This is a genomic window from Desulfitobacterium sp., assembly GCF_034927245.1.
Classification (GTDB): domain Bacteria; phylum Bacillota; class Desulfitobacteriia; order Desulfitobacteriales; family Desulfitobacteriaceae; genus Desulfitobacterium_A.
Genome location: NZ_JAYFQK010000039.1, coordinates 1 through 57,671 on the forward strand (window position 1 = coordinate 1; position 57,671 = coordinate 57,671).

General features: G+C 41.3%; 48 protein-coding genes (1 of these 48 running past the window's edge). 15 read left to right on the forward strand and 33 right to left on the reverse strand.

Annotated features, from left to right (window positions below; genetic code table 11):
- Positions 1–251 precede the first annotated feature (251 nt).
- Complete coding sequence (locus VB077_RS10230; protein WP_323415135.1) at positions 252–2,618, reverse strand: cyclic nucleotide-binding domain-containing protein; 2,367 nt, start codon at positions 2,616–2,618, stop codon at positions 252–254.
- A gap of 216 nt (positions 2,619–2,834) precedes the next feature.
- Here VB077_RS10230 and VB077_RS10235 point away from each other — a divergent pair, with 216 nt between their 5' ends.
- Complete coding sequence (locus VB077_RS10235) at positions 2,835–3,410, forward strand: flavodoxin family protein (protein WP_323415136.1); 576 nt, start codon at positions 2,835–2,837, stop codon at positions 3,408–3,410.
- A 69-nt stretch (positions 3,411–3,479) separates the two neighbouring features.
- Here VB077_RS10235 and VB077_RS10240 read toward each other — a convergent pair whose 3' ends face one another.
- Both VB077_RS10240 and VB077_RS10245 read right to left on the reverse strand, forming a co-directional pair.
- Positions 3,480–4,379 (reverse strand): NERD domain-containing protein, encoded by a 900-nt coding sequence (locus tag VB077_RS10240; protein ID WP_323415137.1) that lies wholly within the window; start codon positions 4,377–4,379, stop codon positions 3,480–3,482.
- A 12-nt stretch (positions 4,380–4,391) separates the two neighbouring features.
- The gene (locus VB077_RS10245; protein WP_323415138.1) at positions 4,392–6,575 is read right to left on the reverse strand and encodes a DNA topoisomerase III; all 2,184 of its coding nucleotides are present in this window, start codon (positions 6,573–6,575) and stop codon (positions 4,392–4,394) included.
- Positions 6,576–6,754: 179 nt separating this feature from the next.
- On the opposite strand from VB077_RS10245, the gene VB077_RS10250 reads away from it, so the two are divergent.
- Positions 6,755–7,177: a CBS domain-containing protein gene (locus VB077_RS10250; protein ID WP_323415139.1), complete on the forward strand. Its 423-nt coding sequence runs from the start codon at positions 6,755–6,757 to the stop codon at positions 7,175–7,177.
- Positions 7,178–7,462: 285 nt separating this feature from the next.
- Here VB077_RS10250 and VB077_RS10255 read toward each other — a convergent pair whose 3' ends face one another.
- The 3 genes from VB077_RS10255 to VB077_RS10265 form a co-directional block, all read right to left on the reverse strand.
- A complete protein-coding gene (locus VB077_RS10255) occupies positions 7,463–8,719 on the reverse strand; it encodes a DEAD/DEAH box helicase (RefSeq protein WP_323415140.1) in 1,257 nt (418 codons plus the stop codon).
- 154 nt (positions 8,720–8,873) lie between these two features.
- Positions 8,874–10,118 (reverse strand): lactate utilization protein B, encoded by a 1,245-nt coding sequence (locus VB077_RS10260; RefSeq protein WP_323415141.1) that lies wholly within the window; start codon positions 10,116–10,118, stop codon positions 8,874–8,876.
- On the reverse strand, positions 10,118–11,128 hold the full coding sequence (locus VB077_RS10265; RefSeq protein WP_323415142.1) for a (Fe-S)-binding protein: 1,011 nt from the start codon (positions 11,126–11,128) through the stop codon (positions 10,118–10,120). Before VB077_RS10265 ends, VB077_RS10260 begins: the two co-directional genes overlap by 1 nt.
- 375 nt (positions 11,129–11,503) lie before the next feature.
- Here VB077_RS10265 and VB077_RS10270 point away from each other — a divergent pair, with 375 nt between their 5' ends.
- A complete protein-coding gene (locus VB077_RS10270; RefSeq protein ID WP_323415143.1) occupies positions 11,504–12,874 on the forward strand; it encodes a citrate/2-methylcitrate synthase in 1,371 nt (456 codons plus the stop codon).
- Between the two features lie 89 nt (positions 12,875–12,963).
- Here VB077_RS10270 and VB077_RS10275 read toward each other — a convergent pair whose 3' ends face one another.
- The 4 genes from VB077_RS10275 to VB077_RS10290 are packed head-to-tail and all read right to left on the reverse strand — an operon-like array spanning position 12,964 to position 16,189.
- Positions 12,964–13,557, reverse strand: coding sequence for an HD domain-containing protein (locus VB077_RS10275; protein WP_323415144.1), 594 nt, complete (start codon positions 13,555–13,557; stop codon positions 12,964–12,966).
- 32 nt (positions 13,558–13,589) lie between these two features.
- The gene (locus VB077_RS10280; protein ID WP_323415145.1) at positions 13,590–14,042 is read right to left on the reverse strand and encodes a YaiI/YqxD family protein; all 453 of its coding nucleotides are present in this window, start codon (positions 14,040–14,042) and stop codon (positions 13,590–13,592) included.
- Between the two features lie 34 nt (positions 14,043–14,076).
- Positions 14,077–14,229, reverse strand: coding sequence for a hypothetical protein (locus tag VB077_RS10285; protein ID WP_323415146.1), 153 nt, complete (start codon positions 14,227–14,229; stop codon positions 14,077–14,079).
- Positions 14,230–14,260: 31 nt separating this feature from the next.
- Positions 14,261–16,189, reverse strand: coding sequence for an ABC-F family ATP-binding cassette domain-containing protein (locus tag VB077_RS10290; protein WP_323415147.1), 1,929 nt, complete (start codon positions 16,187–16,189; stop codon positions 14,261–14,263).
- Positions 16,190–16,332: 143 nt separating this feature from the next.
- On the opposite strand from VB077_RS10290, the gene VB077_RS10295 reads away from it, so the two are divergent.
- Positions 16,333–17,370: a hypothetical protein gene (locus tag VB077_RS10295; protein WP_323415148.1), complete on the forward strand. Its 1,038-nt coding sequence runs from the start codon at positions 16,333–16,335 to the stop codon at positions 17,368–17,370.
- A 56-nt stretch (positions 17,371–17,426) separates the two neighbouring features.
- On the opposite strand, the gene VB077_RS10300 is transcribed toward VB077_RS10295, so the two are convergent.
- Positions 17,427–19,538: an EAL domain-containing protein gene (locus tag VB077_RS10300; RefSeq protein ID WP_323415149.1), complete on the reverse strand. Its 2,112-nt coding sequence runs from the start codon at positions 19,536–19,538 to the stop codon at positions 17,427–17,429.
- 229 nt (positions 19,539–19,767) lie between these two features.
- Between VB077_RS10300 and pepT the strand changes: the two genes are divergently transcribed.
- Complete coding sequence (gene pepT / locus VB077_RS10305; RefSeq protein WP_323415150.1) at positions 19,768–21,015, forward strand: peptidase T; 1,248 nt, start codon at positions 19,768–19,770, stop codon at positions 21,013–21,015.
- Here the strand turns inward: pepT and VB077_RS10310 are convergent.
- The 4 genes from VB077_RS10310 to htpG form a co-directional block, all read right to left on the reverse strand.
- Positions 20,974–22,137, reverse strand: coding sequence for an MFS transporter (locus VB077_RS10310; protein WP_323415151.1), 1,164 nt, complete (start codon positions 22,135–22,137; stop codon positions 20,974–20,976). The two genes, pepT and VB077_RS10310, sit on opposite strands and share 42 nt — an antisense overlap.
- A gap of 45 nt (positions 22,138–22,182) precedes the next feature.
- Positions 22,183–22,617, reverse strand: a complete 435-nt coding sequence (locus tag VB077_RS10315; protein WP_323415152.1) for a MarR family transcriptional regulator — start codon at positions 22,615–22,617, stop codon at positions 22,183–22,185.
- Positions 22,618–22,705: 88 nt separating this feature from the next.
- Positions 22,706–23,539 (reverse strand): hypothetical protein, encoded by an 834-nt coding sequence (locus tag VB077_RS10320; RefSeq protein WP_323415153.1) that lies wholly within the window; start codon positions 23,537–23,539, stop codon positions 22,706–22,708.
- Positions 23,540–23,698: 159 nt separating this feature from the next.
- Entirely contained in the window at positions 23,699–25,546 is a 1,848-nt protein-coding gene (htpG, locus tag VB077_RS10325; protein WP_323415154.1) for a molecular chaperone HtpG, read from the reverse strand.
- A 196-nt stretch (positions 25,547–25,742) separates the two neighbouring features.
- Here htpG and rmuC point away from each other — a divergent pair, with 196 nt between their 5' ends.
- Positions 25,743–27,068: a DNA recombination protein RmuC gene (gene rmuC, locus VB077_RS10330; protein ID WP_323415155.1), complete on the forward strand. Its 1,326-nt coding sequence runs from the start codon at positions 25,743–25,745 to the stop codon at positions 27,066–27,068.
- A 142-nt stretch (positions 27,069–27,210) separates the two neighbouring features.
- On the opposite strand, the gene VB077_RS10335 is transcribed toward rmuC, so the two are convergent.
- From VB077_RS10335 to VB077_RS10350, 4 genes are all read right to left on the reverse strand, one after another.
- Positions 27,211–28,392: an MFS transporter gene (locus tag VB077_RS10335; protein ID WP_323415156.1), complete on the reverse strand. Its 1,182-nt coding sequence runs from the start codon at positions 28,390–28,392 to the stop codon at positions 27,211–27,213.
- A 27-nt stretch (positions 28,393–28,419) separates the two neighbouring features.
- Positions 28,420–29,004 carry a hypothetical protein gene (locus VB077_RS10340; RefSeq protein ID WP_323415157.1) on the reverse strand — a complete coding sequence of 195 codons (585 nt, stop codon included), beginning with the start codon at positions 29,002–29,004 and terminating at the stop codon, positions 28,420–28,422.
- A 217-nt stretch (positions 29,005–29,221) separates the two neighbouring features.
- Positions 29,222–30,598: an amino acid permease gene (locus tag VB077_RS10345; RefSeq protein WP_323415158.1), complete on the reverse strand. Its 1,377-nt coding sequence runs from the start codon at positions 30,596–30,598 to the stop codon at positions 29,222–29,224.
- Positions 30,599–30,680: 82 nt separating this feature from the next.
- Positions 30,681–33,011 carry a DNA topoisomerase 3 gene (locus tag VB077_RS10350; protein ID WP_323415159.1) on the reverse strand — a complete coding sequence of 777 codons (2,331 nt, stop codon included), beginning with the start codon at positions 33,009–33,011 and terminating at the stop codon, positions 30,681–30,683.
- A gap of 114 nt (positions 33,012–33,125) precedes the next feature.
- Here VB077_RS10350 and VB077_RS10355 point away from each other — a divergent pair, with 114 nt between their 5' ends.
- Both VB077_RS10355 and VB077_RS10360 read left to right on the forward strand, forming a co-directional pair.
- Entirely contained in the window at positions 33,126–33,308 is a 183-nt protein-coding gene (locus VB077_RS10355) for a DUF1540 domain-containing protein (protein ID WP_323415160.1), read from the forward strand.
- A 239-nt stretch (positions 33,309–33,547) separates the two neighbouring features.
- Positions 33,548–34,741, forward strand: a complete 1,194-nt coding sequence (locus VB077_RS10360; protein ID WP_323415161.1) for a class I SAM-dependent RNA methyltransferase — start codon at positions 33,548–33,550, stop codon at positions 34,739–34,741.
- A gap of 221 nt (positions 34,742–34,962) precedes the next feature.
- Here VB077_RS10360 and VB077_RS10365 read toward each other — a convergent pair whose 3' ends face one another.
- On the reverse strand, positions 34,963–36,345 hold the full coding sequence (locus VB077_RS10365) for an aspartate kinase (RefSeq protein ID WP_323415162.1): 1,383 nt from the start codon (positions 36,343–36,345) through the stop codon (positions 34,963–34,965).
- 251 nt (positions 36,346–36,596) lie between these two features.
- Here VB077_RS10365 and VB077_RS10370 point away from each other — a divergent pair, with 251 nt between their 5' ends.
- Positions 36,597–36,959 (forward strand): YopX family protein, encoded by a 363-nt coding sequence (locus tag VB077_RS10370; RefSeq protein WP_323415163.1) that lies wholly within the window; start codon positions 36,597–36,599, stop codon positions 36,957–36,959.
- A gap of 73 nt (positions 36,960–37,032) precedes the next feature.
- On the opposite strand, the gene VB077_RS10375 is transcribed toward VB077_RS10370, so the two are convergent.
- The 3 genes from VB077_RS10375 to VB077_RS10385 all read right to left on the reverse strand — a co-directional run bounded on the left by VB077_RS10375 (position 37,033) and on the right by VB077_RS10385 (position 39,058).
- Positions 37,033–37,191: a hypothetical protein gene (locus tag VB077_RS10375; protein WP_323415164.1), complete on the reverse strand. Its 159-nt coding sequence runs from the start codon at positions 37,189–37,191 to the stop codon at positions 37,033–37,035.
- Positions 37,192–37,311: 120 nt separating this feature from the next.
- On the reverse strand, positions 37,312–37,914 hold the full coding sequence (locus tag VB077_RS10380; RefSeq protein ID WP_323415165.1) for a DNA-3-methyladenine glycosylase: 603 nt from the start codon (positions 37,912–37,914) through the stop codon (positions 37,312–37,314).
- 28 nt (positions 37,915–37,942) lie between these two features.
- Positions 37,943–39,058, reverse strand: coding sequence for a DUF6765 family protein (locus VB077_RS10385; protein ID WP_323415166.1), 1,116 nt, complete (start codon positions 39,056–39,058; stop codon positions 37,943–37,945).
- Positions 39,059–39,172: 114 nt separating this feature from the next.
- Here VB077_RS10385 and VB077_RS10390 point away from each other — a divergent pair, with 114 nt between their 5' ends.
- Positions 39,173–40,033 carry a DUF4474 domain-containing protein gene (locus VB077_RS10390; protein WP_323415167.1) on the forward strand — a complete coding sequence of 287 codons (861 nt, stop codon included), beginning with the start codon at positions 39,173–39,175 and terminating at the stop codon, positions 40,031–40,033.
- On the opposite strand, the gene thpR is transcribed toward VB077_RS10390, so the two are convergent.
- On the reverse strand, positions 40,030–40,572 hold the full coding sequence (thpR, locus tag VB077_RS10395; RefSeq protein ID WP_323415201.1) for an RNA 2',3'-cyclic phosphodiesterase: 543 nt from the start codon (positions 40,570–40,572) through the stop codon (positions 40,030–40,032). The two genes, VB077_RS10390 and thpR, sit on opposite strands and share 4 nt — an antisense overlap.
- A 94-nt stretch (positions 40,573–40,666) precedes the next feature.
- On the opposite strand from thpR, the gene VB077_RS10400 reads away from it, so the two are divergent.
- The gene (locus tag VB077_RS10400; RefSeq protein WP_323415168.1) at positions 40,667–41,092 is read left to right on the forward strand and encodes an EamA family transporter; all 426 of its coding nucleotides are present in this window, start codon (positions 40,667–40,669) and stop codon (positions 41,090–41,092) included.
- A 24-nt stretch (positions 41,093–41,116) separates the two neighbouring features.
- Positions 41,117–41,998 carry a DMT family transporter gene (locus VB077_RS10405; protein WP_323415169.1) on the forward strand — a complete coding sequence of 294 codons (882 nt, stop codon included), beginning with the start codon at positions 41,117–41,119 and terminating at the stop codon, positions 41,996–41,998.
- Here VB077_RS10405 and VB077_RS10410 read toward each other — a convergent pair.
- The 5 genes from VB077_RS10410 to VB077_RS10430 form a co-directional block, all read right to left on the reverse strand.
- A complete protein-coding gene (locus VB077_RS10410; RefSeq protein WP_323415170.1) occupies positions 41,977–43,368 on the reverse strand; it encodes a sigma-54 dependent transcriptional regulator in 1,392 nt (463 codons plus the stop codon). The genes VB077_RS10405 and VB077_RS10410 overlap by 22 nt on opposite strands.
- Positions 43,368–45,431: an ATP-binding protein gene (locus VB077_RS10415; protein WP_323415171.1), complete on the reverse strand. Its 2,064-nt coding sequence runs from the start codon at positions 45,429–45,431 to the stop codon at positions 43,368–43,370. The genes VB077_RS10410 and VB077_RS10415 overlap by 1 nt, the downstream gene beginning before the upstream one ends.
- A gap of 184 nt (positions 45,432–45,615) precedes the next feature.
- Positions 45,616–46,968: a YeiH family protein gene (locus tag VB077_RS10420; RefSeq protein ID WP_323415172.1), complete on the reverse strand. Its 1,353-nt coding sequence runs from the start codon at positions 46,966–46,968 to the stop codon at positions 45,616–45,618.
- Positions 46,969–47,269: 301 nt separating this feature from the next.
- Positions 47,270–47,638 (reverse strand): hypothetical protein, encoded by a 369-nt coding sequence (locus VB077_RS10425; RefSeq protein WP_323415173.1) that lies wholly within the window; start codon positions 47,636–47,638, stop codon positions 47,270–47,272.
- A 32-nt stretch (positions 47,639–47,670) separates the two neighbouring features.
- Positions 47,671–49,026 carry a YeiH family protein gene (locus VB077_RS10430; protein WP_323415174.1) on the reverse strand — a complete coding sequence of 452 codons (1,356 nt, stop codon included), beginning with the start codon at positions 49,024–49,026 and terminating at the stop codon, positions 47,671–47,673.
- 221 nt (positions 49,027–49,247) lie between these two features.
- Between VB077_RS10430 and VB077_RS10435 the strand changes: the two genes are divergently transcribed.
- Positions 49,248–49,490, forward strand: a complete 243-nt coding sequence (locus tag VB077_RS10435) for a TIGR03905 family TSCPD domain-containing protein (protein ID WP_323415175.1) — start codon at positions 49,248–49,250, stop codon at positions 49,488–49,490.
- 6 nt (positions 49,491–49,496) lie between these two features.
- Here VB077_RS10435 and VB077_RS10440 read toward each other — a convergent pair whose 3' ends face one another.
- Positions 49,497–51,095, reverse strand: coding sequence for a prenyltransferase/squalene oxidase repeat-containing protein (locus tag VB077_RS10440; protein WP_323415176.1), 1,599 nt, complete (start codon positions 51,093–51,095; stop codon positions 49,497–49,499).
- A 126-nt stretch (positions 51,096–51,221) separates the two neighbouring features.
- Between VB077_RS10440 and VB077_RS10445 the strand changes: the two genes are divergently transcribed.
- Together VB077_RS10445 and VB077_RS10450 are read left to right on the forward strand one after the other, a co-directional pair.
- A complete protein-coding gene (locus VB077_RS10445) occupies positions 51,222–52,097 on the forward strand; it encodes an ATP-binding cassette domain-containing protein (RefSeq protein ID WP_323415177.1) in 876 nt (291 codons plus the stop codon).
- A 19-nt stretch (positions 52,098–52,116) separates the two neighbouring features.
- Positions 52,117–52,923 carry an ABC transporter permease subunit gene (locus tag VB077_RS10450; protein WP_323415178.1) on the forward strand — a complete coding sequence of 269 codons (807 nt, stop codon included), beginning with the start codon at positions 52,117–52,119 and terminating at the stop codon, positions 52,921–52,923.
- A 218-nt stretch (positions 52,924–53,141) separates the two neighbouring features.
- Here VB077_RS10450 and VB077_RS10455 read toward each other — a convergent pair whose 3' ends face one another.
- From VB077_RS10455 to VB077_RS10465, 3 genes are all read right to left on the reverse strand, one after another.
- Positions 53,142–55,604 (reverse strand): HD domain-containing phosphohydrolase, encoded by a 2,463-nt coding sequence (locus tag VB077_RS10455; RefSeq protein ID WP_323415179.1) that lies wholly within the window; start codon positions 55,602–55,604, stop codon positions 53,142–53,144.
- Positions 55,605–55,993: 389 nt separating this feature from the next.
- The gene (locus VB077_RS10460) at positions 55,994–57,274 is read right to left on the reverse strand and encodes an MFS transporter (protein WP_323415180.1); all 1,281 of its coding nucleotides are present in this window, start codon (positions 57,272–57,274) and stop codon (positions 55,994–55,996) included.
- Positions 57,275–57,316: 42 nt separating this feature from the next.
- Positions 57,317–57,671, reverse strand: the 3' end of a protein-coding gene (locus VB077_RS10465; RefSeq protein ID WP_323415181.1) for an amidohydrolase family protein. It continues 869 nt past the right edge of the window; only the last 355 of its 1,224 coding nucleotides appear in the window; its start codon lies off the right edge, out of view; it ends in the stop codon at positions 57,317–57,319.

A 57,671-nucleotide genomic window follows, 5' to 3' on the forward strand; every position in this document is an offset into this window, starting at 1 on the left:
ACATCTTCAAATACCCCCAAGAAACCGATTTATCTCAATCGTTCAATCAATTACTTCTTTATGCTTAATAATTCAACATTGAGAGATAAATATCCTTCTTATGACGGTCAGGTTAATGGGGTTTTTGCAGTGAAATCATAATATTAATATTTCGGCAAATATTTTCCATTTCCTGCAATACGAATATTTTTCACTGTAATATACGCTCTTCCTTTTGAAAGAGCGTATTATTTATATATCTATTATTGATTTCACTTTTGTTCTGTTTGCTTCTGCTGTTTTACTAAAACAATGATTACGGTGAGAGTTGTTAAAACTACCCCTGTAATTGCAACCATTACCTTCAGGGCCGTTGTTACAGAAACAGAAGCGGCTTGAATTCCGGTAAGCGTTTGACGGCTTAATCCCAACGTAAGGTCTTGGATCCCCGGAATAAAGTTCATTTGATAAATAATATGGCCGGCAAGAACAAACGGGGTTAAGGCAAAAACCAGTTTAATCCGCTTAGAAGCTGCCTTTGTTTTAAAGGGTTTGCCCAGCCACCAGCCTAACAACCCCCCGACGAAAGCAGCGAGAATATAGGCCAGAGTGAATGCGATTTTCCACTGTGTTGCCGGCCAAATCTTTTGCAGAGGTTCGAAATATCGGATAGGAAATAAAATTGCAAACAACATGCCAATGAAAATGGTATAACCTTGATTGACACGCTTGAGATGCCATACCTCTCGTGCAGGAAACCTTAAATTGACTTGGACAGATTCATGGGGACAATTGCGAACACAATTAAAACATAATTTACAATCCAAATTATTATCAAGGTACGGAAGATGCTGCGACATAGGACACCCCTTGATATCGCCTTTTCCAACATAGCAATCAAAAGTCGTACATTTATTAAGGCATACCGCCGGATCTGATCTCACCTCAATCAGTGAGCCGATTGAGGCGGTGCCGATAAAGCCTCCTAAAGGACATATATGACGGCACCATGCATGGTGAGGATATAAAACACCGATTATGACAGCGGCTATTTGAATAATGATCAGCAAGAGTGCAGTATATAGCGGATTGGAACGCATCCCGGTAATAATCTCTATCCAGAAAATCAAAAGGAATAGTGCACTCACAATCAGATAATCATATTTAACGAGTACTTCCGGAACAGAACGATGGAAATGAATTTTATCTTGTACAAAATCCATTACAGTAGAAAACGGACAGATCGTGCACCAAATTCTGCCCAAAAAAGGAGAAATCAGAGATAGGGCCGGCCACCAAAGCCCCCATACTAATGCAAATATCTTCATAAAAATTGACAGATGGGGAGAAAAAATCATACCGCCAATCACAAGAAAGAATAAAAGTGCGGCAATACGCCGTATCCAAAGCAGAGCATTGCTCTTTTTTAATATTCTGTCGATGAACGGCCACCGTAAAAGGTTGATTTTATGACCGACCTGTTCAGAGGTTGGTCCAAAAAAAATCTGTTCAAGACCAATCATATTATCGGTTGCGAGAAAAAAGGAACGTTCAAGAACCTGAATTAGTTCGGTCACATTTCCTTGGCGGTAATGGTGGGATAATAAGATTTGGCTTGCTTCAGGCGTAAGGGTAGGAGTCTTACGATGATTCTTTTGGGCCAATTTTTCGAGAATTCCTTGCGCTAACACCGGAATATCACGTTTACGTTCACGAAGCGGGGTGATCGTATAACGATGAATAAAACACGCCTCCAGCTCAGGAAGAAGCTTATCCTTTGATATCCCTTGTTGGATTTGCAAACTTCCGATTATAAAACAATTTGTGGAATGCATCTTTATTGCCTGTGCTAATATTAACTGCGTTTGTGGTAAAATGTCATCAATTTCTTGAATGAATAAGGTCCCCCCGGCTGCAATATCCAAAAGTTGATCAACCATGTTTCCCCATTGCTGATCAAAGCGACGACCGTCAACAACGACAAAAGGAGCCGCTTCTTGATAAAGATGCTGATGCATATACCAGGCCATCATTTGCCTTCCTGTTCCCCGTTCTCCTCGAATCAGCAAATTTTTGGGCTGTTTTTTTACTTCTTCAAGTTTCCTCTCTACTTCTTTCGTCGTTCTTACGCTTCCCCAAATCCCATAAAACTTATCTTGATATTGAGTAAGCTTAATAGTTGACCGCAAAACTTCCTTATACTTATTATCAGAAAGCATTTGATTCGCTTCAATCAGATCATCTGTTAATTCTCTGATAATGGATTGATAAATCTGGGGCTTTCGGAGCAGGACCTGGGCAAAATCATCTGCCGTTATACTGAGAACATGAGAATTTTCTAAACAGCGCACAGAGTATGGAAAGGGTTTTCCCGTGAGCAAGGAAATTTCGCCAAAAACGCTGTCCGGACCTGCTTCTTTAGTTTCAGAAGTCGCCAATTCACCGTTGCCCTTCGTTACTTCTACCTTTCCTTCACAGAGCAAATAAAAAGACTTAGGCCGCTGTCCCTGCTCAATGATTGTGACTCCTTTAGGGTACGCTTCCCACCTGAAATCACCCGCTATTTCGGCAACTTCCTCCGGTGATAATTGGGAGAAAAAGGGGATCCATGAGAGGTAGTATTCCTTTTCAATTTTCATTAGATCACCTACATATCTAAACATTTTGTTATCTGAATATTCACATCTATCTAAATTATCTTACCACAGCATCCATTCACAATAAATCTCTTTAAGGAATGAATACAATATTCTAATTCACAATGGAGTCTTTTATATACTTCTTTTACTATGTATAATAAAAGAATATATATATAATCACAGATAGCGATCAAAAGAATGGGGAGCGTGCTTAAGTTGAGTAAAGTATTGCTATTATCCGGAAGTCCAAGACCCGAAGGAAATACCTTTCAGGTTTTGAATGAGTGTCTGAAGGTCATAGAAAACCACGGTGTGGAGGCAGAAATAATTAGCCTGGCAGGGAAAAAAACGCAGTCGTGTATTGCCTGCGGAAAATGTGCTGAGCTGAAAAAATGTGTTCTTAAAGACGATGTTAATGAAATTATCGACAAACTCAGAAATGCCCAGGGATTTATTGTAGGTTCACCGGTCTATTTCGGTACTGCACGCGGTGACCTTATGTCTGTACTCCAGAGAATTGGTAAGGTTTCGGGTGCTACAGATCATTTCCTTTCTTGGAAAGTGGGGGGGCCGATTTCTGTGGGCAGAAGAGGGGGTCATACTTCGTCTATTCAGGAAATGCTGATGTTTTACCTCATGAATGACATGATTGTCCCCGGATCGACATATTGGAACATCGCTTTTGGCAGAATGCCGGGTGAGGCCCTAGAGGATGAGGAAGGAATTCGTACCGTTCGTCGTTTTGCCGAAAATGTAGCCCAATTGATCAAAAAAATTTACCCTGAAAAATAATGATAAGAAGATTGACAATTAAAAAGCGGAAGCCTCATCATAATTAGATGGTAGAGGCTTCCGCTTTTGTTATTCCATAGGCGTATGCAGTGGTGTATCTCTATAAGCAGAATTTGGTTTAAGCTGACGCGCAAGTTCTTTTTGGTGTTTGACACAATAGATTTGCCATGCGAATTTATCCGGGTGATTAATACAGTAACGCGCTGTTCGCTCTGATACGGCTTTTTGACACATTCGGCAGCGAATATCTCCATATTTAGGTCTTTGTCGAATTCTCTGCTTTCGGATGTGAGCTGCATATTCGTTGCGAAGATTGATGTCTTGAATATTGATCCGCTCGATCTGATCGTAAAGAGACTGAATTTCTCCCTTACTCAGCACTTCCTGTTGGTTTCGTCTGAGTATCACCGCAAGAAGGTCTGTATCATAAAATACGGACTCAGAAATAACCTTTAAGTCACAACGACGGCTAAACGTTACAAATGAATGAATATGAAGAGTCTCATCTAAAGGAACCCTCTTTCTCAGGAGTTCCAGATGGGCTTGATTCTCGAGGAGCGGATTGGGAAATGTCTTTACACGCCAGCTGATTGACTGATGCCAATTTGGATCAGTTTCTTCGCCGAGGACGATTCCCGATAGATTATTAACTTCTATGATAAAAAGGCCATAGGGGGAAATTACCAGGTGATCAATCTGTTCTAAACTATTTTCAGATTGAATCAATAAATTACTCAATACTTTATAACTTTGAGGAAGCTGTCCTAAGCCGACCTCGATTTTATATTCTCCGATTTCTTCCTTTCTTAGAGACTTGCAGCGAGGTGCACCTCGCTGTTTTACTCTCTTCGATGCAAAGTAATTTGTACTATACTTATTATTCGATGTATTTTGTTCGTTAACCACTGGGATCATTTCATCTTCTTGATAATTATCCTTATTCTTATTCTTTTTCCTCCCAAAAAACAAGATGAGCTCCCCCTATTTCTCGAGTTTGAGCTTGCCAAGAGCATCCGCGAAGGCTGTATTTAAAGGTGTATCCGTTTTCTGTTTTTGCATGTATTTTTGAACGTCTCTTTTGTTGACGGAGACTTTACCCTCCTGTTCCCTCCGTTGCGTAAAGGCGGAGAGTTTTTCCCGATAACCGCAGCTGCACGTAAAGATCTTATGCTCGCCTTCCCCTCTAAGTTCCATCTTTTTATGACATTGGGGACAACGAGCATTAGAATGAATGGATAAACCTTGGCGGTAGCCGCATTCTCGATCCTGGCAAACAAGCATTTCACCACGCTTGCCTTTTACCTTTAAGAGATACTTTCCACAGTTAGGACACTTCGTTCGCGTTAAATTATCATGATGGAAGCTTTGCTCACTGGAAATGACGTTGGAAACTAAGTGTGTTGTATATTCTCGTATATCGTGAATAAAGGGTCGGCTATTTTGTCGTCCTTTACTGATTTCATTGAGCTGTTGCTCCCATTTTGCCGTTAGTTCCGGAGACTTAATATCCGGCGGAACAAGTTTGATCAGCTGAATTCCCTTCGAAGTCGGAATAATCTCCTTCCCCTGTCTCTCCATATAAAAAGAGTTAAATAGCTTTTCAATAATATCTGCCCGTGTAGCGGGTGTCCCTAAACCGCTGGTCTTTTCAAGAGTTTCACGCAAAGATTCATCCTCAATTTCCTGTCCGGGGTGTTCCATTGCCGAAAGAAGCGTAGCTTCGGTATATCGTTTGGGTGGATTAGTTTTACCGGGCTGTAATTTAATCATAAGCGGATTGAGATGATCCCCTATTTTCAAATCAGGGAGACTCTGATCCCGCTCTTCCTGATCATCTTCGTCATCACTCGAATCCAAATCTTCGTAAGCGTTACGCCACCCTTTTTGTTTAATGATCTTCCCTTTGGCCGTAAAGATTTCCCCATGAATCTCCACCTTAAGCGTTGTTTGCTCATACTCAAAGGCCGGCGAAAGAACAGCCAAAAAACGTCGCACAATGAGGTCATAAATTCTCGCTTCGTCCGGATTGAGCTTATTTAAAAATACAGGTTGTTCGGTTGGAATAACTGCATGGTGATCACTAACCTTTGAGTCATCAACTAGACGTTTGCTTGGATTAATTTTGCTTCTTAAAATGCTATGGGCTAATTTCGCATAGGGCCCCACGGCAATTGTCCTTAAACGTTCCGGAAGCGTAGGAACAATATCCGTTGTCAAATGACGTGAATCTGTTCGCGGGTAGGTAATAATTTTATAATGTTCATAGAGCTGCTGCATAATCAATGAGGTCTTTTTCGCTGAATAACCATATCTTCGATTTGCATCTCTTTGAAGCTCTGTTAAGTCATACGCCAGAGGCGGCAGTTCTTTCTTTCCCTCTTTTTTTATATCAATGACAACGCCGGCCTGTCCATTGACTTTTGCCAGAAGTTCCTCAGCCACATGTTCATTAAAAATGCGTGTCTGGTTCTTTTTATCCTGCCAGCGCAGCGTGAATCCTTTGGCAAAGGCATTGATCGTCCAATAGTTTTTGGGTATAAACCTTTTAATTTCATTTTCACGTTGCACAACCATAGCTAAGGTCGGGGTTTGGACTCGCCCTGCAGAGAGCTGAGCGTTGTATTTACAGGTCAGGGCCCGTGTAACATTAAGTCCAACATACCAATCTGCTTCGGCGCGCGATTGAGCTGCTTCATAGAGTGACTCATAGTTCCGGCCGGGTTTTAAATTATTAAAACCTTCCTTGATTGCTTTATCGGTTTGCGAGGAAATCCATAACCGCTTAATCGGCTTATCCCAGCCTGCTTTAGCTAGAATCCAGCGTGCGACAAGCTCACCTTCCCTTCCTGCATCCGTAGCAATAATCAATTCCTGAATATCCGGCTGTTTCAAAAGCTTTTTCACTGCGCCGAATTGTTTTGCCGTTTCCCTGATAACGACTAATTCCATCTTCTTAGGGAGCATCGGCAGATCATCAAGTCTCCACGATTTGTAGCGGTCGTCATAGGCCTCCGGGTCTGCTAATGTCACGAGATGCCCAAGGGCCCAAGTTACAATATATTGGGAACCGATCAAACAGCCGTTTCCCTTTTGATGGCAGCCTAAAACCCTGGCAATCTCGCGGCCGACTGAAGGTTTTTCGGCAAGAACTAAACTTTTTTTCATAGGTAACTCCTTCTATCTATGGTGTGTTCCTCAATTACCGTTTTAAGTGTACTTTACCAAACAAAAGGTTTCAAGCCCGAACGTAGTAATACACATCGAGATTATTCGCATTTCACCTGTATAATTTTTTACCGAGGATCAAAAAATAGATAGAGATTACGTAAAAGGAGGTATATTTGATGAAGGTTCGTGATTTAATGTCTGAAAATGTAAAGTGCGCTGATCCGAATCAATCCCTGGTAGAGGTTGCTCAAATTCTAGCTTCATCTAATATTGGTTCTGTCCCCGTCTGTCAAGGGCAACAATTAACGGGGATGGTGACAGATCGTGATATTTTAGTTCGGGCAATTGCCGAAGGAAAAGATCCCCAAACGACGAAAGTCAGTGAAGTTATGACTAAGGATGTTCACTGTGTTTCGCCGGATACTGATATTCACCAAGCATCAGATCTAATGGCCGAAAATCAGATTCGACGCTTACCCGTTATTGAAAATAATCAACTCGTAGGTGTTCTAGCTATAGGTGATATTGCAGTTCAATCCATTCATGTCGATGAGGCCGGCGAGGCACTTAGCAGTATTTCCGAAAAAGTTTATCAATAACACAGCAATTCCGATTTTTAGGAATAAGCAAGATTCTCATTATGAGTATTAAATATATTAAAGAAGGCTTGAATCCGCAGCTGTACGGTATTCAAGCCTTCTTTTTATACTGTCGGAAAGTATAACCTTCGGTAGTATACTTTCTTCCAGCATAAGTGCAACCAACGGCTTTGCCTTCCTACGATGAATGCCTTTTAGTGCGGCAGGATAAGGCGACTAAGGCTATCGCTTTGGCGCTAGCCAAGTCTTCTTTATCGCTTAAGGCTCGGCGAAGCCGGGTTTTCTTTATTTATGGTGTTGAAGCGTTCTTTGTCGCGATTTCTCATAGTGTCCTTTATGCTGATGGGGTTTTGTCGATATTCCATGTGGCCTAACTTCTTGTTCTTTACGAGGCGTGTGTAAGTCAAGTATTTTTCCATGAGCTAATTTTTTGGGTGAGATTGAAATCTTATAAGTGTTCTCGATCTTATGCAAAAGGTGTACTTCTTTTTCTGTCGCTAAAGATATTGCCAGGCCGCTTTGCCCTGCACGACCGGTTCTTCCCACCCGGTGCAGATACAGCTGTGGGTCTTCCGGAATATCGAGATTAAAGATATGTGTTATATTCTTTATATCCAAACCGCGTGCGGCTAAATCAGACGCTACAAGCAAACGAATTTTACCGGTACGAAAATTCTCCATAGCCTTGCCTCGTTCTCCCTTTTGATAAGATCCGGAGATTCCCTGGGTATATAAGCCGTGATAATTTAGCTTTTCTACCGTCTTCTGAATTTCTTCACTCTTATTAATGAAAATTAACGCGCGTTCAGGCTCCAAATGATGAATCAATTTCCTCAGCATTTCGAACTTATCACGTTGTTCACAGATAAAATAGTGATGCGTAATTGTTGGGGCAACAGTTGCTTTTTCCGACACGCGGACAACAACCGGATCGCTAAGAAAGCTTGAAGCCTGTACCAGGGTTTCAGGGGGAATAGTTGCTGAAAATAAAAGGACCTGTCTATCTTTAAGTGTAGTCTTGATTACCGATTTAACCGTCTGAATATTTTTGTCATCAAGCAACCGATCCGCTTCATCCAGTACTATCGTTCTTAGAGTTTGCGAGGATATCTTTTTCTTCTGAATCAGCTCCAGAATTCGTCCGGCGGAACCGACCAGAATTTGCGGTTTTTCTTTGAGCTTTTCAATCTGACGTATGATGTTGACATTGCCAATGATCACAGCGGATGTAACTGTTCCTCCTAAATGTTGGGACAATCTTTGAATTTGTCGTTGGACTTGCATAGCAAGTTCATGGGTAGGAGTAAGGATCAAAGCTTGATTTTCATTCTTGAGCAGGTCGATCTTTTGGAAAATCGGGAGGAGATAGGCGAAAGTTTTCCCTGAACCGGTTTCCGCTTGACCAACAACATCTTCGTTGGCCAAAATGTGCGGGATCGTTTTCTCCTGGATCTCTGTCGGCTCGACCACTCCTTCTTTTTCTAGGGCTTCGAGGAGCAGCGTATGTATGCCTAATTGTTCAAATGATAAATTTGTTTCCATACTTTATACACCCTCTCTACTTTTAATAACCCATTATGCCCGATGTTCTAATATTTATTATAACGTGTTTTATTGGACATGCCAAATGCTAACAAAAGGTACAAAAAAACTTCCCATCCCATATAGAGATGAGAAGTTTGCCGTTGTTTATTCTTTAATCCAGGACCTGACCACTGGTTAATTGATTTCTAAGCTTGCCAATCATGTCAGGAACATTGATTTGCATACCACAACGTTCCACGCATCGCCCACAGCGCAAACAGGAATAGATTTGCGGTGCTTCCTTATCGAGTCCGCCTGCTACAAACACATCCCAGATGGTTCCGATACCGCCAAGATACGTTTCTCCGAAATGACCTGCTACGACTTCGAATACCGGGCATTCATACATACACCCGCCGCAGCGCAGACAATGTAAAGCTTGTTTATAATCATCATGATCAGCCATCGCACTGCGGCCGTTATCTACAAAGATGACATAAAACTCACGAGGTCCATGTGCTCCATAGGTCGTTACTTTTTCAATATCCCCGGTCTTGCTCGGTCCGGTGATAATGCTTACGTATGCCGGAATAGGATACTGTGCATAGCGCCATGTTACCTCTGCAACTTTCATGGCATCCTGGAAGGTCGGAACAATCTTTTCAATACCTACAAAAAGAAGGTGGATTGGGGGCGCCGAAGTGGCTAAGCGAACATTTCCCTCATTTTCAATTATTACAAAGGCACCTGTATCAGCCGCTACGACATTTGAACCGCTGATTCCGACATCTGCGCTGAAATACTTATCACGCATGAATTCACGGACCACTGCGACTTCTTTAGCGATATCAGGCTCAACTTCCTTTTTAAAAAAATCTGAGAAGATTTCTGCGACCTTTTCGCGGGGAACATGGATCGCCGGAGATAAAATATGCATCGGACGGTCCTTTTTCAGTTGAAGGATAAATTCCCCCAAGTCCGTTTCCCAAACATCATTTCCTTCGTTCTCAAGGAATTCGCGAATGTGGAGTTCCTCACCTAACATGCTTTTGCCCTTAACGACTGTTTTACCGGTACCAATGATTTCCTTAGCAATCATCAAGGCTTGATTTTTGTCTTTAGCATAAAATGCCTTGCCATGATTTCGTTCGACAGATTCCATTGCCTGTTTGAGCAATTCCTTTTGATGAGCAACTGAATAATTCTTGATTTCACGGACTTCAGCTGCCAGTTCCGGAGTATGGGGATAACGAGCCATTGTTTTCGAGGTTGTTTCTCTGTAAGCTTTGACAGCACGTGAAATGGCTTTGCGAATATTTTCATCATCGCTTGCTTGTTCAAGATATTTTGTATAATCATTAAATTCATCTTGTAGATCTTCTGCTTCTTGCTTCTGTCCTCTTTGAAAAAAACTCATTATGCGATCCCCCTATATAGAAATTCAATTAGATCTATCACTTGATTCTTATCATTTTTTTCAAGGGCTCCCTCAAGCGCAGATAAACAATAAGGGCAAGAGGTCAGTATAAGGTCTGCTCCGGTAGCCTTTAATTCATCAACGCGCCGTCCGGCCATTGTATGTGAAAGTTGGGGGAAAACAATTTTAGTGGGACCGCCGCAGCAAGTCGTCCATTCTCCGTGCTGCTGTGCCTCTCTAAATTGAACTCCTGAGGCAGTTAAGATATCGCGCAGTTCTTGTGTAATATGAAGCTCACGCGCTAAACGGCAGGAATCATGGATAACCACCGTGGGAGCGTTGGGAACAGGTTTTAGATTATGTCTTTTTTCCCAAACAAGTTCGACAAATGTTTTAATTTCTACATTTAAATCAATCCCCACTTTGGGATATACAAATTTAAGGACTTCAGCAGCGTGAGGAGATAGACAAACCAGTGTTTTAGCTCCGCTTTTTTGTATGACTTGCTGTACGCGTGGAGCATATTCTTTTAAATCGTCCCAATACCCCAATTCATAAAGGAGAGCGCCGCTATAAAGTTCCTCATCGCCGGAATAGCAGAGCTGATAACCTAAGGATTGAAGAAGGCCGGCAGCCTTGCCGCAAATCGTTTGAAAACGCTCTTTATCCGAGGCTAGTACAGATGCATACATCTTTTCGGCGCTGATTCCAACTTTATCAAGAATGTTGCGCGCACCGATCATCATAGAAAATGCCTTACTTCCTTGGTCCATGACCGTCATTGTCTTAACTAAAGAATCGATAAAAGGAAGTAACTGATATTCGCCTCCCGTATAGAACAGCAAATCACCGGTCTTAGGTAAATTCATGCCTTTTGCCCATGAACCGACTTCGGTTCCCTTTAACGCGAGTGGGTTTCCGTGTTTCAGAATATTTCCTCGAATAATTTCCAATGTTGCCGGAAGTTTTCGTTCAACATGGTTTTGTGCTTCTACCGGTTGTGTTGCCATTAATTCCACCCCTTCACAATCTATACGATAATTAATTTATTTATAAATTTAAACGTTGTACATGTATAATTTATCGAAAAATTGAATGCCAGTAAATAGGTTTTTAGAATGTATACAGGGATAATTTAGCATATTATGGTCATAAACCAATCTTTTCAATATTACCACTTTTTTTCTATACAGTCTATCGTGTTTTTTCGATTATTTTTTCGTGACAATTCCTTCTTTAATGGATTAAAATATGGCTCTAAAATGTTATCTATGATTATATTTTTTAATTGACAGTGTTCTCTGTGACAACTTATAATAAATCATAAGTTGTTGGGGGTTAAATGTATCGTTATCCGTAATCCATTATTGAAGGAGATAAAAGGAATGGAAGCTAATGAAAAAAATCAATTTGATGAAAAAATTCTCGGTGAACTCAGCAACATAGTCCTAGCAAAGGGTCCCATTAATCCCGAACTTTACAGAAAATATGAAGTTAAACGCGGTCTGCGTGATGCTGATGGAAGAGGTGTGCTCGTCGGGTTAACCGAGATTGGAGAGGTTCACTCCTATATTCTTGATGAAGGGGAAATGATACCCGTTCCCGGCCGTTTAATATACCGCGGCTACGATATTCTTGATCTTGCTAAAGGCTTTATGGAAGATGGCCGCTTTGGTTTTGAAGAAACAATTTACTTATTACTCTTTGGGAATCTTCCTTCTAGTCAGCAGCTTGCAGATTTTAAGCAGCTTCTTACCAACAATCAGAAACTTCCCGAGAACTTTGCCCGAGATATTATTTTGAGCGCACCAAGTAAAGATATTATGAACGGATTAGCTAGAAGTGTCTTAGCTTTGTATTCTTTTGACGCCAATCCTGACGATATCTCAATTAAAAATGTTCTAAAACAATGTATCAAATTGATTGCCTTCTTCCCCTCTTTGGCAGCCTATAGTTTTCAAGCCTACTCCCATTACTATGGTAATAAAAGTTTAGTGCTTCACAGTCCTCAACCCCATTTAGGTTTGGCTGAAAATATCCTTTATATGTTAAGGCCCAACCATAAATATACAGAGTTAGAAGCTAAACTTCTCGATCTTGCGCTTGTCCTCCATGCCGAACATGGTGGTGGTAATAATTCTACCTTTGTGACCCATGTTGTAACCTCAACAGGTACTGATACGTATTCGGTAATTGCCGCGGCCTTAGGCTCTCTGAAGGGACCAAGACATGGTGGAGCCAATCATAAGGTTATTCAAATGATTGAAAATATCAAGGAAAATGTCAAGGATTGGGAGGATAATGCGGAACTTTCAGCATACCTTGATCGTCTTCTTACAAAAGATGCGTTTGATCATTCCGGCCTGATTTATGGGATTGGTCACGCTGTTTACTCCATCTCTGATCCAAGAGCAGTTATTCTTAAGAGATATGCCGCTATGCTTGCTAAAGAGAAAGGGCTTGAACACGAATTTAATCTCTATGCCAAGGTTGAGGAACTTTCCCAGAAAGCAATCGCAAAACACACCCATTCAAACAAAGCGGTAAGTGCCAACGTTGATTATTATTCCGGGTTTGTCTATCGGATGCTTAATCTTCCGCTTGAAATGTTCACACCGATTTTTGCACTCGCTCGAATAGCCGGTTGGAGCGCACACCGCATTGAAGAAATCGTGAATAACGGCAAAATCATTAGACCCGCTTATAAAAGTGTTGAGCCCCGAAGATTGTACGTTCCTCTTAACGAACGAGGTTGATAATATTTATCGAGTTAGAATAAAAAAGAGCGAGAATAAGGTAATAATACCTAATTCTCGTTCTTTTTTATTCTAACTATCCCCATAAACTATGGCTTGAGCATCCCCTTAGCAACCGCTGTTTCAATTAAATCTGTTGCATATTCCCAGATTTGAGGAGCCCTGGTCCGCGCGGGTTCGATTCTTTTATGAACCTTTTCACTGACAACCCCGGGTTTCTTCCACGTATGTCCCCCCGTATTATAATTCAAAAGCAAGGGCTGAAAACGATCCAAGCTCGCCGCAAAGCCTGCTTCCGGTGTTTCCATTGCTTCAAATTCGCACCAAAGTTTCATCAATTCTTCCGCTTGATCCGGGGGAAGGATATTAAAGATGCGTTCTGCCGCTTTTTGTTCCCGGTCTGCTTTATCCTCATAGCCCTTTTCATCGTAAGCAAACGTATCCCCGGCATCTATTTCCACTAAGTCATGGATTAAGACAAGTTTAACTACATGGAGAACATCGACATTTTGCTCAGCCGCATATTCGGAAAGCAGAATAGCCATCATAGCCAAGTGCCAGGAATGCTCTGCATCGTTTTCATGTCGCCTCGTCCCGATGACAAGATTCTGACGATATATCTGTTTGAGTTTATCAATCTCTATAATAAACTCAAGTTGCTTCTGAAATCTTTCGTTATTCAATATGATTTACCACACTTTCAAAAAATCCGGTTTCAGCGGTCTGGCTGCGTAATTGCCGCCTCAATAAGGCGGCGAAGACATTGGCTGAACGCATGATCATCCTCTTCTGTTCTCTTTCTGGGTCCCTTTGTTCTTCCTCCGGCACGTCGATACTTCGCTTTAATTTCTCGTTCTTCAAGCAGAAAATCAATCGATTCAGAACGATACTCCTTTCCCTTGAGTCCCATCGCATAGGCGCCTTTACCTAACACCATTGCCGCAAGGCCAAAATCCTGGGTAATGATAATGTCTCCGGCTTGCGTGACATTAAGAATTTTAAGATCGGCTTCTTGCGAATTATCCCCTACGGTAATATGGTGTTCGGAAATAATATGATGATCGAAGCCGGCGACCGTCCACACTTCGATTTGATACCTTGATCCCAGTTTAAAGCATATCTGCAGCGCAGATTGCGGACAAGCGTCAGCATCCACAATAATCTTCATCAGCGCAGTCCCTTTCCGTATCAAACTCTCCGGGCTATTTATCAAACATACCGCCTTGCTTAAATCGCTTTATACCCTTCCGTTTTTCCCCTATCTTTTTATCAGCCTTCTGCGGCATTCCCTGTTGGGCACTCTTTTTCTTCTTTTCGGCAATGACCTTTTTCATCTGCTCAACCATATCATCCATCGTTTATGATCCTTCTTTCTCTTATTTACTCTTATTTACTCCGGGCGATTTGTTCTGCCAGTTCATTCAAATACGTCCAGCGCTCCATCAGTTCATCAAGCTTCTGTTCTAACAGCTGCTGTTGACCTATTAGCTCACTTAGTTTGCCATAATCACTGCCTGCTGCATTCATTTCCTGATTGACTTTGGCGAGCTCTTCTTCTTTTTGGGCAATTAAACCATCAATTTGTTCGAATTCACGCTGTTCCTTATAGGTCATCTTAAGAGAACGTTCCTTGGGCGGCTGCTGCTTTAACTCCTTGGAAGGAGACGATTTTTCACGATTATCCGTTGGAGGCAAGGATGAATCCTCCGGTCTTTCTTTGGCTGCTTGTTCTTGATATTCGGAGTAGTTTCCCACATATGAACGAATTCTACCCTGACCTTCAAAAGCAAAAATTTTCTCCGCGACCCGGTCAAGAAAATAGCGATCATGTGAAACCGTCATAACTGCACCCGGAAACTCTTCAAGATATTCTTCGAGAACGCGCAAAGTCTGAATATCAAGGTCGTTGGTAGGCTCATCAAGGAAAAGAACATTGGGAGCTCCCATGAGAATTCTCAGCAGATAAAGCCTGCGTTTTTCACCGCCCGAAAGATCCCCGATAACACTCCACTGCAGCGAAGGCGGAAACAAAAAGCGTTCTAACATCTGTGAGGCCGTAATAACCCCGCCGTCTCCGGAAGGGAGCACTTCGGCAATTTCCTTGATATAATTGATCACCCGTTGCTGAGGATTCATCTCTGTATTTTCCTGGGCAAAAAAGCCGATTTTAACGGTTGGCCCCCATTCGATCTCTCCCTGAGTCGGTCGTAAGCGGCCTGCCAAAAGATTTAATAGCGTTGATTTTCCTCTTCCATTCGGTCCAATGATGCCAATCCTGTCATTTCTGGCAAGAATATAACTAAAATCTTCGATAACGGTTCCCCGATCGGGAAATTCGTGATGAAGATGACGGCACTCTAACACTTTCTTTCCTAAGCGGCTCGCCCCTGCTGTTATCTCAACCTTCCCTACAGCCTCTAAGGGCTTATCAGCGGCCAATGCATTAAAACGTTCAATGCGTGCCTTTTGCTTGGTGGACCTGGCCTGAGCTCCCCGCCGAATCCAAGCGAGCTCATGGCGATAACGGTTCTGCCGTTTACGCTCCAAGGTTTCCTCCAGCTCTTCGCGTTCTGCTTTAAGCTCTAAATAACGGGTATAATTACCCGGATAGGGATAAAGTTTGCCTCGATCAAGTTCAAAAATCTGATTTGTCACACGATCCAGAAAATAGCGATCATGAGTAATCATGATCAATGCGCCTTTACGGTTATTTAGGTACTGTTCCAGCCAGGCCACCGTTTCATTGTCGATATGGTTCGTTGGCTCATCCATAATCAGCAGATCGGAAGGATTGATCAACGCACCGGCCAAAGCAACACGTTTGCGCTGCCCCCCGGACAGGCAGCCCATAGGCGTATCAAATTCCAAGATTCCAAGCCTCGTCAAAATCGTTTTCGCTTCGCTCTCCAATTGCCAGGCATTTTCAACATCCATCATTTGTCCCAGATCAAGCAGTTTCTTTTGGTATACGGGATTTTGCGGATCTCGGTTTAATTTTTCGAGTGCCCGTTCATAATTCCTTAACAATTGCATAAGAGGAGAATTTCCCCGAAAAACCTGTTCCAATACGGTTACGTCTGCCTGAAAATCGGGGTCCTGGGGCAGATACTCTAAGCGCACATCATTGCCCTTAACGACTTTTCCCTCTTCAGAAGTCTCCAACCCCCCTAAAATTTTCATCAATGTCGATTTCCCGGTACCATTGACACCGATTATTCCGATCTTATCTCTATCTTGAATACCAAAGGAAATTTTGCTGAAAAGGACTTTTGTGCCATAACTTTTCGTCAAGTTCTCTGCAGTTAAAAGATTCATCCTCTGCTTCTCCTTGTCCCACTCTTTTTAAGCTTTAATTATATCATAGATTAAGCTAACTTAACCTAATATTCCCTTTGGCCCCTCCATCTAAAAGTGTTAAAATTAGTGATAATCTACTAAAAGAACTGGAGCTAAAACCGATGAAAAAAATTCTTGTTCTTTTTCTGTTATGTTTCATAACTTTTACCTACTCTTCGCAAATGCAAACTGAATTGAAGAGGATTTATCAAAGTGAACCTGTTCAAGAAGCTACAAATTGGGTTGAAGACTTAATCAACGAAAACGGCTTAGATCGGAAGTGGGACGAAGCTAAGCAAACGACATTGGGAACCACACTGCAAGTTGTTTCAGGCCTAAGCAGTGATAACCCTGCCTTAGAAAAATCAATGAGGCTGCTGGAATACCATCTGCAGCACCGGATTAACGCCTTGCCTTCTATCAGTTCTTCGTCTCTAAAGCTGGAAGTCAATCCTAAACTTACACTCTATGCCGGGGACAGCGGCGTAACCGAAGAATCCCTAAAATCGGCAAGCTCCTTAATTATGGACTACGCTCTGCCCATACTTCAACACAATATTGATCTTAATCCGAAAAAGATGACCGAAGTTGTTTTCTATACCAGTCCGGAAATGTATGGCAATGCACTTCTGAAAGCAGGTCTCTCAGAGCAAGAGACTGCCGCCATTGTGGAACAAACAGGAGGAATCACTGTTAACTCATCAATCTGGGTTCCATTATTTAACCTTAAAGGTAATGCGGAACTCGCCAATATCCTCACTCATGAGCTTAACCACGTCTGCTTTAATCAGGCCGGGATCGGAAACGACCTTCCGCTATGGCTGAATGAAGGAATTAGCTGGCATAATGGTCTTGCTGCTCAAGCAAAAATAAGTCCTAAGCAAACCCAGTTAGAAATTAAACTCCAAACTGCAAGTCTAAAGAAGATCGCTCAAAATGGGAACCTTCTCCCCTTAAGTAAAATTGATCAAGGACTATTTACGGCTTCCTATAATGTTGAATTTCAAGGATATTTAGCCACAGAGCAATTGATTGATAAGTATGGTCTTGCACATTTTCAAATCTTTCTCGGACAAGTGCCTGCACTTGGAGTTGAGAAAAGCTTTCAGCAGAATTTTGGCCAAACCCTGCGAGAATATGAAAATGAATTTTCAATATAATTAGGAAAAATAGGGACTGTTGTAATCATTCTACAACAGTCCCTATATAAACCCATTTATTCACTTGTAACCGGATTTGAATTTTGCTTTTGATGGGCCATATTAAGGAGAATTTTCATGTCCTGAGCAGGCACCGGGCGGGATATCAAATACCCTTGAATTCCATAGCATTCTTTCTTTCTCAGAAATTCAAGCTGGGCTTCTGTTTCCACGCCTTCCGCAATTGAAGAAAAGTTAAGCTCGCGAGCTAATTCAAGGATCGTCGAAACAATCACTTCATTTTCAGAATTATTTTGACTATCACGAATAAAGCTTTGATCAACCTTTAAAGTATCAATGGGAAAACGTTTCAAATAATTTAAAGAAGAATAACCGATTCCAAAGTCATCAATAGCGATATGGGCACCTAATTCCTTTAACTGCTCTAAAACCCGGCAAGTCTGCTCAACATTATGCATGGCCACACTTTCGGTTATCTCGAGTTCTAGCCAACGTCCCTCCATCCCTTCTTCTTGGAGGATCGTTTTTATTTGCTCAACAAGATTTTCTTCTTCAAACTGACGTGCCGATAGGTTAACGGCAATTCGAAGCGGTAAATAGCCTTCTTTTTGCCAAGTTACATTTTGGGCTATAGCTGTACGCAAAACCCATTCGCCGATAGGGATAATCAGGCCCGTTTCTTCAGCAATGGGAATAAACTTCATAGGTGGTATTAAGCCTGCATCAGGATGATTCCAGCGTATCAAGGCTTCTATTCCTAGCAGACTGCCCCTGGCCACATCAACCTGAGGCTGATAAAAAAGTACAAATTCATTACGTTCAAGCGCTTTTCTCAAACTTTGTTCCAGAGTTAAGCGATTTCGGGCTTGAATACCCATATTCGACTCATAAATCCAATAGCGGTTTTTTCCATTTTCCTTTGCCTTATACATAGCCAAATCAGCATAGCGTAAAATTGTTTGCGCATCCACTCTTTTATCAGAAGCGATTGCAATCCCCACGCTTGAAGATAAATACAGTTCATGGCCTTCTAAGAGAATGGGCATCCGGATAACGTTAAGAATCCGCTGTGCTACATCTTTGGCATCCTCAATATGGATATTGGGCAGAAGTACCGTGAATTCGTCTCCTCCCATTCTTGCAACAGTATCTTCTTCGCGAATACACGAAGCAATTCGCTTTCCCACCTCTTGTAAGAGCTGATCACCTGCAGTATGTCCTAAAGTATCATTAACATCTTTAAAACGATCTAAATCCAAATAGAGAACAGCCAATGTATTTTCATGCCGCGCTGCATGAGCTAAAGCAATCTTCAACCGATCAAGAAAAAGATATCGATTCGGAAGATCAGTCAGCGCATCATGATAAGCCAGATGTTTAATCCGTTCTTCGTTTTCTTTGCGTGTGGTTAAATCACTTAAAATAGCTGCATATTGAACCGTTTCCCCACGATCATCCTTGATGGCACAGATGGTAAGCCATTCCGGATAAATTGCACCATTTCTTCGGCGATTCCAGATTTCCCCCTGCCACCCCCCTTTTTCAAGAAGAGAATTCCACATTGTGCGATAAAATTCTTGATCATGTTTGCCGGAACTTAAAATCTTTGGATTTTTTCCTAATACTTCTTCAGTTTTGTAACCCGTGATTTCTTCGAAGGATTGATTCGCAAAGATAATATTACCCCTAGAATCTGTCACTAATACACCCTCTAAGGTGTTCTCAAAGATTTTGGCAGCCATACGCAGCTCTTCGATATCCTTAAGTTTTTGGGTTACATCTTGTTTGACCGCAATGTAGTAAGATTTCTTTTCCGGTTCAAAATAAACCGGGGTAATCGTCATCTCTTCGGTATAAAGGGTTCCGTCTTTTTTCCGGTTAACAATTTCACCGTGCCAAACTTTATCGGCTTTAATCGTTAACCAAAGATCTTGATAAAACTCCGGTGGATGCATATTGGATTTTAAGAACCGCGGGTTTTTACCAAATATCTCTGTCAAATTATAACCTGTTAAAGTAGTGAAAGCTGAATTTGCCCATATAACACGGCCTTGAGCATCTGTTATCACGATTGAATTTGCAGCTGCTTCTAAAGCCGCAATTTGTAATTGACTAAATTTCCCCTGCTTAAATTTGGAAAGCGGTTTTAGCCGATACTTTTTTATCATTACCCATCGCCTCTCTGGTAAGCCAGTCCTGGTGTGACTCAATTTCCTATGATGCGATTTATTTAGAATAATTACAAAGTTAATATAGAACATTATACCTTATTTGATCTTAATTATCACTCGTTTTTTTAAAGAATTATTATTAATATATTACAAATTTTTTTCACTTTATTGTACATTTCTCAGGAATTGTGTCAAACTATTAATAAAAAGAAAACGGAGGAAGACCATGACAGTCATTGAACGATTTCTCAAATATGTACAGATAAATACACAATCCAATGAAGAATCAACCTCTATCCCAAGCACTTCATGTCAGTTTTCATTGGGTAAAGTATTAGTTGAAGAACTCAAAGATTTGGAACTAGCGAGCATAAAACAGGATAATAAAGGATATGTTTATGCGTTTCTTCCCTCAAATACCAACTCAAACGTACCTTCAATCGGTTTTATTGCTCATATGGATACAAGTCCTGATCTATCAGGCAGCCATGTCTTACCCCAGATCATTAAAAACTACTCCGGCGGTGATATTATCTTAAATCCCGCTGAAAATATTATCCTATCACCAATCGATTTTCCGGAACTCAAAACCTATATGGGTCATGATCTGATAACAACAGATGGAACAACCCTGTTGGGCGCGGATGATAAGGCTGGTATAGCCATAATCATGGCGGCACTCAGCTATTTACAAGAACACCCGGCAATTCCGCACGGCAAAATCTGTATTGGCTTTACCCCTGATGAAGAGATCGGCCGCGGGGCAGATCATTTTGACGTAAATGGATTCGGGGCAGACTTTGCCTATACGGTTGACGGGGGACCTATCGGTGAATTGGAATATGAAAATTTCAACGCGGCCAAAGCGGTTGTCAAAGTTCACGGCCGCAATGTACACCCCGGCAGTGCAAAGGGAAAAATGATAAATTCCCTGCTATTGGCTCAAGAGTTTATATCCCTTCTCCCGCCCGAAGAAACCCCCGCACATACCGAAGGTTATCAAGGGTTTTACCACTTAGGCAGCATCCATGGAGATGTCGAGGAAACTAAGATCGAATACATTCTTCGTGACTTTGAACGTCAAGGTTTAGAACGCCGTAAAGAACTCATGAAAAAAGTTCTTAACCGGTTGCAAGAAAAACACGGGGAAAAGTGCTTTACATTAGAAATCACGGATCAATACCAAAATATGCGCGAGAAAATAGAACCTGTCATGCATATTGTGAAAATTGCTCAACAAGCCATGGAAGAAGTCGGCGTAGAACCCAAAATTTCACCGATTCGCGGCGGAACGGACGGAGCCAGGCTGTCGTATATGGGCTTACCGACGCCAAACCTGTTTACAGGTGGGCATAACGCGCATGGCAAGTATGAATTCATTCCGACCTTTGCCCTTGAAAAAGGAGTCGAAGTTGTTCTTAAAATTATTGAACTATCCCACCTCGTAGCTGTCCAATCTTCTTCCAACGATTAGAACTGTACTCAATAGAAGAATAGCACCGATCACATAGGGTAATTGGACCGCTAGACCAAATAGGGCTCCACCAATAACCGGTCCCAAAATTCGCCCCAAGCTTGCAAAGGATTGAAATATTCCGAGTGAAGCCCCCTGACTCCGAATGGACTGTTTCGTCACAAGAGCAGAACTGGTAGGGGTTATTAGAGAATTCCCAACCATAAAAATAACAGTTGCGAGAACTAAAGTTATAATATTCGGTGCCAAAAGGATAAAGATCAAACCGAAAGCGCAGAAAAATACTCCTGCTTTGACAAGTTTCGCATCTCCTACGCGTTTTACCAATCTGCCGATTAAGCCCCCTTGAACAATAACCCCAACTATACCAAGGATAGCAAACGTTGTTCCCATCTCTTTCGGACCGAACCCTACTTTAACTGCTGCCAGCATTGCAAATGTGGTTTCAAACATGGCCATGGTAAAACTATTGATAAAGTTAAAAACATATAACGGAAAGAGAGTATCCTTAGTTATTTCCAAACCGAGATGGGGGATCTTCTTATCAGTTGGGGTGCTTGATTGTTTTAAGGTCTCCGGTAAAAAGGCCAAAGCAAAAGGAAGAATAGCCAGAGCTAAAATCCCGGCAACAAAAAATGGGGTTGAAAAACTGGAATGTCCTAACCAGCCCCCTATTGCCGGACCGAATACCATGCCAAGACCCATCGCTGCGCCAATCATTCCCATGCTCTTCGAGCGATCCGCCCCTTCTGTGATATCCGCTAAATAGGCCATCGAAGTCGGCAGTGTTGCGGATGAAACAACTCCGGATAATGCGCGAACTGCAATCAAAAGCCATAGATTATGGATAAAACCGAATAGGATAAACGTCAATCCGTATCCGCTTATACCAATCATCAATACAGGTCTGCGTCCGATACGGTCAGAAAGACGCCCCCAAAAAGGAGCAAAGAAAAACTGCATAATCGAATAAGCGGACATAAAAAGTCCAAGGGAGAATGCATTTCCCCCCAGATCCTGAACAAGATAAGGCAGAATGGGAATTACAATCCCAAATCCAACCATGACAAAGAATTGGACTAAAACGATGATAATCATCGGGCGAATATATTTTTTATCCATGTATCTAACAATCCCCTCTGTAGCTAATTATTTATATATTATTTTTCAGGTTACGTTATCTTCCAGCTCTGTTAAAACCCGTAGGATTCGGGCAAGGTGCCGATTAAAGACTTCTATTTCATCTTCTCCTAACTGTTCTTCCATTTTATGATAAACATCAAGCATTCTTTCATTTAAGAGATTTAACTGCTTACGACCTTCCTCAGACAGTTGGATCACAACCAACCGACGATCCTCTTCACTTCGCTCCCGCGTAATCAAGTTTTGTTTAAATAACCGATCCACAAAGCCGGTTACCGCCCCCAAGGTAACCCCAAAATGTTTTGCAATTTCCGAAGGGGTACAGCTATTACTTCGCTCAATATAATTAAGAAAATGAAACTGATGGAGGGAAATAGATCCATCCTTAGCCTGCAAACAGCGTTCAAATTTTTGACCGATCATATGCAGCATAACTTGGGTTTCATAGAATTTTTGCATGTCTTTTTCACCCCTTTACGGGGTTAATTATATACTACATAAACAATTATAACAATAAAGTAATAATCAATTTATAAGATTTATAAAATTAAAAATCTAAGAATTCAATACATGAGGGAAAAAACAGTTCTAAAACAGTCTCCAACTCCGAATCTTGTAACCCATCGTTTACAAGAAAAACAGGAAGCGTTTCTGACCTAAACGGTGTATTTTGCTTTATCCATTGTTGCAAGGCGTTAGAATAACAGAAGACATCTTGTAGTCCAAGCTGACGCTCAAGCAGATAATACAGCACCGATAAACTCATCTCATCTAAGAAGGCTGCCTGTGAATAACCCTCTCGTTGCCGCTGATAAAATTGTCGTAAATATATAATCTTTGAATCATCCCATTCCGGATGATTTTGAAAAGCATAAGCATTCGCTAGAGTTTCTTCAAAGCATTCAACTGTTCCCCAGAATTGACAATACTTATCCCGTTTATAATTTCTGTAATAGGAATACTGTAATTCTGAATTCTTGTGTTTCCGAGCATGTGCACTGCGTTCGACAAAACATTCCATAAGATAATGAAAGGCGCCATGGGATTGAATACATTCTAAAGCAAACGGATGTGCTTGAGCAATTGGGAGTTTCGTAGTTTCTAAAATATTAAGCAGGAAGGCAGCAAAATAGCTCAAATATATATATAAACCGTACTCAGTTCCATTGAAATGATACGGACAATAAGTAGCAATCATATCTAAATTCTCACACCGTTTTTCGCTGAAATACGGCTCTGTCCAGCTTAATTTCTGTTTAAACCACTGTATCGGTTTACGTTGCAGCCGCTTGATTGCCAGCCTGGAAAGTTCTAAGGTTTCCCAGTCCGGCACAGAATAAATAGTATCTAATCCCGTATCGGGATGTTCAAATTTATTCAATAACCTTCCCCTTGCTTTCCTAAGGCATATTCTTAAGAAAACATATGCGGTAGATCTATTCCCCAGACCAATAGCTCTTCTTCATATTTAATATAGATTAATGAAAAGCCGGTACCTCCTATAATACAAGAAGTACCGGCTTAACTAATATCGATTAAATTACCCTAAGGCTTTTTCCAAAATCTCATTGAGACGGTTAACCATGCCACGCGGATCTACAATAATTCCGGCGGCAATTTGAGCATTTGCAAAAAGTTGATCCACCGCAACCTGAGCAAAAGAATCCTCTTGCTTGCGCAGCTCATTAAGGCGCAGAATCAATGTATGTTTAGGATTGATTTCGAGGATACCGGCGGGAACATCCTGTAAATCCCGATTCATTAATTGCATCATTCGCTGCATACTATGTGTTCCATACGGGCTAAGAATAAGGGCTGGGCTGTCAATCAGACGTTTTGATTCACGAATTTCTGTAACTTTCGTTCCAAGCCGTTCTTTTAACCAGTCCATGAACGTTTTAAGTTCGTCCCCTTCCAGGCCTTCGGTTCCATCCTCTTCTTTATCGTCACGCGTTAAATCGAGGTCTGCTTGATCGGCAGAAATCAGCTTTTTACCCTCGTATTCCCCGACCGTCATTAGTATATAATCATCAATTGAATCATGAGTATAAATCACTTCATAACCTTTATCTCTGAAAACTTCGAGATAAGGACCTGCTTCAATGACTTCACGACTCGGGCCATTGACATAATAGATTGCTTCTTGTCCTTCTTTCATTCGGCTTACATAATCCGACAAAGAAAGCAGGTTATTATCTTCTGTTTGTGAAGAAGACTCAAATCGCAGGAGCTTCATCAGTTGATCCCGATGCGTGAAATCATTTGCTGCGCCTTCTTTAAGGAAGATTCCGAATTCCTTCCAAAATTCCTTGTATTTTTCGGAGTCATTCTTCGCTTGTTCCTCAAGAAATTTAAGAAAACGAGTGGTGACTACCTTATTTAACTTCGCTACTAAAGCGCTATCCTGCATCGTCTCACGAGAGATATTTAAGGGGAGTTCCTCGCTGTCGACGACACCCTGTACAAAGCGCAGCCATTCAGGGAGGATATCTTTTGCTTGAGACTGAATGAGGACTTTTTTACAATACAGATTTATACTGGGTTCCATTCGCCCAAATCCGAGCTTTTCAATATTATTCTTAGGTACAAATAAAAGCGAATTAATATTGATCGGAGCATCGGAAGAAAAATGGAGACGAAAAAGGGGTTCATCATAAGCATTGGCGATAAACTTATAGAATTCGTTATATTCCTCGTCCGTGATTTCATTCTTATTTTTAGTCCAAAGGGCCTGAACTGTATTAACATTCTCCCCATCGACACTTACAGGATAAGGAACAAAGCTCGAGTATTGCTTAATCACCCGTTTTACATTCTCCGGTTTAGCATAATCTTCTTCCTCTTTTTTTAAGTGGAGAACGATTCGGGTTCCACGCGGTAACTCTTCTGTTTCCTCAATAGTATAGCTTCCCTTCCCATCCGATTCCCAGATATAGCTCAAACCTTCCGGATGGTAGGAACGCGTGTACAGGGTTACCTTTTCAGCAACCATAAAAGCGGAATAAAAACCAACCCCAAATTGGCCAATCAGATTTAAATCTTTTTTATCCCCTGCTTCTGCTAAATTTTGAACAAAAGCCTTAGATCCGGAATGGGCAATCGTTCCGAGATTTTCGGTTAATTCTTCCTTTGTCATTCCAATACCCGCATCGGTGATCGTCAGGGTGTGCTCATCTAGATTAGTGGTAATTTTAATTTCTAAGGGAATATCCTTGTCCTTGATATCTTGACCGGAAATCTGTTGGAAATGAAGTTTCTCCATTGCATCCGATGCATTGGAAATAAGCTCTCTTAAAAAAATCTCTTTGTCAGTGTAAAGTGAGTTAATCACAATATCCAACAATTGCTGGATTTCAGTTTGAAATTCCTTTGTTTCTGGTGTACTCATTTCGTTTGCCTCCTGAAATTGTCCGCTTCTAAATTAAGGTATCGTATTAAATCGTATTAATATATTATTATAGTCAATATTAGTCAGACTTCAAGATTAAGGATAGAGAAAATAATAAAGTACGAAAAATTGTCGTTATTATATGATAAAGTAAAAGAAACACGTCTATAAAATACCAATCATATGGAGGGACATCATGACAGAAACCTTGATTATCGTCTTAAACGGGTTTGCCGTTTTAGTCATTATCCTTTTACTTATTGTCTTGAATCAGATAAGGCATCTCAATCTTACTTCATTGGAAAATCGGCTTCAATACTTAGAGAAGAACCTACAGAATCAAAGTTCGGCTCTCCTGCAAGAAATAGCGCGCAATCGTGAAGAAACGAGTAATAACGCCCGTCTGACCCGTGAGGAACAAAATCAATCACTTCAACGCTTCAATGATTCAGTTTTAGTACAGATGGCTGAAATCTCCAAACTCCAACGCAATCAGTTGGATATTTTCTCCGGACAGATGAATCATTTAACTCAAACCACAGAACAAAAAGTCGAACTTCTGCGCAAAACGGTGGAAAACCAACTTCAGCATCTTCAACAGGACAATGCCCAAAAGCTTGAACAAATGCGTATAACTGTCGATGAAAAACTCACTTCAACCTTAGAACAGCGGCTTGGTGAATCCTTTAAACTGGTCAGCGAACGTCTGGAAATGGTTTATAAAGGACTTGGTGAGATGCGAACCCTTGCCTCCGGAGTTGGAGATCTGAAAAAAGTCTTGACTAATGTTAAAACGCGCGGGATTTGGGGAGAAGTCGAGCTTGGCAATCTTCTTGAGCAGGTTCTGACTCCCGAACAGTATGCCTTGAACGTTGCCACTAAACATGGGAGCAATGATCGTGTTGAATTTGCCATTAGAATCCCCGCTAAAGACAGCAATGACAGTATAGTCTGGTTACCCATTGATGCGAAATTCCCGCTGGAGGACTATGAACGTCTTATAGATGCCCAAGATCAAGCAGACCTCCCTTTAATTGAGGAAACCGGTAAAGCGCTGGAAAACCGAATCAAAGCGGAGGCCAAATCCATTCATACCAAATACATTGATCCCCCCTACACAACAGACTTCGGGATTCTCTTTCTCCCTATTGAAGGGCTTTATGCTGAAGTTCTCCGTCGGCCGGGGCTTTTTGATCAAATACAACGTGATCTTAAGGTAATAATCACCGGGCCCACTACGCTGGCCGCCCTCCTTAATAGTTTACAAATGGGCTTTAGGACTCTTGCCATCGAAAAACATTCCAGTGAAGTCTGGAATCTACTCGGTGCAGTAAAAACTGAATTTGGCAAGTTCGTTGAAATTCTAGAAAAGACGCAGAAAAAACTCCAAGAAGCAAGCAACAGCATTGAAACTGCTGCTAAAAAGTCGCGAACTATTCAACGAAAATTAAAAACTGTTCAAACGTTACCCAACGAAGAGAGTGTGCTTTTGTTAGAATCTGCTTCAGACATTAAGGAGTAATTACAAAATAGGATAAGTTCTAAACGTAATTATATACGATGATCATTTATCGATCAATGCAAGAAATTCAAAAGTAATAGGCACACCCTGCTTTAAATCGGGTGTGCCTTCAAATTCATATTTGATTATCTACTACTATCCTTTATCTACTACTCTCCCTTTTTCTTTCACCGGGAATAAAAAATATAATCAAGGCTAGGACTAAAGGAATAATCCCTGTGAGATACATGCCACTATACCCGACAAATTGGGCAACCGCTCCGAGAATTATAGACCCTAACCCAATGCCGAAATCAAAGCCGGTGGAATAGGTTGCACTGGCCGCACCTCTACGGTTGGGTGGAACTTTTTGGACTGACATAGCTTGCAGAGCCGGCATTGCCGCACCGAAGGACACCCCATAGACTATTCCGGCCAGCAGAAAAAGCATAAGGGTATTCGCCCGCGAAAGAAGAAACAGGGCGATCATCACACCTAAAAGTCCGGGTACTATGGCAATACCGAAACCTTTCCGGTCGCTTAAACGGCCAAATAGCGGACGTGAAACCATGAGTGCCAGCGCATACACTGTAAAATACAATCCTATGTTTTCTATTCCCTGTTCCTGAGCATATAGGGCAATAAATGTCACAACAGAACCATATGGCATCGTAAGCAAGGAAACGATAACAGCTGACTTTAAGGCTTTTCTCTCAAATAGGGCCTTTTTCCCCGAGAGTGGTTTTACGGTAGGATAACGGATTCCCAGACTTAATATCAAAGCTATAATAAAGGCAGCAGCCGAAAAAATAAAGACTCCCTTAAACCCATATTGGGATTCTTGGATCAAGTAAAGCCCTAAAGCCGGTCCAATCGCCATTGCCAGGGTTGAGGCCAAGCCGAAGTAGCCCATACCCTCCCCCAAACGCTTATAGGGAATAATATCCGACGCTACCGTATTAGCGGTTGTACTTGTTGTCCCCCAGCAAAACCCATGAAAAAAGCGCAAAAATAAGAGAAACAACACAGTCGACGCGGCCATATACGAAAGAGAAAACAAGGAAAAAGCAAGAAAACCAATAATAAATATTCTTTTACGGCCAAAAATATCGAGTGCTCTGCCAATAAACGGACGGATGAGTATTGCCGAGAACGAAAATATTCCGACAATAAAACCCACTTTTGATTCGCTTCCTCCTAAATAACGAGCGTAAGTGGGTAGAACCGGCATAAGGATTTGAAAACCCATAAACATAATAAAGTTTAAAAACAGAAGCAATATAAAATCCCTGCTTAATAAATTATGAGTTATCTCCTCTTCTTTTTCATTATATTCTTCTTCCATTATATTCTATTTAGCCTTTCACGATTTCTAAATGCTCTTTTTGCTTTCCTGAGAACTTTGCTCGAGCACATCTCCATTCAAACTCCAGCCGATCCGCCCTGATTCAACAGAACGTTGCAGACCCCAGCTTTTTAAGTATTTAAGCCAAACTCGGAATACATTCTCAGTACGAACACAACTTCTCCAAACCAACTCTAAATGTTCAGAATGAATGGTATAAAGCCTGCTTTCCAAAGTATGAACTAAATTTAATTGATCTTCTTCGGACATGTTACCTTGACTGGCCTGATAAAGCTTTTCATAGAGGCCCTGAAAAGTGCCGGCATTCGCTAAATAATGGAGTTTAGCCTGTTCAAGACTGTAAGGGTGAAGCAACACAGATGCGGTTTTAGGAACATATTTAGGTTTAAGCGATGGAGCTGGATTATTTTCTGAACGAGAATGATTTCTGAGTTTTGTACGATATTCCTTCTTTAGCGGCCTTTTTATACCTGCTTTATTTGAATTTATTTTCCGGGCATTACTCTTGTTAGAACCGCGGAATCTACGTATATAGTAAAATCCTAAGATCAAGCCAAGGCCAATGATTATGCTTATCCATGAATCATACATACTCTATCGCCTCTTCCGAGAAATTAAATATTTAACGTAGACCTGTTCCTTATATTCTATTCATAAAATCGGGCATCTTTACTACCGGATTCTATTTTTCTTTCTATGTTTAAAGTATTTTACTAAAATATAATTTCATTGTGACATTCGAACTATTTTATTTCTTATATACTTTCTTCTATTCTTTCGACCTGAACAAAGTAAATTCCTCTTTAATCTAAAAATCAGAATTGCGATATTTGAGCTTAAAACGATAACCGAAATATAACAATAGAATCCAAAACGGTCCGACCAAAAGAGCAAATCGCATATCCGGAATAAATGACATTAAAACGAGCATCACAACCATAAAAAGAAGGGCAAACGATGAAAGAAATTTACTTGCCGGCATCTTAAATGCAAGCTGTTCAACTTGTTCACTGCTCAAGGACCTTCTAAATTTTCTTTGGGTTAATAAAATACCGGTCCAGGTAATCACCATCGAAAAGGTTGTAATTGCCGATAAAATTATAAAAGCGCGGCTCGGTAAGAAATAATTCAGAACAACCGCAATGAGAATGATTGAGGTAGAGAAAAGAATTCCATTGCGAGGTACCCCCGTTGGACTTAATCGTCCAAACGCCTTGGGAGCGCTCTGCTGATGAGCTAAATTATACAGCATGCGTCCGGTGCTGAAGAGACCGCTGTTAAACGCCGACAAGGAAGCAGTGATAACCACAATATTGATGATGGAGGCGGCAGCTGGAATTCCAATCCGATCAAAAATCAAAACAAAAGGACTTCCTTGAGTTCCAATTTCATTCCAGGGATAGATCGCGATCATAACCCCGATAGCACCGACGTAAAAAATAAGAACCCGCCAAAAAACGTTATTAATGGCTTTTGGAATTGTGCTTTGGGGATTTTTCGCTTCACCGGCGGTAATCCCAATCAGTTCAACCCCACCGAAAGAAAACATAACCATAACTAACGACAGCGCCCAACCGGACAATCCGTTGGGTAAAAATCCGCCATGAGTCCAATAGTTGCTTAAACCCAAAGGCTGACCCTGTCCCACACCGAGGATAATAAATAGTCCGGAGGCTATCATACCCAAAATTGCAACAATTTTAATTGCGGCAAACCAGAATTCGAACTCGCCAAACGCTTTTACGTTCGCTAAATTTACGGCTGCCATCAAAAGCAAAGCGACTAATGCCGAAACCCAGTGTGGAATCCCCGGAAACCAATAGTTGATATAAACACCTATCGCCGTAAGATCTGCCATACCTACAACTATCCACAGAAACCAGTAGTTCCATCCCGTTAAAAAACCGGCAAAAGGACCAACATAGCGATAAGCATACGCGCTAAACGAACCGGATAACGGATTAGCAACAGCCATTTCTCCGAGCGCCCGCATGATAATGAATATAATAAATCCCCCGAATATATATGACAATGTAATTGCCGGCCCTGCCATTTGTATCGTTGAAGCCGAGCCATAAAAAAGCCCTACGCCGATGGCTCCTCCTAAGGCAATCATTTGTATATGTCGGTCACTTAGACCGCGGTTCAATTCTTGACTTTGATTGCTGCTGCTTATTTCTTCCATTTCTGCTCCTTTTTTTAATGATGTTTGCGATATGATGATAGTATTTTATTATGTTTTTTTAATATTCCAGCCCTATGATAATTCAATTGACGTTTTTATCGGATTCAAACTTGAATTTGAGTTTTGCAGAACCTTCCTCCGCCCAAATTAAATGAGCGGAAAAAGCTTTCCCCGACTTAGAGCGAAATCCCTTGATTAAATCAGTGGATCCCTTTTTTAAAAGCTTTTTCACTTGTGCCGGTGAGAGAACCTTACCGCAGATCGGGGTTTTCCACAATACAAAAGCGCACCCCTGCCGCCAATTCAGGCAGCCATAGCCTTTTTTCCCCTCAATAATATCTCCGCCGCAGAGCGGGCAAAGCCCTAATACTTCCGGTTGGCCTTTTGCTTTGGCTGCTGTAACCGCTTTACTTTGCTTCCCTTTTGTTTTCAGCGGAACGTGTGCTAAGGGACGTTTACCATGCAATTTTTCGTACGTTCTTAACTCGTCGAGAATTTCTACAATCGCTTTCTCCACTTGGGTCATGTAATGCTCAAGTTTCATTTTCCCCTGCTCAACCTGCCCCAGATCATATTCCATCTGGCCTGTCATTTCTGCGCTTACTAAAAGTTGGGCTTTAGGTAGTTCCTCTTTAATTAAGCGAATCAGATCCTTACCCTTCTCGGTCGGCTGTAGTGTACGGTGATCTTGCAGTAAATAACCTCGCTCCAGCAAATTTTCAATAATAGCGGGGCGTGTTGCTACTGTTCCGATTCCTTTTCCCTTAAGCTGCTGCTGCAGCAATTCGTCCTCAACTTTCTTCCCGGCGTTTTCCATCGCCTTAAGTAAATCACCTTGCGTATACCGTTTCGGAGGTTTTGTCTCTTTCTCCTTAACGGCTATTTTCTTAAGAGTAACCCTTTCCCCTAAAATGAGCGCCGGCAACGCTATGTCTTCAAAGTTTGTATCCCCTGTTTCGTCACCGCCGCCTTTTTTGGATTTGCCTTTCCCGGGTTTGGGAGAATCCGTTTCATCAAAATTGTCGCCGTGGACTTTTTTCCAGCCCAAGTCGAGAAGCATCTTTCCTCGTGTTCGGAAATACTCCCCCTCAACTTTGGTATGAATTATCGTCGTTTCATAACGTGCCGGCGGGAACCAAATACTCAAAAAACGGCGCACGATTATGTCCCAGAGCTTCCATTCATCACTTGAAAGCTTTTCAGGCGCTACCCTTTCATTCGTGGGGATAATAGCATGGTGAGCAGTAATTTCATTGATAACACGTTTCCCGCTTGGTAAATCTTTATCCAAGGCTTCTTCGACCCATGCTCGATACGGTTCGATCTGTAGAGCGCGCAAATGAGCCGGTAATTTAGGAAGGATATCTATGGGCAGAAAATTACAATCCGTACGCGGATAGGTTATGGCTTTCTTTTCATAGAGGGATTGAGCAGTCTTCAGAACGTGTTCGGCACTCATTCCAAACCGTTTTGATGCTGTAACCGTTAGAGACGTAAGATCAAATAACAGCGGATGCGGCTCCTGAACCTCTTTCGCCTCAATTGAATGAACCGTTCCTGATTTACCTTTCACCTTTGCGGCAATGGCTTCGGCTCCTTCCCGATCGAGGCCATGTTCTGCGCTGTTAGAATCCGCCTGTTTCCCCACCGAAGCATTGTCCTTAGGGGGTTCCACCCATTTCCCGGTGTAATTGCCTGCATCAGCTTTAAATTCTGCTTCAACCTCACAGTAATGGACAGGATTAAACTGTTCGATCTCCCATTCACGTTCCACAACTAAAGCAAGAGTCGGAGTCTGAACACGTCCGATTGAAATCACATTAGGTTTTTTGCGCACGGGATCATAACTCCCAAACAAAGAGGAGAACCCCTCGGTAAGATTCATACCGAAATCCCAATCTGCATAACTTCGACCGTAACCGGCTTGTGCTAATCCCTTGACATCGGTTTCATTGCGAAGCTGGTTCATCCCCTCCCTGATCGCTTGTGCGGTCAAAGAAGACACCCACAGCCGTTTCAAAGGCTTTTTACATTGTACCATATCCCAAACTTCTTGAAAAAGAAGCTGTCCTTCCCGATCCGCATCAGTTCCGCAGATGACTTGATCTATTTCCGGAGATTTAAGAAACTGCGTAAGAACCTTGAATTGATTTTGAGTTGATGCCTTGATATGATGTTTAAACTCCTGAACCGGCGGCAAAACAGGAAGACGATGCAGCCCCCATCTTTTCCCCACTTTCTCTAAATTCATATATTCTTCGGGACGGCTTAATTCAAGCAAATGACCGATACACCAAGTGATAATATATTCATCATTGTGAAGATATCCTTCTCCTCTACCCTTGACGCCGATCGTTTTCGCATATTCACGAGCTTGAGACGGTTTTTCCGCTACAATCAAAATTTTACCCATAGCCCCACCTATCTCCGTAATTTTTTTGTTACAATCTCCCACTAATAAATCTCACATTAACGTAAAAAATAAAGATGTTATCCAATGAAAAATTTCTTTAAGGGAGGAAAAAGCATGCCTGGTCGAGTCGATAAACTTAAATCACATCTTCAAGGAATAAAATGCGTCGTTAATACCTGCCATTACTGGGGAAATGATCATTGTTACGCTGCTCAAATCGAAGTTCAAGCTCCCAATGCCTCAACAACGGAAATGACGGATTGTGCAACGTTCATTTCTAAAGGCAGCTCAACTTAATTCAAAGCGGACAAATAAATGGCTAGCCCAACGACCGGCTAGCCATTTTCCATATTGGTCTCACATTATTTCGACCTTAACGTTGAAAATCCTCCTTGAGGTTTACTCTCTTTAACGGTTTCATTCCGTAACTTGTATTTTTATTCAAAGGTCTATACTATAATAAGGACAGCTTATCAAGCCGCATTTATAATAGTAATGAGCAATACTATTGAATTTGAATAAAGTAGGTGTTTCTTTTGTCTAAACTCGAGTTAATTGCGACGTCCGCCTTTGGAATCGAATCCATTGTTGCCCGCGAGTTAAAGAACCTAGGCTATAATGAGACTAAGGTTGAGAATGGGAAAGTAACCTTTGCCGCCAATGAACTGGGAATCTGCCGAACTAATCTGTGGCTCCGGTCATCGGAGCGTGTTCTTTTAAAAATGGGAGAATTTAAAGCGACAACGTTTGAAGAACTCTTCCAGCAAACCAAAGCCCTCCCCTGGGAAAAATGGCTTCCGATTGATGCCGAATTCCCCGTTGAGGGCAAGTCAATCAAGTCAAAACTTTTTAGTGTCTCTGATTGCCAAGCCATTGTCAAAAAGGCGATTGTTGAACGTTTGAAAGATGTTTATGGTATAAGCTGGTTCGAAGAAACAGGCCCACGTTATAAAATTGAGGTCGCACTGCTCAAAGATATTGTAACATTAACCATTGATACCTCCGGCCCGGGACTGCATAAACGCGGCTATCGAAAATTAGCCGGACAAGCTCCCTTAAAGGAAACCTTAGCGGCTGCCATGATTCAGCTAAGCTATTGGAAGGCTGACCGGGCTTTAATTGATCCATTCTGCGGTACAGGGACCATTCCTATCGAAGCTGCGCTGATAGCACAAAATCGTGCCCCTGGGCTGAAACGTGAATTCATCTCTGAAAAATGGAGCAACATTTCGGAAAAAACTTGGCAGCAAGCGCGCGAGGAAGCCTATGACCTTTATCGGCCGGATCAAGAATTACATATCTATGGTTCAGATATTGATCCAAGCGCTTTACAGCTGGCGCGTACCCATGCCGAAGACGCCGGACTAAAGGATACTGTCTATTTTCAAAAATTGACGGTGGGTGAAGTACGTTCGCGTTTCCAATATGGCCATTTAATCACTAATCCTCCCTATGGGGAACGCCTCGGCGAACTGGAGGAGATAAAACAACTTTACCAAGACTTAGGGCATACTTTCCAAGGCCTGCCTACCTGGTCACTCCATGTAATCACTTCGCTCAAGAAACCTGAGGAATTCATCGGGAGGCCCTGGGATAAAAGTCGAAAACTCTATAATGGCCAAATCGAATGCCATTATTACCAATTTTTTGGACCAAAACCTCCCCGTAAACCCAAGCCTGAAACATTAGAAACATCTGTATCGGGAAGTAACCAAGCTCCGCATTTGTAAGCAATGAGTAGAGCTGATAACAAAGAAACAAAGAGAGAAGGCGAATAAACACCTTCTCTCTTTGTCTTTTAAACCTACCTGTAAACCCGTTCATAAACGCTTCGGCGTTTATAAACCAGCCTTCCATAACAAGCGGTTTCTCATTACGGATCGCAATTGTATTGCGAATCCTCAATGTCAGCTCGTTAAATATATTAGGCGAGAATAAAAGAAATGTCAACCTACTTTAAGCACAATTCTTCATTTAACTGAATGATCGCTTGAGTATACTTATCTCGGTCAATAACAAACTGCATATTAACTTGGCGTAAGGATTGAGATACACAGTTAATATTGATTTTGTTTTTCGCAAGAATTGAAGCTGCACGGGCCAGAATATTTGGCAAAGCAATATTGGAACCGATCACGCAAACTATGGCCACTTGCTTTACCGTGACGGTCTCATACTTTTCTCTGAGTTCAATAATCAATTCATCACTTAAATCCGATTCCCAAATAACCAGAGAAATGCTGTTGGCATTCGTAGCTTTCATAATATAGCTTATATCAAACTGATTAAACGTTTTCATAATCTCAAAGTCAAAGCCCGTCTGTCCCACCATCGAAGCATCATGGATTTCAATAATAACAACCTTATCCGAACCGGCAATAATTTCAATTTTCGCTTCCGGACCGACATAGCCCTTGGAAATCAATGTCCCCGGATGTTTGGGCTGGAACGTGTTTTTTAAGCGTAAATTAATCCCGGCTAATTCCAAGGGTTTAGCAGCATTGGGGTGAATAGCCTCCATGCCGACATCCGCCAATTGGTCTGCCACATCATAATTCGTGTGGCCTACAGGAACAGCTTTATCTAATCCGACTACTTTCGGATCGGCGGAGGATAAATGATATTCCTTATGAATGATCGCCTCATCTGCATGCAGATAAGTTGCAATCTTTGAAAATGTTATTTCCGAGTAACCACGCGCAAATTGCCGCATGATTCCTTCACGGCCCTTGGTGTATCCCGTAGCAATTACAATTCCGGTAAAAGGATCAATATTTTTAAAAGACTGTTCAATCCGCTCGCTGATCGTGAGTTGTCTGGAATCCCGAAAACCGGTGAGGTCGACAAGTTTTGCCGGAATCCCTCGATTTTGCAGAATATTAACAGAGTTAAAAGCCGAATGGGCTTCTCCGATCGAAGACAATAACTCACGAGCCGCCGAAAAAATACTTTCGCGTTCGACATAACCGGAAGCAATAATTTCTCCCATACTGCTGAGATACGATTTTGTTTGCGCAATTCTCCCAATCAAAAAGGCTTTTGCAACTTCTTCATCAAGACCTAAATCAATAAATTTCTCGTTGATTTTTAATAGATATTCCAGCAATTCATCGAGCGTTTTTTCATAATCTTCACCCCTGGCAAAGCGCTGATATACGCCCGGAGCTTTAGTTTTTTTGTCCTCCAGAAGCAGATTCGTAACACCGGCATAAGCCGAGACGACAAATACCCGACCATAATGAAAATCAGGATCCCCGGGGTTTCCGATGATGTTATGCAATACATCCTGGAATTGTGTCATTGAAGTTCCGCCAATTTTTTCTACCGTTAACAAATCCCATACCTCCAAAAGCGATTTCCTTATAAGAAAGACAAATGTCCGCTGTACGCGTAAATTTTATTATGTATAGAATAGCTCAGAATTGATTTTGTGGCAATATATATTTACATAACAGCTCCATATATATGCAAATATTTTCTTGTGTCTTAGTACAGTATTCCGTTTCTCCAGAAATTGGATGCTTGTTACAACCCAAAAACGGATTCCCAGCATCCGTATAGATAATTGTAGAAAGGGGAAAAATAATGAAAACTACAAAATACCGTGCATGGGATAAAGTCCGGAAAAAGATGTTTAAGATTCTTGCCATTACATTTGATACTCAAAGTCAAGCTCCTTTTGCCCTAAGTATTCCCGGACGCTCTTGGGAACCGATCAGTAAATTTGAATTGCTTCAATGGACAGGCTTTACGGATCGGGAAGGAACTGAAATTTATGAAGGAGACCGCCTGGAAATCGAGACTTTGCACTATCTTGTATTCTGGAATGACGCTGAGGCCTGCTTTCAGCTAAAAAGCGAAACTTCTGAACAAAACGTATCGATAAAACAGGCTGCTTCCGGAAAAGTGATCGGACATCGCTTTGAAGAAAGTTGTGAACAACTTTGAATGGTCAACTTTCCCTTAAATAATCATGGAATATATTGGTATTAGATAATATCCATTTTTATATTCGAGGTGATTACGATGATCTTATTCCACAAATGTCCGGAGCCATTTGAAGCGCTTTGCTGTTATCCTGTTTATCCCTGTGTCCCGCCAATCCCACAGCAATGCTATGCATATCCGCAACCTCGGCTTCCGCAACAACCAAGAGTTCAGCCTGTTCGCATTCCTTCACAATATGCACCCGGCCCAAAGGCCAGAGGATAACAAAAGAATTAAAAAGTACCAAGGGCTGTCGTCAAACAGCCCTTTTTTGGTGCTCATAATCATAGATTATTGCAAAGGACCGTTCAAATTATTTCACCGCAAGCGCCCAAAGATAGAAAGATGCAACAGATCCATAAGGAGAATACCGCTTGCGATAGCGTTCAAACTGATCTTTAGGCAGTTCTTGGAGTCCGTATAAATTCATCATTCCCCGACGGATTCCTAAATCCCGATAGCTGACCACATCAGGACGGCACAAGGAAAAAATAAGGAGCATTTCGGCTGTCCAAATCCCAACTCCATGAAGTGAAGACAGCTTTTGAATAATCTCCTCATCCCTCAGCTTATCCAGGGTTCTAAAATCAACCGCACCATCCATAGCCGCATCAGCGATACCCTTAATATAGCCGGCCTTTCTCTCCGACATCCCGCATCCTTGGATCTCCATCAGATCCACCTGTGCAATACGTTCCGGAGTAATGCTTCCCAGGAGGGCCGATAACCGATTCCAAACCGTTGCCGCCGCCTTATTCGAAATCTGCTGACCAACAACACTTGAAATCAAAGCCGAAAATGGGTCTGGGATGACCTCACGCTGAATCATGCCGATTCGTTCAATAGCTTCGCTTAGTTTCTTATCCTTGCTTTTAAGGTAATCCATTTCTTTTTGACCATATTGAAAAAACGGCATTGGTTTATTTCTCCTTTAACTTCAATGATCAGATGGGTAAAAATAATTGATACTTATTGCAAATCTCCAAAAACCTTTTTTTATACCATTTGGCCGCAGTATAGAAACCGTACCACTTAGAACACTCAAAGTTATCAGCTAATCGAACATTCTCAACCACACGGTTTTCAAAAACTTTGCGGTCATAATTCGCGAAAGCATCTTTCAGCCAACGGTCATCCTCATAAGTGAGTAAATCTTTATCCTTCCTATCGAGTAATCTCTGCTCGATTAATAAATTTTGCCAATTCTTAATCCGCAGGGCATCATGACCTTCGTATATAAGTGATTTCATCAGCGGTTCTATGCTGTCAAACTGAATCGCTGAATCCCTGTAGTGCGGATGATACAGCAAATAGTTCTTCAGCAATTTTTCAACACCCCTAAACGCCCGTTGATAGCGATCTTTGTTATCTATCACAATCTTTTTGTAAAGCCCATTGAATTCATCACTATAATCATATTCATACGCCCACTCCAAATAAGGCAGATCCGGATAGTCCAAAGCTTGTGCATGTCCATAAGCCGGCATTATCTTGTCAAAATAAATTTCATAATTATTCTGGGAGAGTTGCTTTAATATCTTGAGTGTCTTATCGAATAAGCCTAATGATTTGATATTATACGCTTCGCAATTCTTAATTGCATTAACTTTGCTTACCATGCCATTAAAACCTTGATGAGAAAATGTATCAACATAGACATGCAAAACCATACCAAGCTTTATGAGATCATCCTCAAGCATGACCTCTTTAATTAAGTCCATTATAATGGGGGATTCTTCCATACAGCGAAGCCTTTTCGTGAAGTTTTCGCCTTTGAAACCGGGAACGAAATGAAAAGCAATCGTGTTGTTAACCATCGCCTCATAATTAAACGTTTCGATTTGAAAATACGAATGGCAGGTTGCCATATTAAAAAAAGCGGGTCGATTATTCACAAATTCGTAAGGAGCTTTCAAATCATTAGTATCCAAAAACATCAGATTAATCTTCGCATCATCAACAAATTGTGAGGCGTCGGCGATAACATGTGCGCTCTCCTTGCTATATCCACACGCACGGCAAAAGGCTAACAAAGCATAATAATGCGCATCTCTTTTCATCTTTCCCTTGTCCCCTCATCAATACGACTTTCACACACTCTTTATGCACCATTCTATGCGTGGATTCCATATTATGGTACAAAGAGGACTAGTATTGAGGAAGGAGGCAAGTCTATGTCGATGGGTAATAAAGAACTCGATAAAATCATTGAGCTTGCGGGTTATGGCTATGATCCGGCGCAAGATATTTTTTATTCAACGATGAACCCCTGGCAGAGGGATGTTGGTTATTGCCGCCTATATGATGAAGCCGCTGCACCTTTTGGGATGATTATTGATTGTGAACCCATCTACTTTGATTACCAAGGGAAGAAGTGGATGATTGCGTTTTGGAAGGGGCAATACGATTTAGTCACAGGCGGTGAAATCGGGGTCTATATTGCATCCCATAAAATCACCCTTGAGGGAGTTTTTGCGGGAACATTTTATCAATCCGTAAGTGATGAAGATTGTTTGACTATGGCATATGCGTTAAAGAAGAATGGCAAGCCGCTCTTTATACGTCATGATAAACACTGGTGGCTAACCGGTTTTAAATTGGGAGAGTTTTCTGAGCCCTTAGAGTTGACCATGGATATTATGATCACCCTTAAAGATTTACCGATGCGTGATGCGTTTATCGACGGGTTGATCAAGGCAGGGTATCAATACACCGATCTATGGGTTACTGATTATACCGTCCGATTAATCTTCGATATTCCACACACCCCGCAGCCGATAACCCGAACTCGAGAAACAGATAAGCTCATTCAACGGAAAAACCTTCTCTTATGTGAACAGTATCAAGCTTTAACCAATCCCTATAACACCGTTCCGGAAAAAATAAAAGCCCTTGAAGACCTATCCCCGTCTATGTACAAGAAGGTACAGAAGATCGGAAAGTCCAAGAAATTGTATGAAATGTATACGTCTATTGTTTTAATTGGTTCATTTCTTTTATCCCGCTTTGTGGGAGAGATCGAAGAAATAAATTAGCATAATCTTTCTTCAAATATATGGGTATAGATTCGCTTTCCGCGAATGACTTTGCTCTCAAAGAGAACAACCTCCGCAACGACGAATTCACCCAGCTGTTTTGCCTGAGCAGAAGCTATATCCAAGCCATCAAGTTCCGGGCGAGAAGCAAGCGTTAAATGCGGCTTAAACGGTCGATCCTCCAATGCAAATCTTTTTTGGGCGAGCTCGTGATGAAGCTCGTCCCTTAGTATATTCAGCTCTTTTAAGCTCCCTCCGACAGACGTCCAAAGAGTATGAGGACGTTTAAAAGAAGGAAAAGACCCTAAGCCGCCGACGTTCAAACGAAAAGACGGATGTTTCCTGGCTACTTGGGACAGTGTTTCGGAAAGCAAGGGTACAGTACTGGGGTCTAACTCACCTAAATATTCTAAAGTAATATGAAAGTTATCTTGGGCTTTCCACAATCCCTTTACTCCAAGCGTTTTTAACTCTGTCTGAAAGCCAAGCAGTTCTTTTTTCAGCTTCTCTGGCAGATCAATTCCGATAAATAAACGCATCACCGGTTTCCTCCCTTAATTTTTCCTTTAAATCCAGACTCTGAACATGTAATATATAAGTATTAGTCTCAATAAAGGAGTAGTGGAACAGCTCATGTTTATTTACGTCTTTTCGATCTTACTTATTATAGCCTCAAACGTTATATATAATATCGTCCAAAAATCAACGCCTGCCAAAGCGAATCCTTTTTTAGCGCTGCTCGTAACCTATCTGACAGCTGCGCTGGTTTCGCTGATCATGTACTTCTTCAACCGATCAGAGAAAGGAATTCTTCACGCTTTAAAAGATTTGAATTGGACAAGCATTGTTCTTGGTTTTGCTATCGTCGGACTCGAATTAGGTTATTTATTGGCATATCGAGCAGGCTGGAAGATCAGTGTCGGCTCTTTAGTGGCGAATATTGCACTTGCGGTTATCTTAATTCCGATTGGCATTCTCTTTTACAAGGAAGGATTTGGGGTAAATAAAATTCTCGGGGCCATTTTTTGTATTCTTGGCTTAGTCATGATCAACAGATAATGCTCTACGTGTATGAGGTGAAAGATGAATAGCAGAATAAGATTTATCAGCGCAATGCTCATTTTCGGAAGCATTGGCGTTTTTGTAAAAAATATTGATCTATCCTCAAGCTCGATCGCATTTTTAAGAGGTATGCTTGGAAGTTTATTTTTAATCGGTGTCAGTATCATAATCCGAAAAAAGCCATCTTTTCAGCGAATCAGGGAAAACGGGATTTTGCTATTCTTTTCGGGGGCTGCCATCGGTTTTAATTGGATACTATTATTTCAGGCGTATAAGTATACGACGATTTCCAATGCAACCCTCAGCTATTATTTTGCACCCGTATTTGTGATGCTTTTAGCTCCTTTTGTCCTTAAGGAAAAACTAACCTTCATTAAAATAGCTTCTATAATTGCAGCCATGATCGGCTTATTTTTAATCGTTAATGTCGGGAGCAACGTCACAGAAGGCTCCTTTAATCATACTATCGGTATACTCTATGGCCTATCGGCAGCGGTGCTTTATGCCAGTGTCATCTTGATGAACAAATTTATTAAAAACCTATCCGGGATTGAGACGACTGTCATCCAATTACTGCTTGCCACCTTAGTTCTTCTGCCCTATGTTTTGATCAAAGATCAAATAAATCTCTCATCGATAAGTTTACAATCAGGGATTTATATCCTGATCCTAGGGATATTTCATACCGGTATTGCGTATTTCCTTTATTTTACGTCCTTTAAGGATTTAAAGGCTCAGTCCATAGCAGTGCTCAGCTATGTAGATCCCATTTCAGCAGTCGTTTTTGCCGCGGTTTTCCTTGGCGAAAGTATGAGTCTTATCCAAATCTTAGGCGGCATTTTAATTCTTGGTTCTACCTACTTAAGTGAGAGGTTGACGGCTCAACTATCAAGAACTCCATAGCTCTGCAGTTTGCGATACATCGTACGAACACTTATTTTTAATAAATGGGCTGCTTCTGCCTTGTTTCCCTTTACTTGCTCAAGTGTATCTAAAATATAGAATTTTTCAAGCTCTTCTAAAGAAGGCTGCTTATTTGCCTGAAATAATTTAAGAATTCCGGCTGCTTCCGGAGTCGCTGTCTTAATAAACTGCTCTGATTGATTCGGCCAAATATCTTTAGGTGTAATCAGCCCTCTCGATGACAGGATTTGTCCGCGTTCAATAAGATGGAAGAGTTCACGCACATTACCCGGAAAATCATAGGTAAGCAATAGTTCCTGAGTTTTAGGGGTTAAAGAATATTCCTGTTGAAAAGACTTTTTCTCACGCTGGGTTTCAAAAAAGTAATCGACGAGCGGAAGAATATCCTTCCGGCGCTCGCGCAGTGGAGGAACGAATAAGGTTAAACCATTTAAACGATAAAATAGGTCTTCACGAAATCTTCCTTCTATTATTTCCTCCCGCAGATCACGATTAGTAGCTGCGACAACACGAACATCAACTCGACGCAGCCGAGTATCCCCTACACGCCGAAACTCCCCGCTTTCTAAAAAACGCAACAGCTTTACTTGAAAAGATAAAGGCATCTCACCGATTTCATCCAGAAAAAGCGTTCCATTATCCGCCATTTCAACCAACCCAATTTTTTGCATTCCAGCCCCGGTAAAAGACCCTTTTTCATGTCCAAAAAGCTCGCTCTCAATTAATGCTTCTGGGATAGCACCGGCATTCACTGCAATACATGGACTATTAACCCGTGAACTCCAAAGATGAACGGCTTGGGCAATCAACTCCTTACCCACGCCACTTTCACCCTGAATTAGAACGGACGTATCGGTTTCAGCCACTTTACGGGTTATTTTCAGAAGCTCAACCATCGGTTCGCTTTCACCTATAATTTTAAATTCCGAAGTTTGACGGTTTACAACCTGCTTAAGACCGGTATTTTCTAAAACCAATTTTCTTTTCTCAGAGGCCTTTTGTAACGTAATTTCGAGCTCTGACAGGTTACATGGCTTTGTTAAATACTCATAAGCCCCGAGTTTCATAGCTTCAATTGCCGACTGGATTGTACCGTTTCCGGTCAGCATTACAACTTGAAGATCAGGCTGCAGCTGCTTAATCTTGGGTAAAAGTGTCAGCCCATCGCCATCGGGTAGTTTAATATCTAACAAAACCACATCAAGCAAATTTTCTTTTAATACCGCAATCCCCTCAGCGGCTGTGCCGGCTTCAAATATATCATAGCCTTTACGCCGCAGGCGTTGTGCAATAATTACTCGCAAGTTTTTTTCATCGTCTAAAATGAGTATTTTCTGACCATACTTCATCAGTTGTAATCCCCTACCTTATGAAGAGGCAAGGTAATCTTGACTATCGTTCCTTGTCCTTCTTTACTTTCTAATGTCATGTTTCCCTTCATCTGCTGAATAATTCCGTAACTCACATATAACCCCAGGCCTGTTCCTTGACCAACGGATTTTGTTGTATAAAATGGATCAAACACCTTAGTAAGGTTATGGGCAGGAATTCCTTCTCCGTAATCTCTGACTGTAAAGTGAACTACTTCATTTTCTTGCCATCCCTTGACTTCAATTACCTCTTCTTCAGCAGAAGCATCCAAAGCGTTCGCAATCAGATTAAGCACAACTTGCTGCCACTCATTTTCATTTCCCTGAACGAACAGATCATTTTCGAGTTGTACCTCAATATGAACTTTTTTCTGTTTAGTCTTGTGTTCGATTAAGCCAAACGCCTGAATACTTGCTGCTCCAATGTTTATGGGTTCTCGCTCATCGCTGCGCTTATGAGCATATCTAAGCAAGCGGTCAGTAATCTGTTTACAACGTGAAGTTTGCTCCAAGACAATCCTAAATCCTTCTTTAACTTCCCCGCGTGTCAGCTCATGATCTTCTTCGATTAAGCGGTCCAGTAAATCTTCACTCTGAGCTGAAACAACTGCTAATGGATTATTAATTTCGTGAGCTACGCCCGACGCTAAAAGCCCTATGGCTGCCATTTTGTCTGTTTCAATCATGTGGGCTTCCATTTCGACTTCTTGAGTAACATCTTCAAGAAGTAACAGATAAGCTGCATTTTCAGGATTATCCGGTGATAACTCATAGTACATCTGACGAAAATGACGTCGTTCATTGTTCAAGTATACTAAGATATTGCGGCCATTTTCAAGGTAAAATCTCTCCATGCCTTCACCTTTAACCACTTCATCACACGGAAGATTAGCCAGTTGATTTCCAAACCATTCCCTAAACTTTGTGTTCCACCAAATAATTCTTTCATCGGAATTCAATAGGGCCATTCCGGCACCAATCCCATCAACAACGGTAGTCAGAAGTTCTTTTTCGTCTTTAATACTTTCATTTTTTTGGTTTAAGGAATTTAATAATTGATTAAAGGATTGAACTAATCTTCCAATTTCATCCCAACTTTGAATTGGAATATGAGATTCTAAGTTCCCTGTCGAAATGATGTTTCTAACCTGTTCTTCGAGATTTTCAATCGGTTGAACGACTTTTAACGTAAAAGCTACACTTAAAATCATCACCAAAACCATGATGAGAAACGCAATCATGATGAGTCGGTATGCAAACTCTGAAATTGGCTTACTGGCCGCGCGGGTTGGCTGTTCAATAAATACTGCCCAATTCGGATTTTCCATAGAAGCATACGCCCCGATAACGTTCACGCCGGCTTGATTTTTATAATTCGTTTCCGAGGATGAGCCCTCTCCTTCAAGATAGCTCTGAACTGCAGGATTCTCATGAATTTCCACATTTTGAGCACTATCCCAGGCAGTATGATCAATTAAATTTCCGGAATGGTCAACGACAAATAGATATCCCCCCTCTGCCAAATGAACATCGGCAAAGCGGTCAATTATCCCTGTTAAATCGATTTTAGCTTGCAGATAAGCGCTTAGTTCATGGGTTAAAGGATCTTGGACAGGCACCGATATATAAACCTTCGGGCATCCGTCCGACGCATAAAAAACCTCACTTATTATTGAGGATGATTTGGGAGCAGGCCAATTCGCATGGATTACTTTTACTTCTTCAATAACCGGTTCTTTTTGCATAAGAGCCTTATAAATTAACTCCCGAGGCCCCGAATCCTCACCCAGGAGGTCATTGGCACTCGTAGTCGCTATAAGATTCAAGCTATCCTCAACTTCTAAGAAGGAAGATTCTATTTCATGAGCAAACACCGTTACTTGCTCAAAATTTCTTTCGTAAATGTTTTGCTTTAGATTTTGGCTTACCGATGTAAAGCCTAAATATCCAAGAAGAAATAAAGGCAGAATGGACATGCTAACTCCGAAGAAAAGAAAGAGATATTTTAATCGCATCCACCAAGGAATTGAGTTTTTTACCAAATAATTAACCCCCTTCTTTTTCTTTACGACAAAAAGTTTATCTTTAGTGTAGCATGACTATCTCTTTTTTTCATTTCATTAAAATTATTTTATACGGTAAAATAAAATGACCGGCTACACAATGACCTTTACTTCACAGTGCAGACCGGTCCGCTATTTTGTCTGGATAATGCAGAGACTATCCTTAGATTGAACCCCAATAATTCCCCATGACTACGACAGATAACAAATAACCAAGAGGGACATTGACCAATACGCCTGTCGTAAAGGCGGCAAAAGGTTTCCACCCAACGGAAGTCAGCTCTTTGAATCGTGTCGTCATGCCGATGGACAAGAAAGTGAAGATAAATGCCCACGTTCTTAATTCCTTAACCGGTGCGATAATAAGAGAATCAACACTCTGTGCCGCAGCAGTCCCCGTTCCGACAGATGCTACCAGAATCGTCACAATGATCGAAGCCACAAAGAAACCCAGAACGAATTTCGGGAAACGAGTCCAGATTTCGCCGGCGTTTGGTTTTGATCCGTCATCTCTCTTCTCCCATTTCGTAACCGATATCATAGCCATAATAAAGCACCAGATACCAACAAACATATCCCTTCCGACAACTTTCATAAGGGTAAAGGTTTTAATGGATTGTTCTCCAAGGGACGCAGCTGCAGCCATACCTGCTGCATCAGCAAATTCGGATGTACCGATCCATGCTCCTGCGGGACCGGCAGGAATACCCAAGGCACTAATAAACATAGGCAGGGAGAAAATCATGACAACCGCCCAAACAACAACGAGAGAAATAGCAACAGAAACATGTTGTTTCTCGGCTTGAACAGAACCACCGATGGCAATGGATGCTGATACACCGCAGATTGAACCGCCGGCAGCAAGAGTGGAAGCAAAGCGTTTGTCCAGCTTAAAAATCCGTGTACCCGCCCAATAGATTGTTAAAAAGGTTGTTGACGCAATAAGTGTAGCTTGTAAAAAGGCTACCGGTCCTGATTGAAGAATGAGAGTAAAAGGAAGTGTGGCGCCGAGCAAGACTATACCCGTTTTAACATAAAACTCTGTTCTCAGCGCTGCATCAAGCCACTGAGGAATCGGTAGTGCATTGCCGATGATCAAACCAACAGCCAGCGCCAGCAGCGGTGCTTCAAAATTATACTTTTTTGCTACAGTCCATGATCCTAATACACAGACGATAAGACTTAGAATATAAAGTACGGTAAAACCCACAGTAAACTTTTTAACATCATAACCTAATACTTTAACGGCAATCGCAAATAAGGCCAAAAAGCCCAAAAACATTAGGCAAATATTACCGACATTAGCACCGAGATAGGTTGTTGCTGTGCTAAAATCACTCCAGGTTGGGATTTTAATCGCAATTGACTTCATAAAACTGCTGCCCGAAGCCCAAAGCAGCATTGATATTAATACAATACCAAGTCCCAGCCATACAGCCCAATAATCCTCTTTCTTAAAAAGATCGGACAAGCCCCCTGACGGAGATGTTGCTTTTCTGGTTTCCACTTGTGCCATTATCCATCCTCCATTTTTTTGATTTTGCGCCTCATTTTACGTCTTATTCAAGGATATTAGTGTTCACCTCTTTCTGTTTTCTCTGGCGCATCAGTTTACTCATAATGTAATAAGCAAAACCCATGCCAAGGGATAAGTTCTTGTGATAACTTGCATAATATCAAGGTTTAAGGTCTCATGTTAATAAATCCCAGCTGATTTCTAACGTGACATCTTGTCATTTTTAGACGAAATGTCTGTCATAATGTCAATTTTAAATTAAAACTCCCGGCAATAATTACCGGGAGTTTTATAATCAACTCTACAAGACACCCCATAAACGGGTATATTCAACTTTTAAAATAAATTCATGATCACTAAAACCGTTTTCCTTCAAAACCGCCACTGCATCGTTAAAATCAAAGCTCTCAGTTTCCATGAGGATATGATCTTTAAACCCCGTTACCGCCCAATCTTCATGTGCTTTCATCAGCACCTCCATCATTGAAGCAATCCTCTCCAATCTAATATTCAGGAACCGATTTAGATTACGAACGGCTTCGGGTTCAACTTTTTTTACTTTTAAAATGTCTTTAAAAGGCGGATACTCCCCCGGTTCCCAGTCCTTTTTCTCAAAGAAATAAAAGAAAAATCGAGCTCTTTGTACACAAGTTTCATTATCCGGGCGCATACTTTTCGTCTCCTCTTTCAGCTTCAAAAAGCTTATTTTACTATTGTCCAAAAATTATTCATAATTTTGACAGATAACAGATAGCCAAGCGGAAGGTTTACGAATACTCCGGCAGTTATCGCCGCTAAAGGCTTCCACCCTGCCGAAGCAAGTTCCTTAAAACGGCTGGACAGGCCGATTGAAAGAAAAGTAAAAATAAAAGACCAATCTCGCAGTTGGATAATCGGATTAATGACATTGGCATTAATGACTTTCGGTGTACCTATATTAGAAGCTGTTAAAATCGAAATAATAATTGAACTTATAAAAAAACCAAGTACAAACTTTGGAAACCGAAGCCAAATATCCTTGGCATTGGGTTTGGAACTTCCATATCGCTTGTCCCATCGCGTGATTGAAACTAAAGCCATAATAAAACACCATATGCCAATGAACATATCCCGACCGACAACTTTCATAAGTGTAAAAGTTCTAAGGGCTTGTTCATTAATTGCCGCCGCTGCTGCCATTCCGGGGGCATCGGCAAATTCTGCAGTACCAATCCATGCTCCGGCGGGTCCGGGAAGAACATTTAGCACGTTGATGGCAAAGGGCAGGATAAAAATCATAATAATAGAGCAGAGAATAACTAAGGAAATCGCGATTGAGACATGCTGCTTATCAGCCTTCACAGCTCCACCTACCGCAATTGCGGCAGAAACTCCGCAAATTGATCCCCCTGCTGCCAAGGTAGCTGCAAAACGTTTATCAAGCGAGAATAACCGTGTTCCTGTCCAATATATACTGAGAAAAGTAGCTACAGCAATAATTGTTGCTTGGGAAAAAGCTACAGAACCGGCTTCGAGAAGTAATGTAAACGGTAAGGTAGCCCCCATTAACACAATGCCTAACTTAACATAAAATTGGGTCTGAAGTGCAGTATTTAACCAATTTGGGATCTTCAAAAGGTTACTGATAAGAAGACCTACAACAAGTGCGAGCAGCGGAGTTTCGATATTATATCGTTTCATGACATCCCAAGAACCAACTACCGAAACGAGAACACTGAGGCCAAAAAGGAACGTAAATCCGGCAAAAAACCATTTAACCTTTACGTTGAGAGCCTTGAACGCAATTGAAAACAAAATTAGAAAAAATAGATATAGCGCAAAGATAGAATCTTTATGACTGCTAAGATAATTAAGGGGATCTTGGAAATTACTATAGCTCGGTGTTTTAACCCCAATCCAAGCCATGAAGTTGTCGCCGATACCCCAGAAGACAATACTTAACAGGACGATAGTCAGACCCAGCCATACTGCCCAAGAATCTTCCTGATTCCAAAGATTGGATAATCCCCCTGAAGAAGAAGCGGACGTTGATTTATATGAAGTTGATATATTGCCCAATAAATTACCCTCTCCTTTTCCTTGCTGTAATAGAATTTTCGCTTTAAATCACCATAAATCCTTCAAAAGTTTCTTGGTTAGACAAGAATTTTTAAAAATTTGATATAAAGGAGCGGTATTCCTATTGAATGCCGCTGTCAAGTCTTTACTTTTTAAAGGTGAATCTTTATAATTTAAAAGATTATCCATCCGAAAACTTTACTTAGAAAGGATCAATCTACATGAAAACATACACACCGAGGGGAGTTTGTTCCCGTAAAATTTTATTTGAGACCGAAAATAATATCGTTCAAAACGTGCAATTCATCGGGGGATGCCCCGGAAACCTTGAGGCCATTGCCCTATTGGTGGAGGGAATGCCTGTCGATGAAGTGATTAAACGCTTAAAAGGAATCAGCTGTGGAGAAAAACCTACCTCATGTCCGGATCAGCTGGCCCGTGCACTTGAACAAAATCAGCAATAAAATGCTCTAAAACGATTTTCTGGATTTTCCGTATGACGCCTGGTATATTTGGTTATATCTTTGAAAAGCTCGAATAGCCGTAAGCGCCGTCGTGATTGGTTCTTCATAATTCCATCCCTTGGCATAGATTGCTCGATAAGAAGGTTCAAAGGAACCATTGTTCTTCTGTGTTATTAGGAGATTATATATTCCCCTGTCTAAGACATCTTTCGGAACAGCCCCGGCATAGCGCATCAATCCTGACACGGCTAAACCCGTCTCAACCACAGAACCCCAGCCCCCATCCTTATTTTGAGCTTGGATCAAAAATTCCAGGCTTTTTTTTCGTGCTTTTAAAATTTGATGTGCGCTTTTCCAGCGTTCCCAGCTGAACTTCCACTTGCTCAAGAGTTCTATGGCCTGGGCCGTACTGTAAATTGGCCCTTCATACCAAGATGCCGGAAATGCCCCTTGATCATCCTGCTGGGCTAATATCCAATTCAGTCCTTGCCAAATCCGGGCTTCTTGCGAACGCGATCGCTGCCATAACGCCTCAAGAGCATGAATGCTGACATCAACACTCGGAATATAGACCGGGAAGTCCGACGAAATCTGCGGAGGCCGACCCTGAAAACTGGGAAACGTTCCCCAACTGCCATCGGTATTTTGCAAATTCTTAAGGAGTTTAAGGCTTGAAGGATTCTCTTGGCCGACTTGATGCAAACCAATGAGAGCCACTGCCGTATCATCTAAATCCGGGTGCGTAAAGGGAGGCGTACTTCCGTAACTTCCATCCTCATTCTGCCCCTGTTTTAGCCAATTAACCGCTCGATTTAACCACGAAATATCATTTTGTCCTTGCTTGGATTCCCCGTAAATACAAAGTGCCCAGCCCACAGCCCATATATTAAGTTGGTCAAATGCCGGCCATCCGCCGCTGGGATACTGCTTCCGGACCAGCCACTGTCCCGCTTTTTCCATTCTTTCAGAGTTGCCGCCTGTGCGCATGATAGCCAAAATTGCCAAACTGGTGGCAATGATATCCTCTGACCAAGAACCATCTTTTAATTGGGTATCCAGAAGGTATTGAATTCCTTTTTTCATACTCTCTTGTGATGCGGCACAAAGCAATGATGCTGCAACAACGACAGGCCGGCCATATAGCGGAAGCTTCGTTAATACCCTGTCTTCGAGTATCGTCGGAAGAACGATCTCTTCAGGAGTCGGTCCCTCAAGGCCGGGAACCATCCTTTGCCCTAAGGATAAAATCATTTGGGAAAATTGGCGTGCTTGAGCAAGCAACAAAATCTTGCCCCACCATCCAGCTTGACTCCCGCTGAGCGCTGCTCTTGCGATTTGCGTTATCTCTTCATCCGGTTGATCGCCGGGGGTTTTTCCCCAACCTTCACGATAGTTGTTTCTCAGCCAATTTAATGCCTCCTGTTGAGCGTTTTCAAAGCCCCTTCCTAGGGCAAGAAGAGCAAGTGCAGCAAGTGATGTTGCCCCCGGACTCGGAGAAACGCTGTGATATTCATCAAGATTACCCGACACGATCTGATCTATACCGCCAATCACATATTGTGATGCATTATTAAGTCCTTCTTGAATTTCTTTTGTAAGTTCCAATGTCGCACCTCCATCCCATCATATCGTATGCTATCGTCCGATTTTTGTTATCCGATGGATTAAACCCTTTTACCTATTTTTGCATATTCTATGAAATAGGAAGGTATTGGCAAAGGTGGGACCGGCTTGTTTAAAGTTAGTGAACTCACAAAAACCTATCGTGAAGGACGAGGCATTAAGAATCTGACCTTTCAGGTGGATTCAGGAACAGCCTTTGGATTCTTAGGACCCAATGGGGCCGGCAAGACCACAACGATTCGTTTGCTTATGGGATTTATGAAACCCGATTATGGCAACGCGAAAATATCAGATTTTGATTGCTGGCAGGACCGTACAGAGTTAAAACGTATCATCGGTTATCTTCCGGGTGAGCTCCGCTTTCTGGAACAGCTTACCGGTCAGGAATTCTTAGATCTTATTGAAGGCATGCATGGCAAGGTCGGAGAGATAAAGCGAAAACAAAAGCGACTTCTTAGCTATCTTGACCTTAATCCGCAGCAGCATATTCGCAAAATGTCCAAAGGAATGAAACAAAAGCTGGGAATTACCTCTGCCTTGATGCTTGACTCACCTGTTCTTGTTTTAGATGAACCAACATCCGGCCTTGACCCATTGATGCAAAAGGCGTTTATTGATTTGATCCTTGAAGAAAAGAGGAACGGTAAAACCATTTTTATGTCTTCACATCAATTCCCAGAGATTGAAAAAACGTGTGAACAAGTAGGGATTATCCGTGAAGGAGAACTTGTGACCGTTCAAGATATCACCTTACTCAAACAGGGTGAATGTCAAATCTTTGAAATTGAGGTTGAACAAGAAGAAGACGCCGAATGCTTACGGGAAAGCGGTTTGATTCTTCAGTCTCTGGGAAATTATCGATTCACCATCCTTATTACAGGCAAGCAGGATGTGCTATGGAAAACGCTTGCTCAGGTTCATGTCAAACGGTTTAAACAATGCTCCATTGAACTGGAAGATGCGTTTATGCAGTACTACCATTAAGGTTAAGGGGGATGCCGAGTTGAATGATGCATTATTCCGTGTAATGATAAAACAAAATGGCAAAAAAATCGCCAAACTTTCTTCAGGCATTATCCTCTATGAGGGACTTTTGACTTGGGTCTATCCCGTGATTTCCAAAAATCCGGCCGTGTCACAAATCGCCGGATCATTACCTTCTGCCGTAAAGACCGTTTTCGGAGTTTCAGAGGAGGCTCGTGTCGATACGTTTGAAGCATTTATTACCGCTCAATTTTTTGCACGGATCTGGGCAATGCTTTTAGCTCTATATAATGTTGAGACAGCGAATGAATTGCTCGCGGCGATGGCAAACGATGGTTCCCTAGCCCTGCTTCTTTCCACCCCAGTTTCCAGGGATGAATTTCTGACCACCCAGGCCCTTGTGCTTTTCAGTGGGAATGCTCTGCTCATCTTTTTCACGCTGCTTGGCTTATTCGTAGGGACGAAACGATTTGGCATAAATCTTGACCTCTGGAGATATTGCATTTTTAGTATTCAGGGGTTTGCTTTCTATAGCTTAATCGGCGCCTATAGTCTTTTATTCTCCGCATTGTTTACCGAAGGCGATACTGCTTTTACGATGGCTGCAAGTCTGACTTTAGCCTTTTATGCTTTGGATGTTGCCGGAGGACTCAGTGATCAACTATCCTGGGTACGAAAACTATCCCTCTTTCGGTGTTATCAACCTCAAGAGGTTTTAGAAGGAAGCAAAAATCCGGCAAAGGAGACCATTGGCCTTATTGCCGGTACGCTGATTCTTCTTCGTTTAGGTATTTACGCCTTTAACAAAAAGGATCTCGCCATATGAATAAAAAGACGGTACTCTTCATGGAGTTCCGCCTTTTTATTATTTTTCACACACCCATTTCTTCTGCAACCACGATGACGTGATATTCATTGATTGACGGACCGGCAACGCCGGGTCTTTATTGGGCTTGTTTCCGGACTTACATCCATTTTTGCCCAACCTCCTTACATAATGTAGTTCAATTTTTGACCCAACGGTTCTTAGGATTAAGCCCTAATTCAAGTTTTTGCCATTACTTTTTTAGTAAATACATTTACTAGCTCAGGATCAAATTGAGTCCCAGCATTATCTTTTATCTCCGTTATGGCAACTTCATCGGAAAATGCTTTTCGGTAACTTCTCTCACTTGTCATTGCATCATAGGCATCCACAATAGTTATAATTCTCGATATAAATGGAATCTCTCTCTCTTTTAAGCCCTTGGGATATCCTTTCCCATCCCATCTTTCATGGTGGCACAAAACATAATTGGCTATATCAGACAAATCATTGACCGAGCTAAGTATTCTGTACCCTATTTCAGGATGCCGTTTTATTTCTTTCCATTCCTCTTCTTTCAAACTTCCCGGCTTATTGAGTATGTCTTCAGAAATTGCTATTTTACCTATATCATGAAGAAGTCCAACTGACCTAAGTACTTCAACTTGATGATCGGGCAGTTGCAGTGCTTCTCCCATACTCATACAGAACTTTGAGACTCGATCAGCATGCTGCTCTTCCCTTTGATTTTTTTCATTTAATGTGTTAATTATGGCTTTTACTGTGTTTCCTCTCATGCCTTGACTTTCAAAGAGCTTTTCCTGATACATATAATCTTCGGCTTTTTTGATGATATCCTCTATGCTTTTACTCTTATCCATTTTCGTCTCATAACCAAAAGAAATAAAAACTTTAATTGAATCTACATCTTCTTGCGCAGCAAGACTTCGTATACGTTTTACAATTTGCGCTGCTTCACAGGTATTTGTTTTTGGTAATAAAATCACAAATTCATCGCCGCCAAGCCGAGCAATAATATCATCGGCACGGCATCCTTTAGTAATGACTTTCGTTACTTTTTTTAACAACTCGTCGCCCTTTGTGTGTCCAAAAGAATCATTGATAAGTTTTAACCCGTTTACGTCAGCCATAACAATGGTTAAAGGAAGGTTTCTTTCTATATCCAGTCTGTTTAGTTCCTCTTCGTAAAATCTTCGGTTATATAGTCCCGTAAGTTGGTCATGATAGCTTAGGTATTCAATTCTTTTTCGTTCTTCTTTTCGAGCTGAATAATCTCTAAAAACTAAAACGATACCACTGATTTTTCCATTTTCGTCTCTTATTGGTGCAGCGCTATCCTCAATGGGTCTTTCGCAGCCATCTTTTGCTACTAAAATCTTTTGGCTGTCAACCCCTATTATTTCTCCAAGCTCAATGACCCTATGTACAGAATTTTTACATTTTCCCCGGGTAAATTCATTAATAATATTAAAAACATCTTCTATCGGTTTATTAACCGCTTCCTCATATGTCCACCCTGTTAACTGTTCGCCAACCTTGTTGATGAACTGAATATTTCCCTTGATATCTGTGGAAATTACCCCATCAGCAACAGATAATAAGGTAATTTTGAATCGTTCTTTTTCATTAAATATTTCTGTATTTACCCGTTTAAGCTCATATACTAAACTCATATCCTGGAAAATAATGATGGCTCCTAAGAATTCATGTAATTTACTATCCATAATTTGTTTACATGAAAGATTTACCGGTAAAATATGACCGTTTTTCCTTAACATTTTTAGATTTTTAATGTTAAAATTTCTTTCTTTAACTTTTTCCAGAGATATCCTTTTTCTATCATTTTCATCGATTATAAAATCTAATTTTTCCTCTAATAATTCGCGTTCCGTATATCCCAATATATTTAATGTATTTTTAGATATTTCAATAATTTCTCCCTGATCATTAACAATAATGACCATATCCAGCATTTCATTCATAACTTCTTCGAAGATAAAATTTTTAGGTAATTTTAGAAATTTGTATTTCGTAACAACAATATAAATACCTGTTATGGTAATGATGGAATATATTTGACCGATTTTAGGAAGTTCTATATGTGTCACCAACGGAAAAATGGTTTGTGTTAATAAATTAAGCCCAAAGGGAATGATGCTGGTTATTACTAAAATTTCGGATTGTTTTTTAATCCGCTTATTATTGGACTTCAATCCCCACACAAGGATAAGTAAAATAGAAAAAAGCAAATATGATAAATTATATATGAAATCTCCAATGTAGAATATCATTTGTATAATCGGCGGAGTATCAATATCCACCCCAAACAAAAAAACCGCTAGAAAATAAAAGAAAAAGGCGGGAAAGAAAATTGCAATTTTTATAATCCGTTTTCGATATATTTTATTATCTGTAATCAGAAGAACCAAATATAAAATCAAAGCACTAAAACTGCACCAGCCAAGAGCAGATACCTTATTCCAAAAGGAGAAAAGATACTTATCCTGTGCAATGTATGCAAATGAATAAGCGAATGCCCATATGGCATAACTGGAACAAACTGCAAGAAAAAATTTATGAATCAACGATTTTGGATTTTGTTTAAATGTATAGAAGCCAATTGTCAAATAGATAAATACGGAAACTAAAGAAAATGACGAAAGTATATTGTTAATACTCATTGAATAGTCCTCAGTCCTCTCTCAGTCCTCGTATAATCAATTCGCCTTTTGGCATAAAATACTTACCCCTTAATTTAACGTTTAGGAAATAAGTCTTAAAGCAAATAGGTCTTATTTCCTATAATATATTAATATATTCTACTCTTCAATATAATTTCTCTTGGCTGTGTTTTCACCGGAATGGTATAGCTTAATGGTGATAGTCGATTTTTATTGTAGCAATAAATTTGAATAATAAGGGGTAAAATGGGCCATATGAATAAAAAGGCGGTACTCTTCATTGAGTTCCGCCTTTATTATTCCATTGCACTATCTTGGATAAGATAACTGTTTTCCTAATACTTTTGAAGGATGCGGCATTAACTCTCGATTGGATTAAACGCTTGTAATTAAGCCGTTGCCTGTCTATTGGTTTGTTGCTGACTCATTTGTTTCGTTGTAAAGGAGCGACATTTTATATCACTATAAAGCAAGGTAATCATAGAGACAAGCATTAAGGCAATACAAAGAAGCCATGCCCCTTGATAGGAACCGGTTTTATCATAGATGGCCGCGACGGCGGGGACGGAAACGGCTGCACCGAGATAGACGGATAGATTCACGAACCCATAGATCTCACCATAGTGTTTTGACCCAAACATTGAAGCCGTAATAACCGGCGGGCAAACTGTTCCGGTACAAACGCCGAGACCATACAAAACGGCCATGACAACCATGAGCTGCTTAGAATCCGGGAACAACATCAATACGAAAGAAAGAGCAAAAACGATACAGATATAAACGGTTCCGATTTTGGTGCCGAATTTATCGTAAACCCAGCCGAGAGAAATCTTGCCCAAGGTTACGACAATTAAGAATAGGGAAAGAATGCTGGCCGCAAAAACAGCTCCGTGATGATCCGCAACGAAAGCCGCAAATTGACTCAGCGATCCAAATCCAACAAAGGAAAGACAGAAGATGCCAAACAAATAGACCCAAAAGAAACTATATTTCTTGACTTCACTAAGAGTCATATTATATTGTGCTTTCGGTGTTATATCCTTTTGGGCAGCAGTAGCTGCCTCATCCGCTCCATAGGCTTTAAGCCCCATTGTTTCCGGAGATTTTTTCATGACGAGAACCATGGGCAAAGCGATAATTAGCATCGCAGCGGCAAATATAAGATAGGAAGTCCTCCAACCATAGTTTTGGATAACCTTTGTCATGATTGGACTGATAATCGCGCCACCAATACCGCTGCCCGCAAGGGCAATACTTATGGCTAACCCTCTTTTTTTAACAAACCAGTTTGTAATAACAATAGAAATGGGTAAAGCAATAGCCCCAATGGAAAATGCACCCATAAAAATGGCGCTGATATAAAATTCGATAAGGTTCTGCCCGAATGAAAAACTTGCGTAGGAAACTGCCAGACCCACAATACTGATACCTTGAATTAACTGTGTATTTTTTTGGGCCAGCCATTTACCTAAATATGGGGAAAGGAGAACGGTTACTCCATAAACAATGGTGCTGATGATGCCAAATGCGCTTCGGCTAAAACCCATGTCTTGCGTAACAGGCTTTACATATAATCCCCAGTTTGTTGTGATCAGCGGGTGCAGGATGGACATAATCAAAACCCCGGCAGCTACAATCCACCAGCCGTAAAATATCTTCATCTTGGCCATATATTTATTCTCCTCATCTTTTCAAAATTATTGACGATGGGTTTAACCTTTGTAAATCTTTCCGTCTTTCATTACCCAGGAAACATTCTTAAGCGTCGAAATTTCCTCAAATGGGTTCTTATTCACCGCAATAATATCCGCCAATTTTCCGGGAGCAATCGTGCCGATTCGATCATCCCACCCCAGCAATTCTGCTGCGTATTTTGTAGCACTGAGAAGCGTGTCCGTTTTCGAGATGCCGGCTTGCAACATCAATTCAAACTCGCCTGCTTGTTGACCGTGGGGGGTAAGCGGAGTACCGCAGTCAGTCCCAAAGATAATTCGTACGCCTGCATCGTAGGCTTTTTTTATGTTGGCAAGATGCGAACCAGCCAAGGCCGTTGCCTTGCGAACTGCA

Excerpts from the sequence above, each read along its gene's own strand:
- VB077_RS10455 (WP_323415179.1), bottom strand. The coding sequence starts at position 55,604 with ATGAGTATTAACAATATACTTTCGTCATTTTCTTTAGTTTCCGTATTT.
- VB077_RS10280 (WP_323415145.1), bottom strand. The coding sequence starts at position 14,042 with ATGAAGATTATTGTGGATGCTGACGCTTGTCCGCAATCTGCGCTGCAG.
- VB077_RS10335 (WP_323415156.1), bottom strand. The coding sequence starts at position 28,392 with ATGGAAGAAGAATATAATGAAAAAGAAGAGGAGATAACTCATAATTTA.
- VB077_RS10315 (WP_323415152.1), bottom strand. The coding sequence starts at position 22,617 with ATGCAAAAATTCTATGAAACCCAAGTTATGCTGCATATGATCGGTCAA.
- VB077_RS10385 (WP_323415166.1), bottom strand. The coding sequence starts at position 39,058 with ATGAAAAGAGATGCGCATTATTATGCTTTGTTAGCCTTTTGCCGTGCG.
- VB077_RS10260 (WP_323415141.1), bottom strand. The coding sequence starts at position 10,118 with ATGAGTTTTTTTCAAAGAGGACAGAAGCAAGAAGCAGAAGATCTACAA.
- VB077_RS10245 (WP_323415138.1), bottom strand. The coding sequence starts at position 6,575 with ATGAAAAAAAGTTTAGTTCTTGCCGAAAAACCTTCAGTCGGCCGCGAG.
- VB077_RS10405 (WP_323415169.1), top strand. The coding sequence starts at position 41,117 with ATGAATAGCAGAATAAGATTTATCAGCGCAATGCTCATTTTCGGAAGC.
- VB077_RS10250 (WP_323415139.1), top strand. The coding sequence starts at position 6,755 with ATGAAGGTTCGTGATTTAATGTCTGAAAATGTAAAGTGCGCTGATCCG.
- VB077_RS10435 (WP_323415175.1), top strand. The coding sequence starts at position 49,248 with ATGAAAACATACACACCGAGGGGAGTTTGTTCCCGTAAAATTTTATTT.
- VB077_RS10345 (WP_323415158.1), bottom strand. The coding sequence starts at position 30,598 with ATGGAAGAAATAAGCAGCAGCAATCAAAGTCAAGAATTGAACCGCGGT.
- VB077_RS10265 (WP_323415142.1), bottom strand. The coding sequence starts at position 11,128 with ATGGCAACACAACCGGTAGAAGCACAAAACCATGTTGAACGAAAACTT.
- VB077_RS10425 (WP_323415173.1), bottom strand. The coding sequence starts at position 47,638 with ATGCGCCCGGATAATGAAACTTGTGTACAAAGAGCTCGATTTTTCTTT.
- VB077_RS10350 (WP_323415159.1), bottom strand. The coding sequence starts at position 33,011 with ATGGGTAAAATTTTGATTGTAGCGGAAAAACCGTCTCAAGCTCGTGAA.
- VB077_RS10295 (WP_323415148.1), top strand. The coding sequence starts at position 16,333 with ATGAAAAAAATTCTTGTTCTTTTTCTGTTATGTTTCATAACTTTTACC.
- VB077_RS10420 (WP_323415172.1), bottom strand. The coding sequence starts at position 46,968 with ATGGCACAAGTGGAAACCAGAAAAGCAACATCTCCGTCAGGGGGCTTG.
- pepT (WP_323415150.1), top strand. The coding sequence starts at position 19,768 with ATGACAGTCATTGAACGATTTCTCAAATATGTACAGATAAATACACAA.
- VB077_RS10285 (WP_323415146.1), bottom strand. The coding sequence starts at position 14,229 with ATGGATGATATGGTTGAGCAGATGAAAAAGGTCATTGCCGAAAAGAAG.
- VB077_RS10370 (WP_323415163.1), top strand. The coding sequence starts at position 36,597 with ATGAAAACTACAAAATACCGTGCATGGGATAAAGTCCGGAAAAAGATG.
- VB077_RS10460 (WP_323415180.1), bottom strand. The coding sequence starts at position 57,274 with ATGGCCAAGATGAAGATATTTTACGGCTGGTGGATTGTAGCTGCCGGG.
- VB077_RS10340 (WP_323415157.1), bottom strand. The coding sequence starts at position 29,004 with ATGTATGATTCATGGATAAGCATAATCATTGGCCTTGGCTTGATCTTA.
- thpR (WP_323415201.1), bottom strand. The coding sequence starts at position 40,572 with ATGCGTTTATTTATCGGAATTGATCTGCCAGAGAAGCTGAAAAAAGAA.
- VB077_RS10355 (WP_323415160.1), top strand. The coding sequence starts at position 33,126 with ATGCCTGGTCGAGTCGATAAACTTAAATCACATCTTCAAGGAATAAAA.
- VB077_RS10300 (WP_323415149.1), bottom strand. The coding sequence starts at position 19,538 with ATGATAAAAAAGTATCGGCTAAAACCGCTTTCCAAATTTAAGCAGGGG.
- VB077_RS10410 (WP_323415170.1), bottom strand. The coding sequence starts at position 43,368 with ATGAAGTATGGTCAGAAAATACTCATTTTAGACGATGAAAAAAACTTG.
- VB077_RS10390 (WP_323415167.1), top strand. The coding sequence starts at position 39,173 with ATGTCGATGGGTAATAAAGAACTCGATAAAATCATTGAGCTTGCGGGT.
- VB077_RS10400 (WP_323415168.1), top strand. The coding sequence starts at position 40,667 with ATGTTTATTTACGTCTTTTCGATCTTACTTATTATAGCCTCAAACGTT.
- VB077_RS10255 (WP_323415140.1), bottom strand. The coding sequence starts at position 8,719 with ATGGAAACAAATTTATCATTTGAACAATTAGGCATACATACGCTGCTC.
- rmuC (WP_323415155.1), top strand. The coding sequence starts at position 25,743 with ATGACAGAAACCTTGATTATCGTCTTAAACGGGTTTGCCGTTTTAGTC.
- VB077_RS10270 (WP_323415143.1), top strand. The coding sequence starts at position 11,504 with ATGGAAGCTAATGAAAAAAATCAATTTGATGAAAAAATTCTCGGTGAA.
- htpG (WP_323415154.1), bottom strand. The coding sequence starts at position 25,546 with ATGAGTACACCAGAAACAAAGGAATTTCAAACTGAAATCCAGCAATTG.
- VB077_RS10230 (WP_323415135.1), bottom strand. The coding sequence starts at position 2,618 with ATGAAAATTGAAAAGGAATACTACCTCTCATGGATCCCCTTTTTCTCC.
- VB077_RS10290 (WP_323415147.1), bottom strand. The coding sequence starts at position 16,189 with ATGAATCTTTTAACTGCAGAGAACTTGACGAAAAGTTATGGCACAAAA.
- VB077_RS10380 (WP_323415165.1), bottom strand. The coding sequence starts at position 37,914 with ATGCCGTTTTTTCAATATGGTCAAAAAGAAATGGATTACCTTAAAAGC.
- VB077_RS10310 (WP_323415151.1), bottom strand. The coding sequence starts at position 22,137 with ATGGATAAAAAATATATTCGCCCGATGATTATCATCGTTTTAGTCCAA.